At 39.8% G+C, this 56,886-nt stretch carries 57 protein-coding genes, 6 pseudogenes and 1 riboswitch (2 of these 64 cut by a window edge); of the genes and pseudogenes, 34 read left to right on the forward strand and 29 right to left on the reverse strand.

All coding sequences use genetic code 11. From position 1 onward, the window contains the following. Positions 1-1,242, forward strand: partial view of a penicillin-binding protein 1B gene (gene mrcB / locus J1G47_RS02025; protein WP_207326726.1) — the 3' portion only. The gene continues 1,143 nt to the left of window position 1, outside the view; 1,242 of the gene's 2,385 nt are visible here — the last part of the coding sequence; the start codon falls outside the window, past its left edge; the stop codon is at positions 1,240-1,242. 78 nt (positions 1,243-1,320) lie between these two features. Here the strand turns inward: mrcB and artM are convergent, their stop codons facing one another. The 4 genes from artM to artP are packed head-to-tail and all read right to left on the reverse strand — an operon-like array spanning position 1,321 to position 4,172. Then, entirely contained in the window at positions 1,321-2,004 is a 684-nt protein-coding gene (gene artM / locus J1G47_RS02030; protein WP_160414824.1) for an arginine ABC transporter permease ArtM, read from the reverse strand. Then, the gene (artQ, locus tag J1G47_RS02035) at positions 2,004-2,675 is read right to left on the reverse strand and encodes an arginine ABC transporter permease ArtQ (RefSeq protein ID WP_160403139.1); all 672 of its coding nucleotides are present in this window, start codon (positions 2,673-2,675) and stop codon (positions 2,004-2,006) included. The genes artM and artQ overlap by 1 nt, the downstream gene beginning before the upstream one ends. Positions 2,676-2,680: 5 nt before the next feature. Beyond that, positions 2,681-3,406, reverse strand: a complete 726-nt coding sequence (locus J1G47_RS02040) for a transporter substrate-binding domain-containing protein (RefSeq protein WP_010786262.1) — start codon at positions 3,404-3,406, stop codon at positions 2,681-2,683. A 31-nt stretch (positions 3,407-3,437) separates the two neighbouring features. Then, entirely contained in the window at positions 3,438-4,172 is a 735-nt protein-coding gene (gene artP / locus J1G47_RS02045; protein ID WP_010786261.1) for an arginine ABC transporter ATP-binding protein ArtP, read from the reverse strand. A 173-nt stretch (positions 4,173-4,345) separates the two neighbouring features. Between artP and uvrD the strand changes: the two genes are divergently transcribed. Then, positions 4,346-6,529, forward strand: coding sequence for a DNA helicase II (uvrD, locus tag J1G47_RS02050; RefSeq protein ID WP_075592371.1), 2,184 nt, complete (start codon positions 4,346-4,348; stop codon positions 6,527-6,529). A 46-nt stretch (positions 6,530-6,575) separates the two neighbouring features. Here the strand turns inward: uvrD and rplI are convergent, their stop codons facing one another. The 4 genes and pseudogenes from rplI to rpsF all read right to left on the reverse strand — a co-directional run bounded on the left by rplI (position 6,576) and on the right by rpsF (position 7,976). After that, the gene (gene rplI, locus J1G47_RS02055; protein WP_005712018.1) at positions 6,576-7,025 is read right to left on the reverse strand and encodes a 50S ribosomal protein L9; all 450 of its coding nucleotides are present in this window, start codon (positions 7,023-7,025) and stop codon (positions 6,576-6,578) included. 18 nt (positions 7,026-7,043) lie between these two features. Continuing rightward, complete coding sequence (rpsR, locus tag J1G47_RS02060) at positions 7,044-7,271, reverse strand: 30S ribosomal protein S18 (RefSeq protein WP_005598105.1); 228 nt, start codon at positions 7,269-7,271, stop codon at positions 7,044-7,046. After that, positions 7,246-7,609 (reverse strand): annotated as a pseudogene (priB, locus tag J1G47_RS02065) (primosomal replication protein N). The gene rpsR and the pseudogene priB overlap by 26 nt, the downstream one beginning before the upstream one ends. Then, positions 7,596-7,976 (reverse strand): 30S ribosomal protein S6, encoded by a 381-nt coding sequence (gene rpsF / locus J1G47_RS02070; protein ID WP_005712013.1) that lies wholly within the window; start codon positions 7,974-7,976, stop codon positions 7,596-7,598. Before rpsF ends, priB begins: the two are co-directional and overlap by 14 nt. A 396-nt stretch (positions 7,977-8,372) precedes the next feature. Here rpsF and J1G47_RS02075 point away from each other — a divergent pair, with 396 nt between their 5' ends. Then, complete coding sequence (locus tag J1G47_RS02075; protein ID WP_207326727.1) at positions 8,373-9,692, forward strand: MFS transporter; 1,320 nt, start codon at positions 8,373-8,375, stop codon at positions 9,690-9,692. Positions 9,693-9,716: 24 nt separating this feature from the next. On the opposite strand, the gene J1G47_RS02080 is transcribed toward J1G47_RS02075, so the two are convergent. The 3 genes from J1G47_RS02080 to hinT are packed head-to-tail and all read right to left on the reverse strand — an operon-like array spanning position 9,717 to position 11,228. Further along, positions 9,717-10,499: a choline/ethanolamine kinase family protein gene (locus J1G47_RS02080; RefSeq protein WP_005712009.1), complete on the reverse strand. Its 783-nt coding sequence runs from the start codon at positions 10,497-10,499 to the stop codon at positions 9,717-9,719. Further along, positions 10,499-10,867: a YcfL family protein gene (locus J1G47_RS02085; protein ID WP_021114764.1), complete on the reverse strand. Its 369-nt coding sequence runs from the start codon at positions 10,865-10,867 to the stop codon at positions 10,499-10,501. Before J1G47_RS02085 ends, J1G47_RS02080 begins: the two co-directional genes overlap by 1 nt. Before the next feature lies 1 nt (position 10,868). Next, entirely contained in the window at positions 10,869-11,228 is a 360-nt protein-coding gene (hinT, locus tag J1G47_RS02090; RefSeq protein ID WP_075592370.1) for a purine nucleoside phosphoramidase, read from the reverse strand. A 138-nt stretch (positions 11,229-11,366) separates the two neighbouring features. Here hinT and J1G47_RS12180 point away from each other — a divergent pair. Further along, positions 11,367-11,461, forward strand: a pseudogene (locus J1G47_RS12180) (IS1595 family transposase); the annotation flags it as partial. Between the two features lie 177 nt (positions 11,462-11,638). Then, positions 11,639-12,736, forward strand: a complete 1,098-nt coding sequence (locus J1G47_RS02095; RefSeq protein ID WP_207326525.1) for an ISAs1 family transposase — start codon at positions 11,639-11,641, stop codon at positions 12,734-12,736. Positions 12,737-13,425: 689 nt separating this feature from the next. Here J1G47_RS02095 and nfuA read toward each other — a convergent pair. Beyond that, positions 13,426-14,010 (reverse strand): Fe-S biogenesis protein NfuA, encoded by a 585-nt coding sequence (nfuA, locus tag J1G47_RS02100; protein WP_015939611.1) that lies wholly within the window; start codon positions 14,008-14,010, stop codon positions 13,426-13,428. A gap of 394 nt (positions 14,011-14,404) precedes the next feature. Between nfuA and J1G47_RS02105 the strand changes: the two genes are divergently transcribed. The 8 genes from J1G47_RS02105 to J1G47_RS02140 all read left to right on the forward strand — a co-directional run bounded on the left by J1G47_RS02105 (position 14,405) and on the right by J1G47_RS02140 (position 21,034). Next, on the forward strand, positions 14,405-15,751 hold the full coding sequence (locus J1G47_RS02105) for a Na(+)-translocating NADH-quinone reductase subunit A (RefSeq protein WP_015939612.1): 1,347 nt from the start codon (positions 14,405-14,407) through the stop codon (positions 15,749-15,751). Between the two features lie 4 nt (positions 15,752-15,755). After that, positions 15,756-16,994 (forward strand): NADH:ubiquinone reductase (Na(+)-transporting) subunit B, encoded by a 1,239-nt coding sequence (locus J1G47_RS02110; RefSeq protein ID WP_075592468.1) that lies wholly within the window; start codon positions 15,756-15,758, stop codon positions 16,992-16,994. Further along, the gene (locus J1G47_RS02115; protein ID WP_016527590.1) at positions 16,987-17,763 is read left to right on the forward strand and encodes a Na(+)-translocating NADH-quinone reductase subunit C; all 777 of its coding nucleotides are present in this window, start codon (positions 16,987-16,989) and stop codon (positions 17,761-17,763) included. The genes J1G47_RS02110 and J1G47_RS02115 overlap by 8 nt, the downstream gene beginning before the upstream one ends. Beyond that, positions 17,763-18,386 carry an NADH:ubiquinone reductase (Na(+)-transporting) subunit D gene (locus tag J1G47_RS02120; RefSeq protein ID WP_016527589.1) on the forward strand — a complete coding sequence of 208 codons (624 nt, stop codon included), beginning with the start codon at positions 17,763-17,765 and terminating at the stop codon, positions 18,384-18,386. Before J1G47_RS02115 ends, J1G47_RS02120 begins: the two co-directional genes overlap by 1 nt. 1 nt (position 18,387) lies before the next feature. Further along, positions 18,388-18,984 (forward strand): NADH:ubiquinone reductase (Na(+)-transporting) subunit E, encoded by a 597-nt coding sequence (gene nqrE / locus J1G47_RS02125; protein ID WP_010786251.1) that lies wholly within the window; start codon positions 18,388-18,390, stop codon positions 18,982-18,984. 12 nt (positions 18,985-18,996) lie between these two features. After that, positions 18,997-20,229 carry an NADH:ubiquinone reductase (Na(+)-transporting) subunit F gene (gene nqrF, locus J1G47_RS02130; protein ID WP_010786250.1) on the forward strand — a complete coding sequence of 411 codons (1,233 nt, stop codon included), beginning with the start codon at positions 18,997-18,999 and terminating at the stop codon, positions 20,227-20,229. An 80-nt stretch (positions 20,230-20,309) separates the two neighbouring features. Next, the gene (locus J1G47_RS02135) at positions 20,310-20,738 is read left to right on the forward strand and encodes a nucleotidyltransferase substrate binding protein (RefSeq protein ID WP_015939615.1); all 429 of its coding nucleotides are present in this window, start codon (positions 20,310-20,312) and stop codon (positions 20,736-20,738) included. Then, entirely contained in the window at positions 20,735-21,034 is a 300-nt protein-coding gene (locus J1G47_RS02140; protein WP_021115153.1) for a nucleotidyltransferase family protein, read from the forward strand. The genes J1G47_RS02135 and J1G47_RS02140 overlap by 4 nt, the downstream gene beginning before the upstream one ends. Here J1G47_RS02140 and thiP read toward each other — a convergent pair. Further along, the gene (gene thiP / locus J1G47_RS02145) at positions 21,031-22,608 is read right to left on the reverse strand and encodes a thiamine/thiamine pyrophosphate ABC transporter permease ThiP (protein WP_015939617.1); all 1,578 of its coding nucleotides are present in this window, start codon (positions 22,606-22,608) and stop codon (positions 21,031-21,033) included. The genes J1G47_RS02140 and thiP overlap by 4 nt on opposite strands. A gap of 324 nt (positions 22,609-22,932) precedes the next feature. Here thiP and nrfA point away from each other — a divergent pair, with 324 nt between their 5' ends. From nrfA to J1G47_RS02170, 5 genes are all read left to right on the forward strand, one after another. Next, complete coding sequence (gene nrfA / locus J1G47_RS02150) at positions 22,933-24,372, forward strand: ammonia-forming nitrite reductase cytochrome c552 subunit (protein ID WP_015939618.1); 1,440 nt, start codon at positions 22,933-22,935, stop codon at positions 24,370-24,372. A gap of 20 nt (positions 24,373-24,392) precedes the next feature. Beyond that, positions 24,393-25,016 (forward strand): cytochrome c nitrite reductase pentaheme subunit, encoded by a 624-nt coding sequence (gene nrfB, locus J1G47_RS02155; protein WP_075592472.1) that lies wholly within the window; start codon positions 24,393-24,395, stop codon positions 25,014-25,016. Beyond that, positions 25,013-25,690: a cytochrome c nitrite reductase Fe-S protein gene (nrfC, locus tag J1G47_RS02160; protein WP_005712433.1), complete on the forward strand. Its 678-nt coding sequence runs from the start codon at positions 25,013-25,015 to the stop codon at positions 25,688-25,690. Before nrfB ends, nrfC begins: the two co-directional genes overlap by 4 nt. After that, a complete protein-coding gene (nrfD, locus tag J1G47_RS02165) occupies positions 25,690-26,643 on the forward strand; it encodes a cytochrome c nitrite reductase subunit NrfD (RefSeq protein WP_160404717.1) in 954 nt (317 codons plus the stop codon). Before nrfC ends, nrfD begins: the two co-directional genes overlap by 1 nt. A gap of 107 nt (positions 26,644-26,750) precedes the next feature. Continuing rightward, positions 26,751-27,539 carry a glycosyltransferase family 32 protein gene (locus J1G47_RS02170; protein ID WP_160404715.1) on the forward strand — a complete coding sequence of 263 codons (789 nt, stop codon included), beginning with the start codon at positions 26,751-26,753 and terminating at the stop codon, positions 27,537-27,539. Positions 27,540-27,646: 107 nt separating this feature from the next. Here the strand turns inward: J1G47_RS02170 and serB are convergent, their stop codons facing one another. Continuing rightward, entirely contained in the window at positions 27,647-28,510 is an 864-nt protein-coding gene (gene serB / locus J1G47_RS02175) for a phosphoserine phosphatase SerB (protein ID WP_010786241.1), read from the reverse strand. 85 nt (positions 28,511-28,595) lie between these two features. On the opposite strand from serB, the gene J1G47_RS02180 reads away from it, so the two are divergent. The 7 genes from J1G47_RS02180 to J1G47_RS02210 all read left to right on the forward strand — a co-directional run bounded on the left by J1G47_RS02180 (position 28,596) and on the right by J1G47_RS02210 (position 34,302). Continuing rightward, positions 28,596-29,261: a YtjB family periplasmic protein gene (locus J1G47_RS02180; RefSeq protein ID WP_207326728.1), complete on the forward strand. Its 666-nt coding sequence runs from the start codon at positions 28,596-28,598 to the stop codon at positions 29,259-29,261. A gap of 95 nt (positions 29,262-29,356) precedes the next feature. Continuing rightward, on the forward strand, positions 29,357-29,575 hold the full coding sequence (gene infA / locus J1G47_RS02185) for a translation initiation factor IF-1 (protein ID WP_005712424.1): 219 nt from the start codon (positions 29,357-29,359) through the stop codon (positions 29,573-29,575). Positions 29,576-29,661: 86 nt separating this feature from the next. After that, positions 29,662-30,693, forward strand: coding sequence for a small ribosomal subunit biogenesis GTPase RsgA (gene rsgA / locus J1G47_RS02190; RefSeq protein WP_075605699.1), 1,032 nt, complete (start codon positions 29,662-29,664; stop codon positions 30,691-30,693). A 191-nt stretch (positions 30,694-30,884) separates the two neighbouring features. After that, positions 30,885-31,763: a metal ABC transporter substrate-binding protein gene (locus tag J1G47_RS02195; protein ID WP_010786238.1), complete on the forward strand. Its 879-nt coding sequence runs from the start codon at positions 30,885-30,887 to the stop codon at positions 31,761-31,763. 62 nt (positions 31,764-31,825) lie between these two features. Beyond that, positions 31,826-32,587: a metal ABC transporter ATP-binding protein gene (locus tag J1G47_RS02200; protein ID WP_005712417.1), complete on the forward strand. Its 762-nt coding sequence runs from the start codon at positions 31,826-31,828 to the stop codon at positions 32,585-32,587. Between the two features lie 3 nt (positions 32,588-32,590). Further along, complete coding sequence (locus J1G47_RS02205; RefSeq protein WP_015939623.1) at positions 32,591-33,463, forward strand: metal ABC transporter permease; 873 nt, start codon at positions 32,591-32,593, stop codon at positions 33,461-33,463. Then, the gene (locus J1G47_RS02210) at positions 33,463-34,302 is read left to right on the forward strand and encodes a metal ABC transporter permease (RefSeq protein ID WP_016527580.1); all 840 of its coding nucleotides are present in this window, start codon (positions 33,463-33,465) and stop codon (positions 34,300-34,302) included. Before J1G47_RS02205 ends, J1G47_RS02210 begins: the two co-directional genes overlap by 1 nt. 70 nt (positions 34,303-34,372) lie before the next feature. On the opposite strand, the gene J1G47_RS02215 is transcribed toward J1G47_RS02210, so the two are convergent. Then, positions 34,373-34,786: a DUF2251 domain-containing protein gene (locus J1G47_RS02215; RefSeq protein WP_160416329.1), complete on the reverse strand. Its 414-nt coding sequence runs from the start codon at positions 34,784-34,786 to the stop codon at positions 34,373-34,375. A gap of 74 nt (positions 34,787-34,860) precedes the next feature. Beyond that, positions 34,861-35,766: pseudogene (locus J1G47_RS12265) on the reverse strand (surface lipoprotein assembly modifier). A 323-nt stretch (positions 35,767-36,089) separates the two neighbouring features. Between J1G47_RS12265 and J1G47_RS02225 the strand changes: the two are divergent. Continuing rightward, entirely contained in the window at positions 36,090-36,431 is a 342-nt protein-coding gene (locus J1G47_RS02225) for a helix-turn-helix domain-containing protein (RefSeq protein WP_005712412.1), read from the forward strand. Between the two features lie 169 nt (positions 36,432-36,600). On the opposite strand, the gene J1G47_RS02230 is transcribed toward J1G47_RS02225, so the two are convergent. Then, positions 36,601-38,037: a glycoside hydrolase family 32 protein gene (locus tag J1G47_RS02230; protein ID WP_005712410.1), complete on the reverse strand. Its 1,437-nt coding sequence runs from the start codon at positions 38,035-38,037 to the stop codon at positions 36,601-36,603. A 353-nt stretch (positions 38,038-38,390) separates the two neighbouring features. Here J1G47_RS02230 and J1G47_RS02235 point away from each other — a divergent pair. The 4 genes and pseudogenes from J1G47_RS02235 to aspA all read left to right on the forward strand — a co-directional run. Next, positions 38,391-39,341: pseudogene (locus J1G47_RS02235) on the forward strand (sodium ion-translocating decarboxylase subunit beta); the annotation flags it as partial. 123 nt (positions 39,342-39,464) lie between these two features. Continuing rightward, positions 39,465-39,785, forward strand: coding sequence for a zinc ribbon domain-containing protein YjdM (locus tag J1G47_RS02240; protein WP_010786232.1), 321 nt, complete (start codon positions 39,465-39,467; stop codon positions 39,783-39,785). Positions 39,786-39,860: 75 nt separating this feature from the next. Continuing rightward, positions 39,861-40,502, forward strand: coding sequence for a phosphoribosylglycinamide formyltransferase (purN, locus tag J1G47_RS02245; RefSeq protein ID WP_026917144.1), 642 nt, complete (start codon positions 39,861-39,863; stop codon positions 40,500-40,502). Between the two features lie 187 nt (positions 40,503-40,689). Beyond that, entirely contained in the window at positions 40,690-42,117 is a 1,428-nt protein-coding gene (gene aspA / locus J1G47_RS02250; protein ID WP_207326729.1) for an aspartate ammonia-lyase, read from the forward strand. A gap of 6 nt (positions 42,118-42,123) precedes the next feature. Here aspA and J1G47_RS02255 read toward each other — a convergent pair whose 3' ends face one another. Beyond that, positions 42,124-42,327, reverse strand: coding sequence for a hypothetical protein (locus J1G47_RS02255; RefSeq protein WP_010786229.1), 204 nt, complete (start codon positions 42,325-42,327; stop codon positions 42,124-42,126). 24 nt (positions 42,328-42,351) lie between these two features. Between J1G47_RS02255 and htpG the strand changes: the two genes are divergently transcribed. Continuing rightward, the gene (htpG, locus tag J1G47_RS02260; RefSeq protein WP_010786228.1) at positions 42,352-44,238 is read left to right on the forward strand and encodes a molecular chaperone HtpG; all 1,887 of its coding nucleotides are present in this window, start codon (positions 42,352-42,354) and stop codon (positions 44,236-44,238) included. A 233-nt stretch (positions 44,239-44,471) separates the two neighbouring features. Here the strand turns inward: htpG and dacB are convergent. Then, positions 44,472-45,257 (reverse strand): annotated as a pseudogene (dacB, locus tag J1G47_RS02265) (D-alanyl-D-alanine carboxypeptidase/D-alanyl-D-alanine endopeptidase); the annotation flags it as partial. Positions 45,258-45,430: 173 nt separating this feature from the next. Between dacB and greA the strand changes: the two are divergent. Beyond that, a complete protein-coding gene (greA, locus tag J1G47_RS02270) occupies positions 45,431-45,907 on the forward strand; it encodes a transcription elongation factor GreA (RefSeq protein WP_005712395.1) in 477 nt (158 codons plus the stop codon). A 195-nt stretch (positions 45,908-46,102) separates the two neighbouring features. Here greA and J1G47_RS02275 read toward each other — a convergent pair. From J1G47_RS02275 to J1G47_RS02315, 10 genes and pseudogenes are all read right to left on the reverse strand, one after another. Further along, positions 46,103-46,573 (reverse strand): annotated as a pseudogene (locus J1G47_RS02275) (IS256 family transposase); the annotation flags it as partial. Then, positions 46,540-46,722: a hypothetical protein gene (locus J1G47_RS11725; protein WP_016528517.1), complete on the reverse strand. Its 183-nt coding sequence runs from the start codon at positions 46,720-46,722 to the stop codon at positions 46,540-46,542. The gene J1G47_RS11725 and the pseudogene J1G47_RS02275, both read right to left, overlap by 34 nt. 149 nt (positions 46,723-46,871) lie before the next feature. Then, positions 46,872-47,039: a dihydrofolate reductase gene (locus J1G47_RS12190; protein ID WP_016527527.1), complete on the reverse strand. Its 168-nt coding sequence runs from the start codon at positions 47,037-47,039 to the stop codon at positions 46,872-46,874. 136 nt (positions 47,040-47,175) lie between these two features. Beyond that, a complete protein-coding gene (locus tag J1G47_RS02285) occupies positions 47,176-47,982 on the reverse strand; it encodes an ABC transporter ATP-binding protein (RefSeq protein WP_160403290.1) in 807 nt (268 codons plus the stop codon). Between the two features lie 3 nt (positions 47,983-47,985). Beyond that, a complete protein-coding gene (locus tag J1G47_RS02290; RefSeq protein ID WP_010786225.1) occupies positions 47,986-49,941 on the reverse strand; it encodes a dipeptide/oligopeptide/nickel ABC transporter permease/ATP-binding protein in 1,956 nt (651 codons plus the stop codon). Next, positions 49,941-50,894 carry an ABC transporter permease gene (locus tag J1G47_RS02295; protein WP_026916539.1) on the reverse strand — a complete coding sequence of 318 codons (954 nt, stop codon included), beginning with the start codon at positions 50,892-50,894 and terminating at the stop codon, positions 49,941-49,943. Before J1G47_RS02295 ends, J1G47_RS02290 begins: the two co-directional genes overlap by 1 nt. A gap of 174 nt (positions 50,895-51,068) precedes the next feature. Next, on the reverse strand, positions 51,069-52,652 hold the full coding sequence (locus J1G47_RS02300) for an ABC transporter substrate-binding protein (protein ID WP_106405078.1): 1,584 nt from the start codon (positions 52,650-52,652) through the stop codon (positions 51,069-51,071). A 230-nt stretch (positions 52,653-52,882) separates the two neighbouring features. Then, the gene (gene rnhA, locus J1G47_RS02305; protein WP_005712104.1) at positions 52,883-53,344 is read right to left on the reverse strand and encodes a ribonuclease HI; all 462 of its coding nucleotides are present in this window, start codon (positions 53,342-53,344) and stop codon (positions 52,883-52,885) included. Between the two features lie 5 nt (positions 53,345-53,349). Further along, positions 53,350-54,186 carry a formyltetrahydrofolate deformylase gene (gene purU, locus J1G47_RS02310; RefSeq protein WP_207326730.1) on the reverse strand — a complete coding sequence of 279 codons (837 nt, stop codon included), beginning with the start codon at positions 54,184-54,186 and terminating at the stop codon, positions 53,350-53,352. Positions 54,187-54,280: 94 nt separating this feature from the next. Beyond that, the gene (locus tag J1G47_RS02315) at positions 54,281-54,685 is read right to left on the reverse strand and encodes an H-NS family histone-like protein (RefSeq protein WP_021109841.1); all 405 of its coding nucleotides are present in this window, start codon (positions 54,683-54,685) and stop codon (positions 54,281-54,283) included. Positions 54,686-54,897: 212 nt separating this feature from the next. Then, a riboswitch (Lysine riboswitch) is annotated at positions 54,898-55,067 on the forward strand. A 128-nt stretch (positions 55,068-55,195) separates the two neighbouring features. On the opposite strand from J1G47_RS02315, the gene J1G47_RS02320 reads away from it, so the two are divergent. Both J1G47_RS02320 and J1G47_RS02325 read left to right on the forward strand, forming a co-directional pair. Beyond that, positions 55,196-56,722, forward strand: a complete 1,527-nt coding sequence (locus J1G47_RS02320) for a Na+/H+ antiporter NhaC family protein (RefSeq protein ID WP_160429745.1) — start codon at positions 55,196-55,198, stop codon at positions 56,720-56,722. Positions 56,723-56,839: 117 nt separating this feature from the next. Then, positions 56,840-56,886: the 5' portion of a heme lyase CcmF/NrfE family subunit gene (locus J1G47_RS02325; RefSeq protein WP_062924297.1), read on the forward strand. It continues 1,855 nt past the right edge of the window; the window shows 47 of its 1,902 coding nt (coding positions 1-47); it begins with the start codon at positions 56,840-56,842; its stop codon lies off the right edge, out of view.

Below are 56,886 nucleotides of genomic sequence, written 5' to 3' on the forward strand. Positions count from 1 at the left end.
AACAAATCTGCTCTGCTGTCAGGGGCAAAAATTTTCACGACTTTAGATAGAAAACAACAGCGTTCTGCGGAAATGGCGGTTATCAATGGGGTATCCGAATTAGAAAATAGCAGTAAGAAAATCAAAGAGTTGCAATCTGCTATTGTGGTGGCGGAATATAAAACGGGTAAAGTACGGGCGATTGTTGGGGGAGTTCAGACACAATATGCTGGTTTTAACCGTGCTATTCAAACCAAACGTCAAATCGGTTCATTGGTTAAACCGTCTATTTATGCCATTGCTTTGGCAAATCCGCAGTATTTCCGTCTTAACACGCCGATAGCTAACCAACCGATTACCATTACCGTTGGAAGTAATACTTGGACACCTCGTAACTATGATCGTCGTTTTAGCGGTTCTGTGATGTTAATGGACGCTTTAGTTCGTTCCCTTAACATTCCTACGGTAAACATTGGAATGAAACTTGGGCTGAAAAATGTGATTGCCAAGCAGAAAGAAATGGGCTGGGATAATGCCGAAATTCCGCCTTATCCTGCGACATTGCTCGGCTCTTATTCTATTTCACCTTATGATGTCACGAAGTCTTATCAGGTTATTGCAAATGCTGGCTTAAAAGTACCGCTTACAACAATTGAAGCGATCATATCCCCAACAGGTGAAATAATTTATCAGCCTGTTCTCACGCAGACAAGTAAACGCGTTTTGCCTGCAGAAGCCACAATTCAAACACTTTATGCAATGCAACAAGTGACGGAGCGAGGTACAGCTCGTAGCCTACAGGCAGATTTTGCACAACTGCATATCGCAGGCAAAACCGGCACCACCAACAATGCACGAGATACTTGGTTTGTCGGCATAGACGGTGAAAATGTCACGACCGTTTGGTTAGGTAAAGATAACAATAGCGATACCTATCTCACCAGTTCAAGCGGTGCGTTGCAAATATATAAAGAGTACCTTAAACGTGCCGAACCCTTGGTGTTCAAGCTACCAAGCATACCAACTATTCAATGGGTAGGTATCAACAGCTACGGCTCTTGGGACTGCTCCAGCCCTCGTCAAATTCCTGTTTGGAAAGATAAAGGACAACGCTATTGTACGGGTGGCGGTTCTATGGTTGAAGCAAAACCAAGTGTGTGGGACGCATTGTCACTAGGCAAAGACACGCCTCAAACCCAACCAAATAAAGCCGACGAAGCAGAAGGACAAGCTCCGATTGAGGAAGAACCATTAGAGGAATAGATTAAGAACGGCATAGTAGACAAAAATTACGGGCAAAGGGTCATTAATTTTCATCTACTCTGCCATATCTTTCAATTCTTACGCCTTTTCCGCCTCTAATCTTTCAAAAGAAAGCACTTTGCGTTCAACTCTGCGTAAGATTACGGTCATAATCCCTGTAATAACCAAATAAACCGCACCTGCTAAACCATAGATGGTTAATGCGTCATACTCAGTTCCATAAAGCTGGCGAGCATAGCCCATAATATCCATAATGGTAATGGTTGAAGCCAGTGATGTTCCTTTGAACACCAAGATAATCTCATTGCTGTAAGACGGTAATGCCCGTTTTAACGCATAAGGAACAAGGATTTTCAATGTCTGTAATCGACTTAATCCTAATGCCGCACAGGTTTCCCATTGCCCTTTTGGTATCGCTTTGACTGCACCGTGAAATAGTAAGGTGGTATAAGCGGCACTATTTAAAGCAAGGGTTAGCATTGCACAGAACCACGCATCCGATAACAAAGACCAAAATGGACTTGCGACAATCCAAGGAAACTGCCCAGGACCTGCATAAATCAAGAAAAACTGTACTAACAATGGCGTTCCAGTAAATAGGGTTAAAAAGCCATTTACTATTCCTTTTACTAGACGATTTTCCATTGAAAGTAAAAACGTCATTCCAACAGCAAGAAAAAATGCCACGATTAAAGAAACAAACGTCAGCAATAAACTAGTCGGGATACCTTGAACTATCACCATAAAGTATTCTTGCAACATTATTTACCCCCTCTTTCAAAATGAGTGAAGCGTAGCTCTAATTTACGAATAATTACTTGGCTGACTAATGTTACACCAAGGTAAATTAATGCTGCTGTACCGTACCAAGTAAATGGCTGATGGGTACTGGTGTTAATTAACTCCGTTTGTCGCATAATATCGTGTACACCGATTAAAGAAACCAAAGCGGTATCTTTTAATAACACTAACCACTGATTGCTTAACCCTGGTAAGGCGTGTCGCCAAACCTGTGGCATCACAATGTTTACAAAAGTATAGCCACGACTTAATCCAAGAGCTGCCCCAGACTCCCACTGCCCAAGCGGAATAGCTTGAATAGCTCCACGCAATGATTGAGAAGCGTAGGAAGCAAAAATAATAGATAGTGCCACGACACCACAGCCAAATGCACCGAGTTCGACATATTCCCCTGTGATCATTTCAAGCACTTCAGGCGCACCAAAATAGATTAAAAAGACCACTAAAATTTCAGGCAAACCACGCAATAACGCAACAACAACTGTGGTTGGTTTACGCACCATTGTCCATTTATGCGTTTCAAGCACCACAAAAAGAATGGACAATAGTAACCCGAGCAATAAAGAGCAAACTGCCAACCCTAAGGTCATTAGGGCTGCAGAATACAATAGAGGAAGATAATCCAAAAACATAATGATTATTTAGTCATCCATTTATCATAAATTTTTTGGTACTCACCGCTTGCTTTAATCGCTGCGATACCTTTGTTTAATTTTTCAACTAACTCAGTGTTAGATTTTTTCACTGCAATGCCTAAGCCATTGTTGAAATAACGTTTATCTGTCACTTTCTCGCCAACAAATTGTGCTTCAGGGATTTTGCCTAACATATCTCTTAACACATCAGTGTCACCAAAGATTAAATCAATACGACCATTTTTTAAGTCTAAGATTGCATCCTGTAAACTCGCATAAGATTTTGCTTGATATTGTTTAGCTTCTGCCGTTGCGTATTGTTGGTAAGTTGTACCATTTTGTACACCTACTGTTTTAGCAGATGCTAAATCTTTACCTTGTAAAGCAATATAGCTTGCTGAACTTTCGTAGTATGGTGCTGAGAAAGCCACTTGTTTTGCACGAGCTTCTGTAATATCAATCGCAGAAATTGCCGCATCAAAACCGCCACGACCTTTAATTAAGCTAGGGATTAACGAATCAAACGATTGAGATTTAAATTCACAAGTCGCTTGGACTTCTTTACAGATTGCATTGGCAATATCCACATCAAAACCAACGATTTCACCTTTCTCATTAGTTTGCTCAAATGGCGGATAGCTTGGCTCCATTGCAAAAGTAATTTTATCATTCGCATAAGCTGAAACTGCAGTTGCGGCTAAAACGGTTGCTAAAAGTAATTTTTTCATAGTAACTCCTATTAATTGTATGATGTTGTGATTAATCTGAATGTGAAAGATATTGAGCAAATTGCGTTGTTTTTGGTTGTTCAAAACAGCTTGCATCGCCCATTTCAATAATTTTGCCTTGTTCCATATACACCACTTTAGTGGCAACTTTACGAGCAACAGAAACTTCGTGTGTCACAATCACTTGGGTGATCCCTGTTTGTTGTAACTCTTTAATAATATCAACCACTTGAGCGGTAATTTCAGGGTCTAAGGCCGCCGTTGGTTCATCAAAAAGCAATACTTCCGGTTGCATCATTAAAGCCCTTGCAATCGCCACACGTTGCTGCTGACCGCCTGAAAGCTGTAACGGAAAACGCTCTGCAAATGCAGTAAGTTGCAAACGTGCTAACAAACCTTTGGCTCTTTCTACCGCTTGCTCTTTCGTTAAACCTAATACTTTCATTGGTGCTTCAATCAAGTTTTGCATTACTGTTAGATGTGGCCATAAATGATATTGCTGGAACACCATTCCCACTTCTTTACGTAATAATGCAACCTGTTTCGCATTGGTTTTAGCGGTCAGATCAAACTTATGATTTGTAATCTCAAGCTGACCTGATTGCGGTACTTCCATTAAATTTAAAGTACGGATTAAAGTACTTTTCCCTGCTCCACTAGGTCCGAGTAACACAACGGTATCGCCTTTTTCAATGTTTAAATTAATATCAAACAAGGCTTGGCTCGAACCGTAAAAGAAATTGACATTACTAATGCGAATTGCCATTAACTACTTCCTATCAAAGTTTTAAAACTGAATAGATATTAAATTTTATTGCATAACTATGCAAGTGATTTTTGTAAATTTGAGGTAAAAATTTTGATGAAAAAATTAAAATACATATCTGTAATTGTAGGTTATAATAATCACACTGTATAAAATCACATAAAGAGGCGGAGATGGATTTTTCTTTATTACTTGACGGCTTAAACGATAAACAACGAGAAGCGGTAGCAGCCCCTATTGGCAACTATTTAGTGTTAGCAGGTGCAGGTAGTGGGAAAACCCGTGTGCTTACCCACCGTATTGCGTGGTTAATTGGCGTTGAAAATATCGCTGAGTCCAATATTCTTGCTGTGACCTTCACCAATAAAGCCGCAGCGGAAATGCGTCATCGTATTGAATATACCCTATCGCAATCTAGCGACCACCGCTTATTCGGTATGTGGGTCGGTACATTCCATAGCATTGCTAACCGCTTACTTCGCTCTCATTATCTTGATGCCAATCTGCCGCAAGATTTTCAGATTATGGATACGGAAGATCAGCAACGTTTGATTAAACGCTTACTCAAATTGCATAATTTAGATGAAAAGCAGTTTCCACCGAAACAAGTGGCGTGGTTTATCAATGCTCAAAAAGATCAGGGGCTAAGAGCAAAAGATCTCAAACAATCTCACGATGATCCCCATTCACAACAGCTCGTTAAATTCTATCAAATCTATCAAGAGGCTTGTGATCGTGCAGGGTTGTTGGACTTTGCAGAACTCTTAATCCGTGCTTATGAATTATTCAAATATAACCCATTGATTTTACAACGTTATCAGCAACGTTTTCAGCATATTCTGATCGATGAATTTCAGGATACCAATAACATTCAATACGATCTTATTCATTTATTGGCAGGAAAAACGGGCAAAGTAATGATTGTGGGCGATGACGACCAATCTATTTACGGCTGGCGTGGTGCTCAAGTGGAAAACATTCAACGCTTCTTGAATGATTATGACAACGCACAAACTATTCGCCTTGAACAAAATTACCGCTCCACAGGACATATTTTAAATTCGGCAAATGCGTTAATTGCAAACAATGACAACCGCTTAGGGAAAAATCTTTGGACAGATAAAGGCGACGGTGATCCCGTTGATATTTATTGTGCATTCAATGAATTAGATGAAGCTCGCTTTGTCGCTTCACAGATTAAGCAATGGAAAGAAGATGAAGGTGATTTTAATCAATGTGCTGTGCTTTATCGTGGCAATGCCCAGTCCCGTGTTATTGAAGAAGCCTTAATTCAAGCCAACATTCCTTACCGAATTTATGGCGGAATGCGGTTCTTTGAACGCCAAGAGATCAAAGATGCCCTAGCCTATTTACGTTTAATCGCTAACCGCCAAGATGATGCTGCCTTTGAACGTGTGGTCAATACACCGCCAAGAGCAATAGGGGATCGCACCTTAGATATTTTGCGTCAGCTTACTCGAACTCGCCAAATCACCTTGTGGCAAGCAATCCAAGTGGCTGTTCAAGAAGAACATCTCTCAGGGCGTTCTGCCTCAGCCCTGCTTCGCTTTGTCGAACTGATTAACGCACTTGAACAAGAAACCGAAGAAATGCCACTGTTTGAACAGACGGATTTTGTGATTAAAAAATCTGGGCTTTATGAAATGTATAAGCAAGAAAAAGGGGAAAAAGGCGAAGTTCGTATTGAGAACTTAGAGGAGTTAGTGACTGCAACACGCCAATTTGTAAAACCAGATGAAGCAGAAGAGATGACCGATCTCACCGCTTTCTTAACTCATGCCTCCCTTGAAGCTGGCGAAACACAGGCTTCACTACATCAAGATTATGTGGAATTAATGACATTACATTCAGCCAAAGGCTTAGAATTTCCACGGGTGTTTATCGTTGGGGTTGAAGAAGGAATTTTCCCAAGCGGAATGAGCTTCGACGAAGGTCGCTTGCAAGAAGAACGTCGCTTGGCTTATGTCGGTATTACACGAGCGAAGAAAAAACTCACGATCAGCTATGCCGAAAGTCGCCGCTTGTACGGCAAAGAAGAACGCCATTTACCGTCACGTTTTATTGGCGAGCTGCCTGAAGAGCATATCCGAGAAGTCCGCCTGCGTGGAAGTATCAATCGCCCTGCTACTTTTGCAAAACCACAAGCTAATCCGACCGCTCGTTTACAAGAAGATAGTGGTTGGAAAATGGGACAGAAAGTTCGCCACGAGAAATTTGGGCAAGGAACAGTCATCAATGTAGAAGGCAGCGGTGATCATACTCGCCTGCAAATTGCCTTTGTACAACAAGGGATTAAGTGGTTAATTGCCAAAGTGGCGAAGTTGGAAAAGATGTAAAAAATCCCCAACCAAATGGCTGGGGATTTTTTACTTTAATCGTAAATTACTCAGAAACTACGTTGATAGTTACTACTGCATTTACTTCAGCGTGTAAGTGTAATTTCACTTCGTGTTCGCCGATAGTACGTAATGCACCTTCTGGTAAACGAACTTCTGATTTAGTTACTGCTACGCCTGCTGCTGATACTGCTTCAGCGATATCACGCGCACCAACAGAACCGAATAAACGACCGTCATCACCTGCTTTAGAAGTGATTACGATTGCTGCTAAGTTAGCGATTGCTGCTGCACGAGCTTGTGCTGCAGATAATGCTTCTGCTGCTTTCGCTTCTAATTCTGCACGGCGTGCTTCAAAGTGAGCAATGTTTGCTGCAGTTGCCATAACTGCTTTACCTTGTGGGATTAAGTAGTTACGAGCAAAACCTGCTTTAACAGTTACTTGGTCACCAACGGTACCAAGTTGAGCAACTTTGTCTAATAAAATAACTTGCATTGTACTCTTCCTCTCTTATTACTGATGGTTGTCAGTGTATGGAAGTAACGCAAGGTAGCGAGCGCGTTTGATTGCACGAGCTAATTGACGTTGATACTTCGCACGAGTACCTGTGATACGGCTTGGAACAATTTTGCCGCTTTCTGAAATATAGTTCTTTAATGTAGCGATATCTTTGTAATCGATTTCAACAACATTTTCCGCTGTGAAACGGCAGAACTTACGACGACGGAAATAACGTGCCATTTTGGCTTCTCCTAATCTATAAATTCAATCTGTTCGGTGTGTAAGACTAACTGATTTAAATCATTGTAGTCTTTGTGAGTATGGATAAATCCTTTTACTCGAACTTTTCCACCGACCTTCATTTGTTGGGTTATTAAACTAAATTGATTGCCTGCCAAAATCACTTGGATTTTGCACCACGCTTGGCGTTCTAAATTGACTTCTTTTTGCACTGAACGATGTTCTAGGTAAAAAGAGTAAGTTGGAATACCTATCGGGCTTAGGCTTTGTTTAATCGTTGTTGCGATAGTGCCACTTAAGATTAAACAGTTATCAATAGACGAATTACTCGTCTGCATCCTCAGCTTCAACTTCTTCTACTAAAGCTTCTGGAGCTTTACGCTCATCTTTTGCTTTAAGCATTGGTGATGCTTCTGTTACCGCTGCTTTAGTGTGTAACACTAAGCTACGAAGAACTGCATCGTTGTAACGGAAGTTAGTTTCTAACTCATCGATTACGTTTTGTGGAGCTTCTACATTCATTAACACATAGTGTGCTTTGTGAAGTTTGTTGATTGGGTATGCTAATTGACGACGACCCCAATCTTCTAAGCGATGAACTTGACCGCCTGCTTCTTTAACAGAAGCGGTATAACGCTCGATCATACCAGGTACTTGTTCGCTTTGGTCCGGGTGAACCATAAAAACGATTTCGTAGTGACGCATTGTCGATCCTTACGGGTTAACAGCCTCCAAGGTTGCCAGTCACCAGCGTTGGAAGCAAGGATTAAAAACAGGTGTGACTGAACCCGTGCATTATACGGATAAATAAAATTCGTACAAGTAAAAGTTAATCTGCATAGCAAAATTAGGCATAAATCTATCTGCTTATGGTGGTTTTTAGCATTAGATATTAAAAAATTTTTATCCTTTTTTAGCATGGTAAAAACAGAATAAAAAACTAATTTATCTAAAATATAAGAATAATGCTCTTGTTATAGTGCTTTAATTGGCGTTTATGAGTGGTTGTATAGATTTTAATACTAAAAATATGGTTGTTTTATTGGTTTTGGCGTGTTAATTTACACTCTCTTTTTTTCGGAAACCTTTGGATTTTTGACAATGACAACTCATACTCTAAGAAATAATCCACGCAAAGTGGCGATTGCAGCAATGATCGGGACTGCAATTGAATTTTTTGACTACTACATTTATGCGGCAGCAGCTGTATTAGTATTTAACACCCAATTCTTTAACAGCGATGACCCTGTTTCAAATGAATTACTTTCCCTTTCTACATTAGCACTAGCATTCTTCGCTCGCCCAATCGGTTCGGCACTTTTCGGACATTTTGGGGACAAAATCGGACGTAAGAAAACCCTTGTTGCTTCATTATTATTAATGGGCGGTTCAACGGTTACTATCGGCTTATTACCAAACTATGAAAGCATTGGTATCTGGGCAACTATTTTGCTCTGCTTATGTCGTATCGGACAAGGTATCGGCTTAGGTGGCGAATGGGGAGGTGCAGCATTAGTTGCAACAGAAAATGCACCAGACGGTAAACGTGCTTGGTACGGTACATTCCCTCAATTAGGTGCACCAATCGGCTTATTCTTAGCGAACTCATCATTCTTCTTAGTCAGCTACATTTTCGGTGCTGAAGCCTTAGTAGAATGGGCGTGGCGTATTCCGTTTGTTTCATCTATCGTACTTGTTGCCGTAGGTTTATATGTACGTCTTAGCTTACACGAAAGCCACGTTTTTAGAGAAGCTGAAGCTCAAGGCAAAAAACACGCAGCACCTGTAAGCGAAGTATTTAAACATCACTTAAAACCATTGGTTATTGGTACATTCATTATGACCGCAACCTACGTGTTGTTCTACATTATGACTGCCTTTGCTCAAATTTACTCAAAAAGTGCACCAACGCTATCACCAGCAGGACACCAAATGGGCCTAGGTATTCCAGCTAACACATTTACAGGATTACTCTTATTAAGTGCAATTGTATTTGGTATCTTCGTTAGCCTGTCAGGGATTTTTGCTGACAAAATCGGTCGCCGTAAATGGTTAATCTATGTGACAACAGGTATCGGCATTTTCGGTTTATTAATGCCTTTCTTCTTAGGAAACGGTACACCAATGAGTGTATTTGCATTCTTAGTAGTTGGTATGATTTTTATGGGAATGACCTTTGGTCCAATGGCGGCATTATTACCAGAATTATTTCCAACAGAAGTACGTTATTCCGGTGCATCACTTGCCTATAACTTAGCATCTATTGTAGGTGCAACCATTGCCGCAACTTTCGCAATTAAAATTAATGCGGCTTATGGCTTAATCGGTGTGGGGATCTACCTTGCAATTAACGCAGTTATCACATTGATTGCACTCTTTGCGTCAAAAGAAACGAAGAATTTGGATTTGACTGAAGTGTAAATGCTACGAATTGTAAGTTCATTTTTAAGTTTGAAAAATAGTATCAAAAAAGTGGCTTAATCTAAACCACAACCTATTCAACTTCTCAATTTCAGGCTGATATTCCACCATTTTGGCAACACAAGCGGTGGGATCAAAGCCTGATTTGGCAAAATAACGTGCTAAGAAAAACGCCTTTTGTTCCGCAGACAAAGGATTGTTATGAAAAAGCAACGCTAATTCCAAGGCAGGATCGGAGATCGCTGCATATTCCCAATCAATCAAAAAGAGTTTTTCATCTTGTTCGACTAAATTTGCAAGATGAATGTCGTGATGGCAAATGGCTTGTTGATAGGGGCTAATTTGCTGAAAAGGGGGCGTGAAATTGAGGCTGTTTTGCGTTTCAAGCGGTAAGTTTTGCCATAAGAATTGGCAACGTTCGGCAAGATTTAAGGTTGTCAATTTTGTCGTGGAACGCACCGCTTGCCAATCAAAGAGATGTAAACAGGCTAGTTGGTCAGCTAATTTTTCGAGTAACGGTTGGCTAAAATGGCTGGGGGTTTGCCCATCAAGCCACGCTAACAAAGCAGAGGTTTTGTTAGCATAAATAACCTTAGGGGCGAAACCGAGTGGCTCAATTAGTCGTAAAAAAGCGACTTCTTGTTGGTAATCAATGCCATAATCGGTGGCTCGTTGCGTTTGAGAACGTAAAATATAACGTTCGCCATTGGCTAATTCGACCAAATGACTACAAGCGGTCAGCCCTGCTAATTTTGTGATAGAACTGACCGCTTGTTGTTGCTGTTGTTCAAGCCATTGAAGTGCCATTATCGTTGAAAACGTAAGTAAAAACGGTAGTTTGCACTTTCAGGGGTTGGTTTGTCTAAAGCAACCCTTTGGCGTTGTTTAGCTTCAAGGAACAAATGTTGCCAAGACGATGTTTCTTCACCGTTCAAGGTTTGCGTCACGCCCGTTTTGTCGTACCAAAACAGCTTATAGCTTAACTGCAAGGGTTGTTCACTTTTATTGAACACCGCAAGTTCATCTGATTTTGCGACAACCTCCGTGATCTCTGCGACATTGGCTTCGATATTAACAATCGGCGTTGTGCCTGATGGCAGATAGCTCGGCGGATTTGATCCACAAGCGGTCAGAAATACGCTCAACAGTGCAACAAGAGAAAAAGCGTGTTTCATCTTATTTCGCCAACATTTTACCTAACGGCTCACCGCCAACAAGGTGCATATGGATATGGAACACTTCTTGTCCTCCGTGTTTATTACAGTTCATAATCAAGCGATAGCCGTCTTCCGCAATGCCTTCTTCTTTAGCGATTTTCGCAGCAACGGTAAATAAACGACCAAGTGCTTGTTCATCTTCTGTAGTAACGTGATTAACCGTTGGAATAAATTTGTTTGGAATAATTAAAATGTGGGTTTTCGCCTGTGGAGCAATATCACGGAATGCGGTGACAAGCTCGTCTTGATACACGATTGCCGCAGGGATTTCTTTACGGATAATTTTGCTGAAAATGGTTTCTTCGTAGTTGGTTAGCATAATGTTTCCTTATATCAGTGTTGTAAGTGGTAGGATTGTCTAACTTTTTTGAGCAATTTGCAAAAATTTCTGCAAATTTGACCGCTTATATTTCATTTAGAGGCTGTATTAGATTAGCAAGTATGTTAGTCTATAAAAATGAAAATAACTAATTGTAAATTAAAGAAATCTACACAAAAAAGCTCCTTGAATTTTTTGTATTAGAAGTCACAGCTCGTTCGAAAATAAACATTAGCAACAATTTTGTCTACTATGCCCCTTTTTATGCCTTAAATAATAGAAATAGTATTTTCTATCTCTTGTAAAGTCCAATCATTCAGATTCTTCAATGTAATACAGGGCAAGATCGCATCTTTCTCAAATTTATGATCTAATACACCTTAATTATCCATATCAAATCAGGTTGTAAAATGAGCGTTTTTCGTTTTTTTGAAAATTTATCCGACCCACGAGCCTATAATCAAAAACACCACTTTTTAGACATCGTTTTTCTCGTCGTCAGTGCCGTGATTTCGGGGGCAAACAGCTGGACTGAAATCAAACTTTTTGGCGAATTACATTTGGATTGGTTGCGAAAATATCGTCCTTTTGAGTGTGGCATTCCTGTCGATGATACTATCGCTCGTGTAATAAAACGCATTGAGCCACAAGCGTTTAATGAGGTTTTTCTTAATTTTATCAATGAGATACGCACACAACAAGGACGTGAGGTGATTGCGATTGATGGCAAGACACTTCGTCATAGTTTCAATCCGGAAACCCAAAGTGCTTTGCACAGTGTGACGGTGTGGAGCCAGTCTCGTGGTTTGATTTTATCGCAGAAAAAATCCTCGGGTAAGCAAAATGAGCAGCAGGCAGTGATGGAAATTATCGATAGTTTTTGCTTAAAAAATGCCGTTATAACGGTGGATGCGATGAATACACAGAAGAAAATTGCCGAGAAAATCATCGAAAAGAAAGGGGATTATGTGATGCCGTTGAAGAAAAATCACCGTCAATTTCAGTCGGAAGTGGAGGTGTATTTTCACAAAATCAGCCGAGATTGCCCTGAAATGCTTGAGACGTATGAGGAGGTAAATGCGGAACGTAGTCGAATTGATGAGCGTTACTACCGTAAGCTGAAAGTGAGTGATTGGCTGAGCAAAGCGGAGGAATGGAAGGGGATAAAATCGGTGTTGGAGGTGTGTCGCAAGCGGTCAGATAATGGCAAAGAATCACAAGAAAAAGTCTTTTATATCAGTAGTTTGGATGTTGATATTCAAATATTGGCGAAGTGCGTGCGAGGGCATTGGGAAGTGGAAAACAAAGCCCATTGGGTGCTAGATGTGGTCTATAAAGAAGACGAATGTGCTGTGACCGATGAATGGGGTGCGGAAAATCTGGCAATTTTGCGTCGATTAGCGTTGAACTTGGCTCGATTACACCCGAAAAAGCAGAGTATGAAAGGGAAATTGACCGCTGCTGGTTGGTCAGATGAATTTCGAGATGAGCTGTTGCTCGGTGTGTAGGTTGAAAAATGGACAACATATGCGGTTGCCCTGGTTAATTGAACTGAATCTAAGGTAACTAAGTGAGCCTGTTGATAATTTTCTAATTCAATGGATTCGCCTGTGTTGAGGTCTTTAATCACGAGTTTATTACCTTGAATTTTTACCTCTAAATTTTGAACTAGCTCTCCTGCCGAATTGATAAAAGTATAGTTCTCGTTTTCTAAAAGTGTGATTTTGGTTAATTTATTGACAATGATTTTGTTGATTTTCATAGTAACCTCAGGAGAAAGATAAGTTATGATATTTGAATTACAAATTAACACTACATAAAAAGAAAGGTGGGTTTGTCAGTGGTTTGATATAGCTCTTTTAAAGAACCATACTTTTATTTTTTAGCGTTAGAGAAAGAGAAATACTCTTTACAACAAACTTCAAAAACTACTAAAAAAAATTTAAAAAATTATTCCTACTCTAAAAAAATAAAAGTCAACCGCCTTGAAAAAAATTTTTTAGCCAAAATTTTTGTGAAATATGTTTGTGGTATTTGAGGAAATGTTAAGAGGTGAACGAAATAATCGCGTTATTTTTCGTGATATGGTCATTTGCATGACAACGGGCACATTACGAGTGCCCGAAAATAATTGCAGGAACGCCACGCTTGGCGTTCATAGAAACATTAATTTTACCGCTTGAGTTAGGTTGTTTTGCTAATAATAAGAATGTTCACCGTGTTGATGTTCAGTCACATCTTTCACGCCAACTAATTCTTCTGGGAAAAGAGCAAGCAACTGTTTTTCAATGCCTTCTTTTAAGGTAACGTCTACCATTGAACAGCCGTTACAACCACCACCAAATTGTAATACCGCATATTTATCTTCAGTGACTTCAATTAAGGTTACACGTCCGCCGTGGCTTGCCAACTGTGGATTGACTTGGGTTTGGATCACATAGTCTAGACGTTCAATGAAAGGTGCATCATCTGCCACTTTTTTCATTTTGGCATTTGGGGCTTTTAAAGTGAGCTGTGAACCCATTGGATCGGTAACATAGTCAATTTCGGCATCTTCAAGGAAAGGAAGGCTGATTTCGTCAATAAATGCAGAAAATTGTTCAAATTTGATTTCAGTATCCGTTTCTTCTACGGCATTAACAGGGCAGTAAGATACACCACATTCAGCACTTGGTGTGCCAGGATTAACCACAAAAATGCGGATATTTGTGCCTTCTTCTTGTTGATCAAGTAATTTGCGGAAGTGGTTTTGTGCAACGTCTGAGATTGTAATGTTCATCATTTTATCCATTTATGAAAACTAAACTGTTTGCTATTTTATCCCTATCCTGATTTTTTGACTAGCATCAAATTTATTAAAAATGAATTTAGGAAGTGTCTGTTTTTCATTCATTTTGTCAGGGAATAAAGAGTAAAATTTGATGTATTTCAAAGTTTCTTAGGCTAAATGTTAAAAAAATGTGGTAAAACTAGCAATAAAAGTGTGTTTTCAGGTAGAATACCTTGTTTATTTTTATCTTGGAAAAACAAGGTAAAGCCCAATTTGAGAACTTAATGTAGCGAACAAATATAAGTGGGGGAATCAACGTTTATGTTTGCTTTTAGCTACGCTCAATGTAGCGATTGCAGTTTCTGCAATCATTCTTTTTAACCCAACTAAAAGTAGTGCAAACAATATGATTACAATTAAACAAGGCTTAGATCTTCCTATTGCGGGGAAACCTGAGCAAGTAATCCATAACGGTAATACCGTTAATGAAGTTGCTGTGCTTGGCGAAGAATATGTGGGTATGCGCCCTTCTATGAAGGTGCGTGAAGGTGATGTGGTGAAAAAAGGTCAGGTTCTTTTTGAAGATAAGAAGAATGCTGGCGTGGTTTTCACCGCTCCTGCAAGCGGTACGATTGTTGCAATCAATCGCGGTGAGAAACGTGTTCTTCAATCCGTTGTGATTAAAGTTGAAGGTGATGAACAGGTAACTTTCGAGCGTTATAACGCTTCTGAGTTAAGTTCATTAACAGCTGACCAAGTGAAGCAAAATTTAGTTAATTCGGGTTTATGGACTGCGTTCCGTACTCGTCCATTCAGTAAAGTTCCTGCGTTAGATGCAGTGCCATCTTCTATTTTCGTTAATGCGATGGATACAAATCCATTAGCGACTGATCCTGAAGTGGTATTAAATGAACATAAACAAGATTTTGTTGATGGTTTAACGGTGTTAAGCCGTTTATTTGATGGACAAAAAATAATCCACTTATGTCGTGCACCAGATAGTAATATCCCAACGGCTGAAGTGGCTAATGTGAAAGTAACTTCTTTCGCTGGTCCACACCCAGCAGGTTTGAGTGGTACGCATATTCACTTTATCGATCCTGTTTCTGTGACGAAAAGTGTGTGGTATTTGAACTATCAAGATGTGATTGCTATCGGTAAATTATTTACGACAGGGGAATTATATACAGATCGTGTGGTTTCGTTAGCTGGTCCTCAAGTGAAAAAACCTCGCTTAGTGCGTACACAACTTGGTGCAAACCTTTCTCAATTAACTGCAGGTGAACTAGCAGAGGGTGAAAACCGTGTGATTTCAGGCTCTGTGTTAAGCGGTGCGAAAGCAGTTGGTGTTCACGATTATTTAGGTCGTTATGCATTACAGGTGTCTGTGATTGCTGAAGGTCGTGAGCAAGAGTTCTTAGGTATGATTGCCCCATATTCACACAAATTCTCTATTACTCGTACTGTGTTAGGTGCGTTTAGCAAGAAATTGTTTAACTTTACCACCGCTGTTAATGGTAGTGAGCGTGCAATGGTGCCAATCGGCTCTTATGAGCGTGTCATGCCGTTAGATATTTTACCAACATTGTTGTTGCGCGATTTAGCATCTGGCGATACGGATTCTGCTCAAGCATTAGGTTGCTTAGAGTTAGATGAAGAAGATTTAGCGTTATGTACCTTTGTCTGCCCAGGTAAAAATAACTACGCACCAATGTTGCGTGCAGCGTTAGATAAGATCGAGAAGGAAGGTTAATCAAATGGCTTTAAAAGATCTTTTCCATAAAATGGAACCGGCTTTCCAAAAAGGTGGAAAGTATGAGAAATTCTATATTCTGTTTGAAGCAGTTTATACGATTTTCTATACACCGGGTACAGTAACTCAAAAAGATGCTCACGTTCGTGATGGGATTGACTCTAAACGTATGATGTTAATCGTATGGTTGGCATTGTTCCCAGCAATGTTCTACGGTATGTATAACGTGGGTGCGCAATCAATCCTTGCATTAGGCGTGGGTGACTTTACCCAAAACGTAACTCAAAACGTGGCAAATGACTGGCACTTTGCATTAGCAAATGCATTTGGCGTGTTATCACAAGATGCTGGCGTATTTGGCAAAATGTTAATCGGTGCGATTTTCTTCCTACCAATCTACTTAACCATTTTTGCAGTAGGTGGTTTCTGGGAAGTGCTATTCGCAATGGTGCGTAAACACGAAATCAATGAAGGTTTCTTTGTTACTTCTATCCTTTTAGCATTAATCGTTCCACCAACATTACCATTATGGCAAGCAGCGTTAGCAACAACCTTTGGTGTTGTGGTTGCAAAAGAAGTCTTCGGTGGTGTAGGTAAAAACTTTATGAACCCAGCGTTAGCAGGTCGTGCGTTCTTATTCTTCGCATACCCAGCACAAATTTCGGGTGATTTAGTTTGGACTGCAGCAGATGGCTTCTCAGGTGCAACAGCACTTTCTCAATGGGCAGTCGGTGGCCAAGCTGCACTTAAACACGTTGCAACGGGTGAAACCATTACTTGGATGGACGCATTCTTAGGTAACATTCCTGGTTCTATCGGAGAAGTATCAACTGTCGCATTAATGATGGGTGCTGCTATTATTGTATTTGCTCGCATTGCATCTTGGCGAATTATCGCAGGTGTAATGATTGGTATGGCTGCAACTGCAACCCTCTTCAATATGATTGGTTCAGATACAAACCCATTATTTGCGATGCCGTGGCATTGGCACTTAGTGTTAGGTGGTTTTGCAATCGGTATGTTCTTTATGGCTACCGACCCAGTATCAGCAGCATTTACTAATAAAGGTAAATGGTGGTACGGTATCTTAATTGGAGTAATGTGTGTGTTGATTCGTGTAGCAAACCCTGCGTACCCAGAAGGTATGATGTTAGCGATCTTATTTGCTAACTTGTTTGCTCCAATCTTCGACTACTTCGTGGTTCAGGCTAACATCAAACGTAGGAAGGCACGCAATGGCTAAGTTTAATAAAGATAGCATTGGCGGAACACTTACCGTCGTGATTTTATTAAGTTTAATCTGTTCTCTTATCGTGGCAGGTTCTGCGGTGTTGTTAAAATCGGCACAGGAAGAACAAAAAGCCCTTGATAAACAGAAAAACATTTTAAGTGTTGCTGGTTTATTACCTGAAGGCACGAAGAAAAGCGAAATTAAAGATATTTATGTGAAAAATATCGAATCTAAAATCGTTGATCTTGCGACAGGTGATTATGTTGAAGGTGTAGCGAATTTTGATGCAAAAGCAGCTGCAAAAGATCCAGCTCAAAGTATCGCTATCAATCCAGCAGACGATAAAGCAGGTATTAGAGTTCGTGCAAAATATGCGGAAATTTACCTTGTAAAAGATGCAAACGGACAAGTAAATCAAATCGTGCTTCCATTCTACGGAACAGGTTTATGGTCTGTAATGTATGGCTTTGTCTCTGTTGAGCCAGATGGCAATACAATCAAAGGTATCACTTACTACGAAAACGGTGAAACACCAGGACTTGGTGGTGAAATTGAAAACAAACGTTGGCAACAAAATTTCGTGGGCAAAAAATTACAAAATGCTCAGGGTGAATCCGCAATTCGTATTGCAAAAGGTGCTTCAGCTGATAAAGATCACGGCATTGATGGCTTATCAGGTGCAACACTCACCTCTAACGGTGTTGATGGTTCATTCAAATACTGGTTTGGTGCGAACGGCTTTGGTCCATATTTAGCGAAATTAAAAGCGGGGACTAACTAATGGCAAGCAATAAACTTAAAGATCTCTTGTTATCACCTGTTGTGAATAACAACCCGATTGCATTGCAAATTCTAGGTATCTGTTCTGCACTTGCGGTAACAACAAAACTAGAAACTGCGGTGGTAATGGGTATTGCAGTAAGCTTTGTAATAGGCTTTTCAAGTATGTTCATTGCGATGATTCGTAACTATATCCCAAATAGTATTCGTATCATTGTACAAATGGCGATTATCGCATCGCTTGTAATTCTCGTGGATCAGTTATTGCGTGCTTATGCTTACGATCTTTCTAAACAGCTCTCGGTATTTGTTGGTTTAATTATTACTAACTGTATCGTAATGGGACGTGCGGAAGCCTTTGCAATGAAATCTGGCCCAGTAGAAAGTTTTGTTGATGGTATCGGTAACGGTTTAGGCTACGGTGCAATCCTTGTGATTGTTGCCTTCATTCGTGAGTTAATCGGTTCAGGTAAACTCTTTGGTATGACGGTATTCCAAACTGTTCAAGATGGCGGTTGGTATCAAGCAAATGGTTTATTCCTACTTGCACCAAGTGCGTTCTTCATCATCGGCTTCTTAATTTGGGGCTTAAGAACTTGGAAACCAGAGCAAGTGGAGAAATAAGATGGAACATTATTTAAGTCTATTTGTTAAGTCCATATTTATTGAAAATATGGCACTTTCTTTCTTCCTTGGTATGTGTACATTCCTTGCGGTATCTAAGAAAGTTTCAACAGCATTTGGTTTAGGTATTGCGGTAATCGTTGTACTAGGTATTGCAGTTCCAGCTAACCAAATTGTTTACGAGAACATCTTAAAAGATGGTGCATTAGTGGAAGGGGTTGATTTAACTTTCCTTAACTTTATCACCTTTATCGGTGTTATAGCTGCACTAGTGCAAATTCTCGAAATGATTTTGGACAAGTTTTTCCCTGCACTGTATAGTGCATTAGGTATCTTCTTACCACTTATTACCGTAAACTGTGCGATCTTCGGTGCTGTATCATTTATGGTTCAACGCGAATATAACTTCGCTGAATCTGTGGTATATGGTATCGGTGCAGGTACAGGCTGGATGTTGGCAATTGTGGCATTAGCTGGTATTACAGAAAAAATGAAATACTCTGACGTACCTGCTGGCTTAAAAGGTTTAGGTATTACCTTTATCACCGCAGGCTTAATGGCACTTGGCTTTATGTCTTTCTCAGGCATTAAATTATAAGGAGCGTATCGAATGGATAATTTTATTTTCGGTATCGTGGTATTTACTGCCCTTGTATTAATGCTTGCAGTACTTATCCTTGTAGCTAAATCAAAATTAGTGGACTCAGGTGACATCACGATTTCTATCAATGATGATCCAGAAAAAGCAATTACCTTGCCAGCTGGCGGTAAATTACTTGGTGCTTTAGCAAATAAAGGTATCTTCGTTTCATCCGCGTGTGGCGGTGGTGGCTCTTGTGGTCAGTGTATCGTTAAAGTAAAAAGCGGTGGTGGCGAGATTCTTCCAACTGAGCTTTCACACATCACAAAACGTGAAGCAAAAGAAGGTTATCGTCTAGCGTGTCAAGTTAATGTGAAAAGCAGTATGGAAGTGGAGCTTCCAGAAGAGATCTTTGGTGTGAAAAAATGGGAATGTACTGTTATCTCTAATGATAACAAAGCAACCTTCATCAAAGAGCTTAAACTTCAAATTCCAGAAGGCGAAGAAGTACCATTCCGTGCAGGTGGCTATATTCAGATCGAAGCACCTGCTCACACTGTGAGATATGAAGATTACAAAGCGTTAATCGACGAAGAATATCACGAAGACTGGAACAAATTTAACCTATGGCGTTATGTGTCTAAAGTGGACGAGCCAATTATCCGTGCGTACTCGATGGCTTCATACCCAGAAGAGAAAGGCATTATTATGCTTAACGTGCGTATTGCAACTCCGCCACCAAATAACCCAGATGTACCGCCAGGTCAAATGTCTTCATATATTTGGTCACTCAAACCAGGTGATAAAGTCACAATTTCTGGCCCATTTGGTGAGTTCTTCGCTAAAGATACTGATGCAGAAATGGTCTTCATCGGTGGTGGTGCAGGTATGGCCCCAATGCGTTCACACATTTTTGACCAGTTAAAACGTCTGAAGTCTAAACGTAAAATGACCTTCTGGTATGGTGCTCGTTCTAAACGTGAAATGTTCTATGTAGAAGATTTCGACGGCTTACAAGCAGAGAACGACAACTTCAAATGGTATGTGGCACTTTCTGACCCACAACCAGGCGATAACTGGGATGGTTACACTGGCTTTATTCACAACGTGCTTTATGAAAACTACTTAAAAGATCACGAAGCGCCAGAAGATTGTGAATACTATATGTGTGGTCCACCAATTATGAATGCATCTGTGATCAAGATGTTAAAAGATCTTGGTGTAGAAGATGAAAACATCTTATTAGATGATTTCGGTGGCTAATCAGCTATAATCAAGCGGTCGGATTTGCAAAAAAATATGCGGATCTGACCGCTTAAGATTTATAGGAAAGTAACAAAAAGATGGAAACATTAGATATTTCGGCACTTGAAAAAGCCTTTGTTTCTCTGCAAAAAACGATTACTCACTTAGATAATCAAGAATGGTTTAATGCTCAAGAGCCAATTATCCAAGATACACTTATTGCAGGAGTAATTCAAAAATTCGAGTTTGTTTATGAATTATCAATTAAAATGATGAAGCGTCAGCTGAAAAGTATTGCTTCTAATGATACCGATATAGACAGCACAGAATTTAGAGATATTTTACGTCTATCAGCTCAATTTGGTTTAATTGATAATCCTGAAGAATGGTTAGATTTCCGTAAAATGCGAAATATTACATCACATACTTATGATGAAAATAAGGCTCTGCAAGTATATCAAGGCATTAGCCATTTCCTAGCGAGTAGCCACTATCTTCTCTCTCAACTTCAAAAACGTAGCCAATGATAGATTTGACCGAACAACAGTTACACCTTGTTCAACGCATTTTAGCGACACATTTGCCGAATATTCCCGTATGGGTATTTGGCTCAAGAATTAAAGGAACGGCAAAGCGATTTTCTGATCTTGACCTTGCATTGATTACCGACACCCCTTTAACCATTCGTCAGCAGGCTCAGCTTGAGTTAGCATTCTCTGACTCAGACCTGCCATTTAAAGTAGATTTAATTGACTGGGCGAGTTGTAGTGAAAATTTCAAACAAATTATTTTACAGAAGTATGAGGTTTTGCCTTGTCTTTAGCGATTATTCTGGTCTATAAAGAAAAATGGAAAAGCTGAAAATAGCATTAAAAGAAATGCGGTAATAGTCGCATCTTCAGTACGGTAACTGCCTAATTGTTGGTAAAGCAAATAAGGTAAGGTGCTAAAGTCAGGACTACCAAAAAAGGCAATGACGGAAAAATTGCCTAAACTTGCCGACATTGACAGGGCAAAAGCATTGATAAGCGGTCGGATAAGATAATTTTTTTCCACAATCCACCAACGGCGAAGCCCCGTTAATCCCAAACTACGAGCCAACTTATCGTGAGAAACTAAGGCTTCCCACATTGCTGAAAACAACAAGCGATAGATGTAAGGCAGTAACATCAAACCGTTACAAATTCCCACTAACAATAGCAGTTGCCAAGTGGTTAATTGCACATTGATCAGCAGTAAAAATAGCCCAACGGCTAACATAAATATCGGCAAAATCAGGGGATAAGTACTCACACCTGCGAGAATGCTTTGCTTGATTTTCTGTTTATGATAGGCAAGCTGGCGAGTTTCAAGAGCAATCAGATAAGCAATACCGATGACAAAACAAGATGCGATAAGGCTTAATAATAGTGAATAACTTGCCGATTGCCACAATGTTGGCGAAAAGAGCCGTTGCCAAAAGTTTGATACTGAAATGGCGGTCCAAACTACATTTGCAAGCGGTAATAAAATGGTAAAAATTGCCCCGAAAAGCACCGCTTGTAGTAGCCATTTTTCCTTACCTTTAGGCTGTGCCGTCCAGATGTCAATCGATACAGACTGTGTTTTCACTCGCTGAAAATTAAAGCGTGTCACCCAATCCATTATCAGTTGTAAGCCAATCCCCACAAGGATTTGCACCATAATTAACATCACCGCTTTCGCAAAATCAAACTCAAAAGTCACCGCTTGGTAAATCGCCACTTCAAGCGTACTGTATTTAGGTCCCCCCCCTAACATTAATACAATTGGGAAGCTGGTAAAACAGAGCAGGAAAACCGTCGCATAGGCATAGGGCAAAATGCCTTTTAATATCGGCAATTCAACAATCCTAAAGTAGTGCCACCCAGACAGATTGAGCTGGTTCGCCAGTTGGTGCTGATGTGTTGGAATAAGATGTAGCCCTTCAAAGCAATACTTTGCGACAAGGGGAATGTTCAAAAACAGATGAGCTAACACAATCCCTTGTAAACCGTACAAGGAAAAATCCCACGACAATCCCACCGCTTGAACGAGATGGGCTATCCAACCTGAATTTCCCCAAACCCCGATTAATGCAAAAATCACCACTAACGAAGGCAGAGCCCACGCAAAGGAAATCAGCTTATAGAGCAAGGTTTTGCTCCGAAAACGTAGGTAGAAAAAGCTACGAGCCAACAAAACACCAAACAGCAAAGATAAACTCGCCGACAGCGTTGCTTGCAAGGTGCTGTATTTTAAAATTTGCCACGTTTCTTGCCACGACCAAAAGGTTTCATCGGCACTATGTTCAAATAATGCCCAGAAACTGAACGTATAGAGTGAGAGCAAGCCAACATAGCTTGCCCAAGCGGAAAATTGGGTGAGTTTTCGGGACATTTATATCTCGTTGATAATATTCTGCTGTCATCTAAGTAGGCAGGCTATTTTAACATGAATAAAATTTTTCTTAACTAGAAGATAATCAATCAGTTAGAAAATATAAGAGAGAAAGATTGCCTAACAAAGCTCATTTAATCACCATTCAATTTTTGCAATTTGATTTTTTTCAAACAAATTGCAGAATCCTCTAGTAAAACATTCATTCTTTTTATACATTTCACATACATCTTTTATTTATATCTATCTTATTATTTTAATAAGAAAAATTATCATTTGCAGTGAGTTATGTGTGAGGAGGCTCGCGTGAAAAAAGTCAGTAAAATGTTAAAAAACAGCCTTGTTGCGACAATGGCTATGTTGGGGTGTTTCCAAGCTGCGTGGGCAGGGGAAGCCAAAGAGTTTGAAGGTCCAAAACCTGATGTGAAAATTGAATCAGCTAACCATAAATTTGCTGAACTTTATCCTTTACAGTACCAATCTTGGGCTGCAACAGCCGAATCTAAAGAAGTAACAAGTGCTTTAGAAGAAGATCCTCGTTTAGTGGTTTTGTGGACAGGTTATGCGTTCTCAAAAGATTACAATAAACCTCGTGGTCACTTCTATGCGGTTACTGATGTGCGTAATATTTTGCGTACTGGTGCGCCAATGGACGAAAATTCTGGCCCTCAGCCTATGGCGTGCTGGGCGTGTAAAAGTCCAGATGTGCCACGTATGATCGCAGAAAAAGGCGAAGTTGGTTATTTTGATGCGAAATGGGCAAAATATGGTTCAGAAATCGTAAATCCTATTGGTTGTGCGGACTGTCACGATACCACTTCACAAGAATTTAAAGATGGCAAAGCGGCACTGCGTGTTGCTCGCCCACACGTTTTGCGTGCGTTAGAAGTTATCGGTTGGAAATTCGATACACTGGATAAACACGGAAAACGTGCAGCAGTATGTTCTAACTGTCACGTTGAATACTATTTTGCAGGCAAAGAAAAAGCGGTGACGTTCCCTTGGGATAAAGGTGTAGATGTTGATAGCATTGAAAAATACTTTGATGAAATCAAATTTACTGACTGGGTTCACGGCTTATCAAAAGCTCCAATGTTAAAAGCACAACACCCAGACTTTGAAACTTGGGCATTAGGTACACACGGTAAAAACGGTGTAACCTGTATCGACTGCCATATGCCAAAAGTAGAAACTAAAGATGGTAAAGTCTATACCGATCACAAAATCGGCAATCCGTTTGATAACTTTGAGCATACTTGTAAAACTTGTCACGAACAAAGCAAAGAGAGCTTACAAGCACGTGTGAAAGAGCATAAAAAACAGATCAAAGACGTAATGATCCGTTTAGAAGATCAGCTTGTTAAAGCACACTTTGAAGCGAAAAGAGCTTGGGAAGCGGGTGCAACTGAAGAAGAAATGAAAGACGCGTTGCAAGCAATTCGTCACGCACAATGGCGTTGGGACTACTCAGCTGCAGGCCACGGCGGTCATATGCACGCACCTGATGTAATTCTTCACGTTATCGGAACAGGCTTAGATCGTGCAGCTGATGCTCGTACTAAACTTGCAGTTATCTTAACGAAACACGGCGTACAAACTCCGATTGAGTTCCCTGATATTTCAACGAAAGTGAAAGCACAAAAAGTTGTAGGTATCGACTTTGATAAAGAGAAAGCAGCGAAAGAAGAATTCTTACGCACCGTAGTACCACAATGGGAAAAAGAAGCGAAAGAGAAAGGCTTATTACCTGCGGACGCAAAATAATTTGCTAAGTCGAGGCTACTATGAAACATATTTTCTCAATGATTAAGCTACAAGCGGTTGCATTACTGAGTTTCTTTGCAATATCTTCTACTGTGTTGGCAGAAATGCCAGCACAACCACAGCCAATTTGGACCAATCCGCTGGACAATGTAGATGGTGCAACTATTGCTAAAGACTCTCGTCGTGATCCGAATACTTATTGTGTGAATTGCCACGGACATTTATCTACCTTCAAACACACAGGTAAGCACTTTCAAAAAGATACGGTTAGTCCAAATAACGGCAAACCGCTTAACTGTGTAAGTTGTCACGGTAATATTTCTGAAAATCACCGTAAAGGGGTGAAAGACGTAATGCGTTTTAACGCCCACGGTAAGGCTAAAAATCCAGCCTTGGAACGTTCAGTCGAAGAGCAAAATCAAGTCTGTTTTGCTTGCCATAGCCCTGACAAATTGCGTGAAAAATTCTGGGCGCACGACACCCATGCGAATAAAATTGCGTGTGTAAACTGCCATAAACTACACCCAGAAAAAGAACCAATGAAAGGCATTGAGTCTAAACAGCGTGTAAAACTCTGCGTGGATTGTCACACAGAAGTACACAAAGGTACGTTTAAAAAAGCGGAAGCTAAGGATCAAAAATGAGTTGTTCCCGTCGAGATTTCATCTCAGGGGCGGGAGCAGTGATTGCCGTGGCAGGCACAACGGGGCTTGCCACAAGTCAGCTCTCCCTTGCGACTGAGAAAGAAAGTAAAACCATTCGCTATGCGATGTTGCACGATGAACAAGCCTGTATCGGTTGTACTGCTTGTATGGACGCTTGTCGTGAAACAAACAAAGTGCCAGAAGGGGTATCCCGTTTAGAAATTATTCGTAGCCAACCTTATGGCGAATTTCCAAACGTAAAATATGAATTTTTCCGTCAATCTTGCCAACATTGTAGCAATGCTCCTTGTGTGAGTGTTTGCCCAACAGGTGCGTCTTTCATTGATAAAGCAACAGGCATTGTTGATGTTAATCCAGATCTCTGTGTTGGTTGTGCTTATTGCATTGCGGTCTGCCCATATCGTGTTCGCTATATTGAGCCAGTGAAGAAAACTGCCGATAAATGTAACTTCTGTCGAGATACAAATCTTGCACAAGGTAAACAGCCTGCTTGTGTAGAAAGCTGTCCAACCAAAGCATTAACATTCGGTGACTTAAACGATCCGAATAGCGATATTTCTCGTTTAATCAAAGAAAAACCAACTTATCGCACAAAAATGGAATTAGGCACAGAACCAAATCTTTACCATATTAAGAAAGGGGAGGCAAAATAATGAACGACTATGTTCCATTCCAAACCCCAAATCTTGTATGGGATTCAACCATTGCGATCTATCTCTTTTTACTTGGGATATCTGCGGGTTCAACCTTGTTAGCAGTGCTATATAAGCGTAAAGCGAATTTAGCTGATCCAAGCCAAAGTTGGATTATTCGCACAATGGCAATAATGTCACCGCTTGCAACCATCATCGGTTTAACCTTATTGATTTTCCACTTGGCTCGTCCGTGGACATTCTGGTATCTGATGTTCAACTACCAGTTTGATTCGGTAATGTCGATGGGGGTAATGCTATTCCAAGTCTTTATGGCGGTATTAGTCGTTTGGCTGGCAATCATCTTTAAGAACTGGTTAAGTGGCTTTGGGTTTATTCCGAAATTTGCTTTTGGATTAATTGATATTGCAGCGAAATTCACCTCGTTGATTGAAATCCTGTTGATCTTACTATCCCTTGCACTTGGGGCTTATACGGGGTTCTTATTATCTGAATTAATCAGTTACCCAATGTTAAATAACCCTGTCTTGCCAGTCTTATTCTTGGCTTCAGGAACTTCATCTGGTATTGCGGCACTTCTTGTGGCGATCTTGGTGGTTGGCAAAGTCGCAGCGGATAGTCACGAAGTACATTTCTTGCACAAGTTTGAAAAGCCAGTTGCATTCATTGAAATGTTACTTTTAGCAGGCTTCTTTGCTTACCTTTATGCTAAAGGTGGACAAAGTGCAGTGGCAGCGGATAACGCTTTAGCCTTCTCTGGCTACTGGGGCAAAATGTTCTGGGTAGGCGTTGTAGCTATCGGTTTAGTTATTCCAATGTTACTTAACATTGTTTCACCAGCAAAAGTGAAACACCAAAAAGGCTTTATCCTTTTCCTTGCAGTTTTAGGTTTAATCGGTGTTCTCTGTTTACGTTACTTTGTTCTTTATGCAGGGCAAATGACGATTGCTTAATCTCCTCACAAGCGGGCAGATCTTGCAAATTTATCGCAAAATCTGCCCGCTTGTTTTTTCAATATCGATAAAATGTTAATATGCGTTCCTATCCAAAAGGAGCTAATATGAACAAACCAGTCAAAAATGAAATGTTTATTGTAATTGCTAATGGTTTATGGCGTTTATTAGGGAATATCGTCAAAACGTTAAGCTATCCGTTTCACGCCTTATTTCCGAAAAAACGTTTTACCATTCCAGAATTTAGTCCAGCTAAAAGCGTATCAGCTAAATCAACGAAAATTACTAAGGTCATTTGGCAGACTAATTACAGCAACAAAGTAACCTTACCAGTGTATTGTAATTATTTAGTTAATCGTATGTTGTCACGAGATTATGACTACCGTTATGTTAGCACTGAAGAACGGGCGGAATATATCAAAGCTAATGCAGATGAACGTACTTTTAATGCGTATAGTAAACTTACGGATGGGGCTGCGCAGGCAGATTTCTGGCGTATTTTCACCTTATATAATGAAGGTGGTATCTATATGGATATTGATGGGCATTTAGTTTGGAATCTCGCTTCAATTATTGGTGAAAATGATAGTGAAGTTGTTATCACTCGCCGAGACAAATACACCAATTTCTTTTTAGCCAGTGAAAAGGGAAATGCGTTTTTGAAAGAAACGTTAGAGATTATTGTCGATAATATTGAGCAACGTCGGATTGATGGTGGCGTATTTTCTTTAACTGGACCAATCACCTTAAATATGGCATTGGAAGGAAAAACGGTTAATCGTCGCCGAGATAAAATCACTTGCGTGCAGGGGACTTTTACTAACGAATATTTTCAGTATATGGATAAAAAGCGTGGTAAATGGAATCACGCTAAAAATGAAGATTTATTGAAGTAATCTGATATTAAGAGGCATAGTAAACAAAAGTTACTATGCCATATTGGTGTCTTAATTGATTATTGGGTGTAATAGACAAAAGAAATATAGATATATATCTAAAGACATTATGGGGAATCAAACAATTCCTTTGCTTTTAACAGTAACAGTAGGGCAGTTAAATCTCCAAAGTTTACTACGAATGCCGATTGTTCTTGTACTTTGGGTTTGGCATGTAGTGCAACGCCTAAACTGGCATGTTTAAGCATCAGTAGATCATTGGCTCCATCTCCTACTGTAATCCATTGCTCTTGTGGAATACCAAACTTGTGAGCTAGAGCCATTAACGTATCTGCTTTACATTGAGCATCTACTACTTTGCCAAGTATTTGACCTGTTAGTTTGCCATCAATAACTTCAAGCCTATTTGACACAGAATAATCTAGATCAAAAGACTGTCTGAGGTAGTCTGCAAAATAGTCAAATCCTCCTGAAGCAATAGCTATCTTCCAACCATATTGTTTCAGACTTTTAATTAATAATTCAAAACCATCCATAAGTGGTAACTGTTCACGAACTTGTTGTAAGATACTTTCTGGTGCATTTTCAAGTGTTGCAACACGCTGACGTAAACTTTCTTCAAAATCAAGTTCTCCACGCATAGCTCTTGCTGTAATAGATGAAACAATCTCTCCTTTTCCTGCTAATTTAGCAATCTCATCAATACACTCAATTTTAATCGCAGTAGAATCCATATCCATTAAAAGTAAACCTTCTTTTTTAATGCAAGGAAGAATATCTAACCTACTAAAATCAGCTTGTATGGTTTGAGCCTTCTCTCGTAGAGAATCTGTCAAATCTCCTCTAAAAAAAGCAACATGGTAATCCAAATACTCCACTTGTTTTACAAAAATAGTAGAACTTATGTGTGTGAAGTGGGCAATCTGTTCAGCTGTAAGCTGCTTACTGTAAATAAAAAAGATATGTGACATGATTCTTTCAAACCTTTATAGTGAGTTTTACTAACTTTAGCAAAATTCCGTGTTAGAATCATCTTCTAATTTTATGGGGACAATTATGTATATTTCTCGTGAGCAACTAATAAAGAGTAGCATTATTGCTGTGATAATGGCAATTTGTTTAATGATTGTGTGGATAATACTGACTGGTATAAACCATTTCAAAGTAGGTTCACAGCTGGCTGGGATTAACCAAGTAACAAATCTTTCCCATTTACTTGTACGACAACAGGCAAAATTGTTTTCCTTGATGTTAGTAAAAAACGCAAAAAATGATGAATTAGTTGAAGCATTAGATGTTTTTGCTAAAGAAGCGTTTGTCATTGATGCTAATTTGTATTCGCCATCAGGAAATTTAGTTGCACATAGTAGCAATGCGATTGAATTTAACCCGAGAGTAAACGACAAGATACAACAAGAGCCGGCACTTACCCAACAAATTGTAGAGCCTATTTTTGCACAGGATGACTTAATTGGGTTTTTACGAGTAACTTTTGACTCTCAATATGGGCAAACAACACAACATAAAGTAAATGAATTATTTCATTTGCTTTATGGTGAGTTGATTATTTTATTTATGTCTGGAGGGCTATTTGTTAGTTGTTTCTATTATTTTTTACAGCTAAATACAACAAAAACAGTTTCGTCAAAGTTTATACCTATTGAATTAAAACGTCAAACTCAACGTTTTCACTCTCGAAGAAGAGCTTTTCGCCGTAAATGATTGTAATTCAGGTAAGGGAGAGTATAATACCTCGCATTTTGCCAATATGGCATATTTACAATGACACAACTTAAATTTAATTTGAAGAGGAATAAATGGCTAAAGAAGATTGCATTGAAATGCAAGGTACAATTTTAGAAACCTTACCTAATACTATGTTTCGAGTAGAACTAGAAAATGGGCATGTTGTAACAGCCCATATTTCAGGAAAAATGCGTAAAAACTATATTCGGATTCTAACTGGAGATAAAGTCACCGTTGAAATGACCCCATATGATTTAAGTAAGGGGCGAATTATTTTCCGTGCAAGATAATTGAGGTATACATAAAAATGGAAGCGTCTGGCTCCCATTTTTATGGTCAGCTCTCGGTTATTTTTTAGTAAAGTCAGGTCAATCTTTTGAGCAAACGTCGCTTAACTCAGAATCAACAACGTCGGATTCAAACTAACCATCACAAAAAGATCAACAAAGCTGAGTTTGAATGGCAAGATGAAATGTTGGGGGAAGTCCAGCAAGGTCTTGTGGTTACTCGCCACGCTAAACACGCCGATGTAGAAACCGCAAGCGGTGAGATCTTCCGTTGTAATTTACGCCGAACGCTGAAAAATGTGGTAGTAGGCGATGTAGTATCGTGGCGTTTGGGAAGTGAGCAATTGCAAGGGATTAGTGGTGTGATTGAAGCTGTTCACCCACGCCAAAATGAACTAACTCGCCCTGACTATTACGACGGTATTAAAGTAATGGCGTCAAATATCGATCAAATTATCATTGTGTCCGCTGTGTTGCCACAGCTTTCACTGAATATTATCGACCGCTATTTAGTGATTTGTGAGAATGCCAGCATTCCTGCCTTAATTGTGTTGAATAAAATTGATTTATTGAGTGAACAAGAGCGAAAAGAAGTGCAACAACAGCTTGCGATCTATGAAAAGATTGGCTACCAGACACTCTGTTTATCCGCAGACACAGGCGAGAATATGCAGGCGTTACACGCTTATTTAGCGAAAGGGACATCTATTTTCGTCGGACAGTCTGGTGTTGGAAAATCAAGTTTAATCAACCAGTTATTGCCCGATGTAAATGCACAAACGGGGGCAGTCAGCGATATTTCAGGCTTAGGGCAACATACCACAACGGCTTCACGTTTATACCACTTATCTCAAGGTGGAAATTTAATCGACTCGCCGGGGATTCGCGAATTTGGTTTATGGCATTTAGAAGCCGAGCAGATTACACAAGGTTATCGGGATTTTGCTTCGGTATTAGGTACTTGCAAATTCCGTGATTGTAAACATAAAGATGACCCAGGCTGTGCATTAAAAGAAGCAGTAGAGCAGGGGAAAATCGATCCGATACGTTTTGATAACTATCACAGGCTCTTAGAAAGTCGCCAAGAAAGTAAAAGTCAGCGGTATTTTAGAAAAGAATAATAAAATCAACGGGTTGCTAGATAAAAATAGCAACCAGTTCTCATTTGCAATGCTTATTGATTCTCATATTTATCAGCTTGTTGATTATCATCTAGCTGAGTTGTTGAGAATCATTTTTATTTGTTGACAGGTTAAATTTTATCTATAAAATGCTGCCTGAAAACCCCATAATTTATATAAGGAGACTAACGATGAAAAAATTAGCAGCACTACTTAGTATGCTTTTTTTGGTAAGTAATCCACTTGCTGCCCAGCAGTTTAAAGTGGTCACCACATTCACTGTGATTCAAGACATTGCTCAAAATGTCGCAGGGGATAAGGCTGTGGTCGAGTCGATCACCAAACCAGGTGCGGAAATCCACGATTATCAACCAACGCCACAGGATATTGTAAAAGCACAATCTGCGGATTTGGTGTTGTGGAACGGTATGAACCTTGAAAGCTGGTTTGAGCGTTTCTTTGCTCAAGTGAAAGATAAACCTGCGGTTGTGGTAACGGAAGGCATTGAGCCGATTTCAATCTATGAAGGACCTTACAAAGATAAGCCAAACCCACACGCTTGGATGTCCACGAAAAATGCGTTGATTTATATTGAAAACATTCGCCAAGCCTTGGTGAAATACGATCCGGCAAATGCAGAAGCCTATAATGCGAATGCAAAGGCCTATGCCGATAAGATAGTTGCCTTAGATCAGCCGTTGCGTGAGCGTTTGGCAAAAGTGCCTGAAGCACAACGTTGGTTAGTGACAAGCGAAGGGGCGTTTAGCTATCTTGCTAGAGATTATGGCTTCAAAGAGTTATATCTTTGGGCGATTAACCAAGATGAACAAGGCACGCCAAAACAGATCCGCAAAGTGATCGACCAAGTGCGTAAACATCAAATTCCAGTGGTATTTAGTGAAAGTACCATTTCAGATAAACCGGCTAAACAAGTGGCGAAAGAGAGTAAAGCACGCTATGGCGGTGTGTTATATGTGGACTCTCTCTCAACAAAAGATGGCAAAGTACCAACCTATATTGATTTACTCAATGTGACGGTAAGTACAATTGTTGCTGGATTTGAAAAATAAAACGATTTGGGCGAACTGCTTTGGTTCGCCCTGCATTTACAAAATAGGATTACCTAACAAATATGAACATTCCTCTGAGTTCTCTTTCTGTTTCCGATGTCACCGTTCGTTATAGCAACGGACACACGGCAATTCACGATGTTACTTTTCGCCTTGACGGTGGCACAATCTGTGCATTACTTGGGGTGAACGGCAGTGGCAAATCAACCTTATTTAAAAGCATTATGGGCTTAGTTCAGCCAAAGGGAAATATTGAGCTATGCGGACTGCCTGTCAATCAAGCCTTAAAACGCAATCTTGTTGCTTATGTGCCACAAAGTGAAGAAGTGGACTGGCAATTTCCCGTATCCGTTTATGATGTGGTAATGATGGGGCGTTATGGCTATATGAATTTTCTGCGTATCCCTTCTGCTGTGGATAAGCAAAAAGTTGCTGAAGCAATGGAGCGGGTCAATATTGCTCATCTTGCGGATCGTCAAATCGGTGAGCTTTCAGGGGGACAGAAAAAACGAGTATTTTTGGCTCGTTCGCTTGCACAAGAGAGCAAAATTATCTTACTTGACGAACCTTTCACTGGCGTGGACGTAAATACCGAAAATGCGATCATCGATCTACTCAAACAGCTTCGGGATAGCGGTCACTTAATCCTTGTTTCTACCCATAATTTAGCCGCCGTACCAAGTTTTTGCGATCAAGCGGTAATGATTAATCGCACAGTGTTAGCAACAGGATCTATCGAAACGACATTCACCCCCGAAAATCTTGGACGAGTATTTGGCGGTGTCTTGCGTTATCAGCAGTTACTCGGAGACCATAAGGAATAATCAATGCTTGAGTTACTGCTAGAACCTTTTTCCTACGATTATATGTTTAAAGCGATTGTAGTAAGCGGTGCAATCGGGGCTGTTTGTGCTTTTTTGTCTGCCTATTTAATGCTCAAAGGCTGGTCGCTGATTGGAGATGCCTTATCGCACGCCGTCGTTCCTGGTGTTGCATTAGCTTATGCCTTGTCCTTACCTTATGCTGTCGGAGCTTTCTTTTCGGGATTCCTTGCCACTATTGCTATCTTAGCGGTTAAATCCGTCACAAAATTGCGAGAAGATGCGGTAATTGGTTTTATTTTTACCACCTTTTTTGCCTTAGGTTTATTAATTATTTCCATCAATCCAACGTCCGTTAATGTGCAATCCATCATTCTCGGCAATATCTTAGGCATTGCCGATGAAGATATGTTACAAGTGGTGATTATTTTATCTGTATCACTCTTTTTTCTAGTGATTTACTGGAAAGATTTATTACTCGTCTTTTTTGATGAAATTCAAGCTAAAGCCGTAGGCATTTCGCCGATGCGACTTAAAGTACTGTTTTTCAGCTTACTCAGTGCCTGTATTGTTGCTGCATTACAAAGTGTTGGGGCAATTTTAGTGATCGCAATGGTTGTCACCCCAGGAGCAACGGCTTATTTATTAACGGATAAATTCGGCAAATTGTTGATTATCGCAATTTCACTGGGCGGTTTTAGTGGATTTTTTGGTGCTTATTTAAGCTATTTTGCTGATGGGGCAACGGGCGGATTTATTGTCACACTACAAACTCTACTGTTTTTACTGGCGTTTTTCTTCGCTCCTAAATATGGTTTACTCTCACGCAAATTTGCAAAAAATCCAGCAAAACTGACCGCTTGTCAAGGGGGAGAATAATGGACGCACTCTATCAATGGTTTGCTGAACCGCTAGCTTTTCCTTTTATACAACAAGCTTTGCTCATTGGTGTTGTGGTTGCCCTAATCTGTGCCGTGTTGTCCTGCTATTTAGTGCTCAAAGGTTGGTCGCTAATGGGCGATGCCATCTCACACGCCGTATTACCAGGGATTGTGATTGCCTATCTGCTTGCCATTCCATTAGCAATCGGGGCTTTTGTTTCGGGCATTTTCTGTGCCGTTGCAGTGGGCTATCTCAAAGAAAATAGTCGCATTAAAGAAGATACGGTAATGGGGATCGTCTTTTCGGGAATGTTTGCGTTAGGTTTGGTAATGTTTGCCAAAGTCGAAACCGATCAACATCTAATGCACATCTTATTTGGCGATCTGCTTGGGATTACCGACAATGAATTTTACCAAACTCTCGCCATTTCCTTAGTGGTATTATTCGTTATCTTAGTAAAACGCCGAGATTTCCTACTATACTGCTTCGATGCCAGCCACGCTCGCACCGTTGGCTTTAATATCAAAGTGTTACATTACAGCTTACTGGTGCTATTGGCATTAGTGATTATTAGTGCAATGCAAGTGGTTGGCGTGATTTTAGTGGTGGCAATGCTGATTACCCCAGGGATCACAGGCTACACGCTTGCCAAACGCTTTGACCGAATGTTGCTAATCGCCATCTTGACTGCAGTAAATAGTGCTTTCTGGGGCGTGTTTTTAAGTTTCCATTTCGATGTCGCCACAGGACCTTGTATTGTGTTGTTGCAAGCGGTGGGATTTTTGGGGGCGTTAGGAATCAATAAATTTAAAGTAATAGGCAAAAAAATTTATTAAAGTTATATTTTTCTTTAATCTATGTTAAGTCCCTAGATAGCAAATCATCTAGGGACTTTATCTTTATTAATTAACTAATTAACCACTTCTCAACTAATTCTGGTGTTGTTTCTTTGTGTCGCCACATACTGCCTAATTCTGGCTCAGGGAATTTGGTATGGTTATAGCCAACAAATTCACGGAAATCAAATACGGCGTGTGGATAATCATTTAACAGCAAAAATGCCTCGTAGCCATCTTCTGACCAGCAGATCTGAAAACGGCGAGGCTCTTTTAGGGTTTCGGGTTTGACATCGCTGACACGATAGACAAATAAGCTATCGACCACAGGTTGCGCTTCTTGATGTAAATCCATTGCATAGAAATAACCTGTTTCGCCATCATCTTCAAACATTACCACTAAATGTTCGTGTTTAATGGAATGTGCGCCGTTGCGATAGGGCGTGCCGAGCGTGATATGATCGTTTAGGACTGAATATAACATAAGGTTTCCTCTTTTAATTTTGGCGACATTTTAACATATTCTAGCTGAGGAATGCTTGGGCTATCTGCTGGGCGTTAGAAAGTCTTTTCAAAAGCAAGAGTAATATTATGCATTTTATAGGAATAAAGCGTATCCAAATTGCTTTTCTGTTTCCGCCATTCCAAATTCAATTTAGGTGTAATGCCCCATAAATGCCAATCTCGTTTCCAAACTTGTGCGAAAACTGAATAAATCTGATCTTGGCGAGTTTTGCCGAGTGGCAAGATGCCGCCCAATATCGCTTGATCTTTAAATTGGCGATGCGTAAAAGAGAAATTTAATTTAGTTGAAATCCCAAAAGCGTATTCTTGCAACCAACCTAAACGTAAATTCTGAATATCTGAGCTGTATTGTTGCTCTTGTAAGCGTTGCTGAGAAAAGGCGGCACTGACATAAAAAAATCTGTTCGGGGTTTCGATACCAAATTAACGTTGTTGATGCCGTCCGAATATGCCCGGCTTGAGGATTATCTTTGAAAAAACGGCGTTTTTCATATTCAAGTACGGTTTGATTTTGCCAATTTTGTGAAAGCCAAAAACTGTAACTGATTTCCGCTCCATTGGACCAATGAAACGAATCTCCACCATACCAACGTTTTTCACTTTATCAAACTGAACTCTTGCAGCACTGTCTTGCCGATCTGCAAACAGTACTTTTGCCAATTCCATTCGAATTGAATTTAGTTCAGGTCGTTCGCTCAATATTTTTCGGTAAATACGAATAGCAACGCCATAGTTCTGCTGTAAAACTGATAGTTTGGCTTCTGCATAAGACTTTAATGTCAAATCTTGCTGAGGCTGCTGTTGATATTGGTAAAGTAAAGATTGGATTTGACCGCTATTATTTTGGTAAATAGCTTGTTTCAATTGCTCTTCAAGTGTTGTTGCGGAAGCAAAAACAATATTAGAACAACATAAGGCGAGTAAAAAGAAAGAACGCATAAGAATGGTAAAAGTTATATTCAAACCTAGCACGCAAATGCGAACTAGGTTTAACTGCTCAAAGAATTAGTAACGAATACCACCGAATGAAGTATCGTAGCTGTTATCGCCACTGAAAGTTGCAATACCTGCTGCTTCTTTTGCACCATTGCCAAATAAGCCACCTTCATAAGTACCTTAGTACCTTCTCGTAATAGAGTGGTTGCTTTGCCGCTGAAAGTGGTACCGTTTAATTGGGTTTTGTGCAAGGTAATATCTTGCGCACGTCCATCGGTTAATAGGCTAAATTCAACTTTGTCATCTACTGTTTTTTGATCGAAATCATGGCACAGCTTCCTGCAGAAATGACAGATAAATTAATTGGACAGCGTATTCAGCAAAAGAGAAAGGAATTTGGTTATTCGGCAGAAAAGTTGTCGGAGTGTATCAATTTATCTCAGCAACAACTTTCACGCTATGAACGTGGTGCAAGCAAAATCAACGTTAATCACTTGATTGATATCGCTATTTTCTTTAAAACACCTATTAATTGGTTTTTCCAAGATTGTATTCCAGCAGAATTTACTGAAAAGGAATTAAAAGAGATAGAAATAAACCAAAAATGGGATAACTTGTCTTCTATTCAAAAAGAAGCATTTATTACATTTCTTGAAACATTAAAATAATTCTGCGAGAGCTTAATAATATTAAACCTATTTAGAAAATAAACATTAGCAACAATTTTGTCTACTATGCTTTTTAACTTAAGAAATATAAAAGGCTCTTATAAATTTTTTCCAATATTACATAATCCACTGATTACCAGTGGATTATGAATTGAATTACACGGTATATTTAAAACTCTTTTAATAGATTTACACTTATAATTTCAAGCAGCCTTGATGTTTCCAAACAATTCTCTCGCCCTTTAATAAAGAAACGAGAAGTCATCGCTTTTTCACCATTATTGAGGAAAATCTCAACCACAGAACGGTCAAAGAAGATCTCGACATTCTCTAATTTTTCGACTTCGCAATAGCGTTGTTCACCAAATTGCTTCATTAGATCTGTTTGATCTGTTGCTGAACGATCTAGGGTAACTCGCCCATTTTCATAACGGAAAGTCAGATTTTGCCCCTGCTCGTTATCAAAGAAACGGATTACAAGCGGTTGATTTTCCACATTAAATTGCAAATATGCGGTGTCTAGGTTTTCTACTTCCGTAATCCCGTTCACACTCAACGACACTTTATTCTGCAATTGTGCGTAAATCTCTTTGACTGGCTGTTGGAAAATTTTGCTCTGTTTAACGGAAAGCTGGCGAGGCATTGTCAGCATTGAGTGCCATTTATACTTATCCGTTGGATAAGTCAAATCCGGCAAACCAACCCAGCCGTATAAAATCCCTTCTGCATTCTGGACAGTCTGCGGTGCATAGAAATCAAAGCCATAATCTAGCTCTTCAATATGTTCTGCTGTCAGCGTTGAGCCAGCGAATTGACCTAACGCATAAGTGGCGTGGTAATTATTTTGGAAACGTGTCGCTTCACGCAATTTACCCTGTGGCGACCAGACGAACAGATCTTTATCCGCCAATTTGAACAAATCGGGGCATTCCCACATAAATACGTTGCTATTATCAAAATCATTAATCGCAATTTCAGAGAGTAAACGTGGGGTAGCTTCTAGGTTATCCATTTCATAGAGCAAGCCTGTGCCTGTTAGGTTTTCACGTTGAGCGCCTAATACAAAACGGATTTTGCCTTCTGCGGTAACAAAAGGTTTTGGATCACGAACGTGTTCCGTATAGCCTTGTGGTGCTTGATCGATAATACAACGCTTTTCAAGCAATTTGCCCGATTTATCAAAAATAGCAATATTTTGATGTGGCACACGCTGATTATCGCTCGCTCGACGCGTATTGCCCGTATAGAACGCAACAATCTTATCTTGCCATAAAATCGCCCCACCCGAATAACAACCGTGGGATTCAAACATCTCATCAGGAATAAGCGGATCAGCTTCAGTAAATGTTTGGAAATCCTTTGTCATCAGATGTTTCCAATGTTTCATTCCGTGTAACGCATCGTAAGGAAACCATTGATAAAAAATATGATATTTTTCACCGTCAAAGATTAAGCCATTTGGATCGTTGAGCAATCCCGTTGGTGGTGCGAGATGGTAGGTTGGGCGGAAATCCTGATCCTGTTCAACCGCCTGACGAACTGCATCGAGTTCACCAACTTCTTGAGCGTGCAGGCTTTTGTATTTACCTTGATTGAAAATGTGCATAGTATTTTCCTCCTGTGAGGGTTTAGTTCCTTGTACAACCTGATAACATCGTCTACATTCACCCCCAAAGATGTTATTTACAACATTCTTTTGGAAATAAAGACAGATAAATGAAGCAAATGCCATATCACACACAGAGGATTTGCGATGCCCAAGAAATGAAAATCTGTCACTCAGTGACATGTACAACTCTGTAAATGTAAGCGATGTATGGAGTATACACTGATAAGTGTGCAGCTTTTTTACAGCTAATGCAACCAACTTTTTCACACATAAAGTGAAGAAGAGAAAAATAGATGTTGTACAAGAATTAAGAATAGATATGCTGTTTTTTCTATTTTTGTATAGATTCCACCTCTGGGGTATTGGCTCAGTTCTACCAAGTGGCAATTAATTCGGGCGTTGCACCGCTTGTGATCTTTATGGGCGTTGGGGCAATGACGGATTTTGGGCCTTTACTCGCTAACCCGAAAACATTGCTCTTGGGTGCAGCAGCTCAATTTGGTATCTTTGCAACGGTATTAGGAGCGGTGGGTTTAAACTGGTTGGGTGTGATTGACTTCACTTTACCACAAGCAGCTGCTATCGGGATTATTGGTGGGGCAGACGGTCCAACGGCAATTTATCTTGCCAGTAAGCTCGCCCCTGAGTTGTTGGGAGCTATTGCGGTAGCAGCTTATTCTTATATGGCGTTAGTGCCATTAATTCAGCCTCCGATTATGCGTGCCTTAACGACAGAGCAAGAACGTAAAATTAAGATGGTGCAGTTACGAAATGTTAGCACACGTGAGAAAGTACTGTTTCCGATTGTGTTGTTGATTTTGGTTGCATTATTGCTTCCTGACGCTGCTCCGTTGTTAGGTATGTTCTGTTTTGGTAACTTAATGCGAGTGAGTGGCGTAGTCGAAAGATTAAGCGATGTTGCTCAAAATGCGTTAATCAATACGGTCACGATTTTCCTTGGCTTATCTGTTGGTTCTAAATTAATTGCCGATAAATTTCTACAACCACAAACCTTAGGCATTTTAGCATTAGGGATTATCGCCTTTGGTATTGGTACCGCAAGCGGTGTGATTATGGCAAAAATAATGAACCGTTTTAGCAAGACCCCGATTAATCCGTTGATTGGTTCAGCAGGTGTATCTGCAGTGCCTATGGCTGCTCGTGTATCAAATAAATTGGGACTTGAGGCAGATAAACAGAACTTCCTATTAATGCACGCAATGGGTCCAAACGTTGCTGGGGTAATAGGTTCAGCGATTGCCGCTGGGGTGATGTTGAAATATATTGCGGTGTTGCAGTAAATTATTTTTCGTTGTTGGGATATTCATTTAATACCCCAATTTTTTATTCATTTTTACAAAAAATCCCTCAAATTTTACCACTTGTAGTAGAATAGCGTTTTTTTAAATCTATTGAGGATATTTATGGATTACCCTATTTGCCCTGCTTGTAAAAGCGAAAATACTTACCACGATTCAATTCAATTTGTTTGCCCTGATTGCGGAAACGAATGGACTGGTAATGAAGTTGAAGTCGATGAAGATCAATTGATCGTAAAGGATAGCAATGGAAACTTACTTGCTGACGGTGACGATGTTATCTTAATTAAAGACCTAAAATTGAAAGGATCCTCAGAAGTACTGAAAAAAGGAACTAAATATAAAGGGATTCGTCTAGTCGCTGGTGATCACAATGTAGATTGTGGAAAACTTTTATTGAAATCAGAATTTTTGAAAAGAGCTTAGATTTTAACTTAGTTTATACCGTAATAGGATAACTATAGTAATATGGAAAGAAAATGTGATAACGGAGACGATATTATGAAAAATATTGTCGTCATGATTTCTGGCAATGGCTCAAATTTACAAGCTATTATTGATGCTATTGATACTGGAAAAATCAACGGCAGAATTTGCGCTGTTATATCTAATAAAGCCACCGCTTACGGTTTAGAAAGAGCCAAGCAAGCGGGAATTTCTACCTTTATTTTTACCAAAAAAGACTTTTCAGATAATCTGGCAATGGATAATGCCATTGCAGAACAAATTGAAGCTCTGCAAGTCGATTTGATTGTCTTAGCTGGCTATATGAAAATTCTTACTCCTGAATTTACCGCTCGCTTTACGGGTAAAATTCTCAATATTCACCCATCACTTTTGCCTAAATATGCAGGTTTAAATCCACATCAACGGGCAATGGACGCAGGCGATACCGAACACGGCACAACCATTCACTTCGTCAATGAAGAAGTTGATGGCGGTGCAATTATTCTACAAGCGAAAGTGCCGATTTATCCTGATGATGAATTAGATGATGTGATTGAGCGTGTTTATGAACAAGAACATCGCTGTTATCCCCTTGTGGTGCAATGGTTCTGTGACGATAGATTGAAATTAGTGGAAGGCAAAGCCTATTTGGATAATCAACTGTTATCGCCACAGGGTTATGCGATTGACGATTAATCTGCTTGTAGAACATATTTGAGCCCTTTACCCTCAAAGGGCCTTTTATCATAAAAAAAAACTAATCCGAAACGGCAATTTATATCGCCCTAATCCATTTTGAAAATATGATCCAGATCACATTTTTTATGTCAGCTTCTCGTTATGATCTCTTCACAAATATGTAACATATAAAAGGAAAGCAATAATGAGCAATATGCGTATTGAAGTCGATCTATTAGGTGAACGTGAAGTTTCTAATGATGTTTACTGGGGTATCCATACTTTACGCGCCGTGGAAAATTTTAATATTTCTAAAAATACCATTTCTGATGTACCTGAGTTTGTGCGTGGTATGGTGATGGTGAAAAAGGCGACTGCACTTGCTAATGGCGAGTTAGGGGCAATTCCGAAGAAAATTGCAAAAGCGATTGTGCAAGCCTGTGATGAGATTTTAGTGAATGGTCGTTGTATGGATCAGTTCCCATCTGATGTGTATCAAGGGGGAGCGGGTACTTCGGTGAATATGAATACCAATGAAGTGGTGGCAAACTTAGCACTGGAATTATTAGGGCATAAAAAAGGTGAATACCACATCATCAATCCAATGGATCACGTTAATGCAAGCCAATCTACCAACGACGCTTATCCGACAGGTTTCCGTATTGCCGTTTACAACAGCATTATGCAATTAATCAGCAAAGTACTTTACTTGCAACACGGTTTTGAAAATAAAGCTAATGAGTTTGCAAATATCTTAAAAATGGGACGCACCCAGTTGCAAGACGCTGTGCCAATGACCGTTGGACAAGAGTTCAAAGCATTTTCTGTATTGTTAGATGAAGAAGTGAAAAACTTAAAACGTACCGCTGAGTTATTGCTTGAAGTAAACTTAGGGGCAACGGCAATCGGTACAGGTTTGAATACGCCAGAAGGTTACGCACCGCTTGCAGTGAAATACCTTGCGGAAGTCACCCAGTTACCTTGCACCTTATCTGAACACTTAATCGAAGCGACATCTGACTGTGGTGCTTATGTGATGGTTCACGGGGCGTTAAAACGTACGGCGGTGAAATTGTCTAAAATTTGTAACGACTTGCGTTTGCTTTCATCAGGCCCGCGTGCAGGCTTAAATGAAATCAACTTGCCTGAATTGCAAGCAGGTTCTTCCATTATGCCAGCGAAAGTAAACCCTGTTGTGCCAGAAGTGGTGAACCAAGTTTGCTTTAAAATTATTGGTAACGATACTTGTATTACCTTTGCTGCGGAAGCAGGGCAATTGCAATTAAATGTGATGGAGCCTGTTATCGGACAAGCGATGTTTGAGTCTATCGACATCTTGGCAAATGCTTGTGTGAACTTGCGTGATAAATGTATTGACGGTATCACGGTGAACAAAGAGATTTGTGAAGGTTATGTATTTAACTCTATCGGTATTGTGACCTATCTCAATCCGTTTATCGGACACCACGAAGGCGATATTGTTGGTAAAATCTGTGCAACCACAGGCAGAAGCGTGCGTGAAGTGGTGTTAGAGCGTGGCTTGCTGACAAAAGAACAGTTAGACGATATTTTATCGGTCGAAAACTTGATGAACCCGAAATATAAAGCAAAACGTTTTACGGAAGATGAATAATTTTCGTTATAATGTTACACAATGCCAAATAATTCCCTTGAAATTTAAGAATAACGCCCTATTTAGTAGGGCGTTATTTTTTATATTCTTCCCCCATTTATGGGGGAAGTCCCCTTGCTTGCAAGGGGGATGAGGGCTAACAAACAATCCCCCATCGGTTTCGCTTTGCTCAACCACTTCCCCCGCAAGCTGGGGAAGAATATCGATCATTCTATATATCATAAAGGAAACAATATGAGTACAAACCAAGAAACCCGTGGCTTTCAGTCGGAAGTCAAACAACTGCTTCAATTAATGATCCACTCACTCTATTCTAATAAAGAGATCTTTTTGCGTGAGTTAATTTCCAATGCGTCGGACGCTGCTGATAAATTGCGTTTCAAAGCTCTTTCTCAACCCGAACTTTATGAGGGCGACGGTGAATTGCGTGTGCGTATCAGTATTGATGAAGCCTTAGGCACAATCACTATCAGCGATAACGGTATCGGTATGAGCCGTGAGCAAGTGATCGATCATCTCGGCACCATTGCTAAATCAGGCACCAAAGAGTTTTTAAATGCACTCGGTTCAGACCAAGCGAAAGACAGCCAATTAATCGGGCAATTCGGGGTTGGCTTCTACTCCTCTTTTATCGTTGCTGATAAAGTGACCGTTCGCACTCGAGCCGCAGGCAGTGATGCAAGTCAAGGCGTATTGTGGGAATCGGCAGGCGAAGGCGATTACACCGTTGCCGATATTGAAAAAGCAGGACGTGGTACGGACGTGATTTTACACTTGCGTGATGATGAAAAAGAGTTTTTAAGCGAGTGGCGTTTGCGTGACATTATCGGTAAATACTCTGACCATATCGGTTTAGCGGTGGAAATTCAAACCAAAGAGTATGACGATGAAGGCAAAGAAACTGGCACCAAATGGGAAAAAATTAACAAAGCTCAAGCACTCTGGACACGCTCTAAAAATGAGATTTCTGATGAAGAATACAAAGAGTTCTACAAACATATCAGCCACGATTTTGCCGATCCGTTAATTTGGTCGCACAATAAAGTTGAAGGTAAACAAGAATATACCAGCCTACTTTATGTACCAAGTAAAGCCCCTTGGGATCTGTTCCAGCGTGAACAAAAACACGGCTTAAAACTCTATGTGCAACGTGTGTTTATTATGGACGATGTGGAAGTCTTTATGCCGAATTATCTTCGCTTTATGCGTGGGTTGTTGGACACCAACGACTTACCACTGAATGTCAGCCGTGAAATTTTGCAAGAGAACAAAGTCACCCAATCACTCCGCACAGCTCTAACTAAACGTTCCTTACAAATGTTGGAAAAACTGGCGAAAGACAACATTGAACAATATCAACAATTTTGGAATGCGTTCGGTTTAGTCTTGAAAGAAGGTGTAGGGGAAGATTTCGCAAATAAAAACCAAGTGGCAGCCTTAGTTCGCTTTGCTTCAACGCATACTGACAGTAGCGAACAAGCGGTCAGTTTGAGCGATTATATTGCAAGAATGAAAGAAGGTCAGAAAGCGATTTACTTCTTAACTGCCGACAGCTATCAAGCAGCGAAAAACAGCCCACACTTAGAGCTGTTCAACAAAAAAGGCATTGAAGTCTTACTACTTTCTGACCGCATTGATGAATGGTTTATCAGCCATTTAACCGAATTTGACGGCAAGCCATTACAAAGTATTACTAAATCAGATTTAGATTTAGGTGATCTTGCTGACAAAGAGGAAGAAGAAACCCAAAAAGTACAAGAAGCTGAATTTGCGAGCTTCTTAGAGAGAGCCAAAGGCTATTTAGGCGAGCGTGTCAAAAAAGTGGTCCTAACTCACCGCTTGACCGATACGCCGGCCGTTGTTTCAACTGACAGCGATGAAATGACCACGCAAATGGCAAAACTGTTCGCCGCAATGGGACAACAAGCCCCTGAAGTGAAATATACTTTCGAGTTAAACCCTGAACATTCAATGGTAAAACGTATAGCTGATATTGCTGACGAAGCAGAATTCAACGACTGGATTGAACTCTTGTTTGAACAAGCGTTACTCGCTGAACGTGGCACATTGGAAAATGCAACGGCGTTTATTAAACGGATGAATAAATTGCTAGGAGCATAAAGTTAAAGGGGCTGTCGCCCCTTTATTTATTGAAATAAACCGAAGCGAATATTGTTTAAAAGTGGTGTAATAGACAAATAAAGAAACATTGTATACAAAATAATACCCAAATTTATACAACTGTTGTTACAGGTTTAAGTCGGTCTTATATCCTTAATTATTGTATAATGCCATAAACAAGTTATATTCAAACTGTGTTAAAGGTCCTCTTTGGGTTTTACTCTCTAATTCTCCTGTTGAATATTACCATTAAATTGAATCCCAATACGTTTTAAATTAGCTTTAATAACATTCCCTCCATAGCTTGTAGTGTCTTGCACGGCAAAACTCAATCCAACAGGTTTAGTTTGTTTAGATAAGCAACCTTTAATGTAGTAGCGATTGTTATCATGTACAACGACATCAAGTTCACAGAAATTTGCTTCAGATTTGTCAGCAACATAGGCACTACTAAATACTTGTACTGGATAGGCGCTAGGAACGCTAATTTTAATCAGACTTCCAATAGATTGATTTGCATCTAAATTCACATAAAAACAATTTTGATCGATATTTACTGCAGAGGAGGGAGCACTAAAACAGTGGCTCAGATCATTCCATACCCAGCCGATGGCTTTATCATGACTAGCAAATACAGATGTATCTATGATCAAATTGCCACTAATCTTATGTATGCCCTGTTCTTTTAATTGTGAAATTAGTTGAAATAACTGACCGCTAGTTAAAGTAGGATCTCCAGTAAATTTGGCGATTAAATCTCCCTCTAGCACCCCATTCTCAATTATACCATTCGTCAAGAGTGCTGTTTGAAATTTAAAATCTGTGTTCAGCATGATCTTAGAGGCTAAAGCAGTAAATACTTTTTGAGTACTAGCTGGCAACATAAACAGATCACTTTGATAATCGACAACAATTTGATCGGTAGATAAATTTTTAGCGATAACACTGATTGATGTACCTTTAGGTAAATGAGAGATGAACGGTGTAATATCGACCTCTGCTGAAGCACTATAAGGCATATAAAAAAGAGTTAAAAGTAAAATTCTAAGTTGTTTGAGCGAAAATGAAATCATAGTAAGGTTGCTATTTTTATAAAGAAAATGAATAATAGTCGACTAATACTAGATTATATCTCTTTTTCTGCCAAGACATTCTCTAATTTTGGTAAGAACTTTTCTATTAAGGATAAAATATGAAACAAATTCCTATGACAGTGCGTGGTGCAGAGCAATTACGTGAAGAATTAGATTTTTTAAAGAATGTTCGCCGTCCAGAAATAATTAGTGCGATTACTGAGGCTAGGGAACATGGAGATTTGAAAGAAAATGCTGAGTATCATGCTGCGAGAGAGCAGCAAGGATTCTGCGAAGGGCGAATTAAAGAAATTGAAAGCAAATTGGGAAATGCTCAGATTATTGATGTAAAGAATATGATTAATACTGGTAAGGTTATTTTTGGCTCTACAGTGACTTTACTCAATGTAAATACAGATGAATGTGTGACTTATCGTATTGTTGGTGATGATGAAGCAAATATTAAGGATGGCTTAATTTCCGTCAACTCTCCTATAGCAAGAGGATTAGTTGGGAAAGAAATTGACGACAATGTACATATACAAACACCTGGCGGAAATGTTGAATTTGATATTATTAAGGTAGAATATATTTAAGTTAGGAAAGTGGCAGTTATATAAAAGTAGATGTAAATATAGTTTTTCATGTTTCATTGTAAGAGCTCAATTATCGTACTAGTGGGAGCTATATTTACATAACTTGACGCAAACTATTTATTTAAAGCGTTAGGATTGTTTAGATAAAATCACAAATGACCCTATCCCAAATTCTGTGTAAACACCCATTTCAACTTAACGGTGATCGTCTAGGCGATCACCAAAATCAATCATAAATCGATTCATCGCCAGTTTCCAGTTCTGAATCGGCATTGTCCATTTTTTTGATGCATCTTTAATCGCAAGCCAAATCACTTTGAAAACTGAATCATCCGTCGGGAATACATTTCGTTTTTTAATCACGCGACGAATCACGCTATTAAGCGATTCCACGGCATTCGTGGTATAAATCGCTTTACGAATATCAGCCGGATAATCAAAAAATGTGGCAATATTTGCCCAGTTATCTTCCCAGCCTTTCGCCACAAGCGGGTATTTTGCCTGCCATTTTTGCGAAAGTGCGGTCAGATTTTCGCGAGCCTGTGCTTCCGTCGGGGCTTGATAAACCTGCTTTAAATCTGCGGTGACGGCTTTGTAATCTTTCCACGAAACGAATTTCAAGCTGTTACGCACTAAATGCACAATGCAAAGCTGAATCTTCGTTTTAGATAACCAAGATGGTCGGTCAGTTCATCATTTAACGCAGCCTCGACGGTAATTTTCTTGAGCATCCGTGAAAATTGATTGAGGTCTTCTGGTGTTTTTAGGTTTTTGGCAAATTCCGCTGCCAAGGCGTGAAGTTGTTTTTCGTTCATAATAAAATACCTGTGTCTGAATGTATTATCTCAGAAACAGGTATTTACACAAATTGTGGGAGAGGCTCAAATCGACGGCAGCAATTATTTTTTTCATCTACTTCAGACCATTTTTTCTTTAACGACTTCCCATTCCATTTCATTGAAATTCAAAAAGTATCGCCATCAATTCTAGTCTGAATTTCTGTTAGATAAAGTGTATTTGTGAGAGGTATAGCTTGTTTAAGTAGCTTGCCTCCCCCAATAGTCATGATTTCATTGCTACTATAAAAGCCTATTCCCATTGTTGCCGTGCAAGCGAACATCAGAAAGCCCATTATTTGGCAACGCTGTTCATCACTAGACTTGGACTAAAGAGAAAATAACAGAGCATATAATGTATTTCCTTCATAATAAAAAGAAATGCGCCTACTAACGACTACTTAAACAGTCATAGATAGACGCATAATTAAACTATAATAACGACGGCGCTGCATCTAATAGAATTTTGGTGTACTCTTCTTTTGGTGTGTCGAATACATCGGCGGCATTACCTTGCTCAACAATTAATCCACCATTCATTACCACAATTCTATCTGAAACTTGGCGGACGGTTTGTAAATCGTGAGAGATAAACACCATCGCAAGATTTAACTCTTTTTTCAGATCGGCTAACAGGTTTAGTACCTGTGCACGAACGGATACGTCAAGTGCTGAGGTTGGTTCGTCTGCAACAATCAGTTTTGGATTTAACGCTAACGCACGAGCAATCGCTACACGTTGTTTTTGTCCACCAGATAAACGAGTTGGCTCAACAAGTGCGGCGGAACGTGGTAAACCAACACGAGAAAGTAAGTCGTAAACACGTTTTTCACGTTCGTGCGGTTGCAGTACGTTGTGAATATCCATCGGGTCTTTCAAAATATCCAATACTCGCATACGAGGGTTTAACGCTGTTGCCGGGTCTTGGAAGATCACCGATACTTGACGGCCAAACTGTTTACGGGCTTCTGCACTGCCGTATTTCATTTGTAAGCCGTTGAATTTGGCTGTGCCTGATGTCGGTTTTTGTAAGCCGATAATCACGTTTGCTAGGGTAGATTTTCCGCAACCAGATTGTCCTACTAAACCGACCGTTTCACCTGCATTGACTTCTAAGCTCACACCGTCTACGGCTGTGAATTTTTTCGGGTTAAACAGCGTGCCATCACGAGATGGGAACCTTACAACAATGTTCTCTAATTCAATGATAGGCTGTTCTTTTAATGGTTTCATACTCATTGTTTATCCCTCCAAATGTGAAGCCCAAAGGTGTTTCGGATTGTCGCTTGCTGGTACAAGTTTCAAGCGTTGATTTGGATTTGCATCTGGACGTAATGAACGGCTTGCAAAGCGGTCGCCTTTCGCAAAATCAAACGGTGATGGAACACTGCCCGGGATTTGATATAAACGCTCTGCACGACATTCTGTTGAGAGTACAGAACCGAGCAAGCCTCGTGTATATTCGTGTGTTGGGTTAGACAATAACGCTGAAGTCGGTGCCATTTCCACTACTTGTCCTGCGTACATTACGATGATGTGGTGTGCCATTTGTGCGACTAATGCAAGGTCGTGGCTCACGAACACCATTGCAAAGCCAAGTTTTTCACGCAATTCGTTGAGTAATTTAATTACTTCGGCTTGAACGGTTACGTCAAGGGCTGTGGTTGGTTCATCAGCGATAAGTAATTTTGGTTCACGTGCTAATGCCATTGCGATCAATACACGCTGACGCTGACCACCCGATAATTCGTGTGGGTAGCGGTTTAAGGTTTTCTCTGGATCGAGTTTTACCCATTTTAATAGGGTTTCAGCAGATTGTTTACCACCACGGCTGATAAGCTGTGCCATTTGGTCTTTAATACGCATTGATGGGTTTAATGCACTTAAGGCATCTTGGTAGATCATAGAGATCTCGTGTCCACGTAATTCGTTGAGCTTATCGGTTTTTAAGAGATCGTGTTGGTTGCCTGCACGGTCGGTAAAGAGAATTTCCCCAGTGATTTTGGCTGTCGGTGGTAATAAGCCCATAATTGAGAAGGCAGAGATAGATTTACCACAGCCAGACTCGCCCACTAATCCCATTGTTTCGCCTTCATTAACGGTAAAGCTGATATTATCGACAAGCGGAATATCGCCATAACGATTTGGGAAACGGATTGAGAGGTTTTTCACCTGTAAAATCGGTTTTGCATTTGGGTTTAATTGCATACGGTCTGTGCGAGTTGCTTCTTTCTCGTGCAATTTGAGTAAGTAGCGTTTTAATGCAAGACTTTCTGCCATTGCTTCTTGTACATCTGTTGAAAGCGGTTTTGATACGTCTTCTTTTGATGTGGTTGGGCTACGTTTCAATTTTGGATTGACTAACGCGTCAGTTAAACCTTCTGAGAGAATGTTGAGCGAGAGTACTGTTAGGAGAATAGCCAAACCAGCAAAGGTTGTTGCCCACCAGAAACCACTTAATACGATGTTACGTCCTTCTGACAGGATATTTCCCCAAGATGGTTGTGGAAGTTGTACACCTGCACCTAAGAAAGAGAGAGAAGCCTCAAGAACAATCGCATCAGCTACCATTACGGTTGCAAAGACTAATACAGGTGCGGCTGAGTTGCGAACAACGTGTTTGACTAAGATGTAGGTACGGCTACCACCGATAACACGTTCTGCACGGACATAATCTTCTTCCCATTGAGAAACCACGTTAGCACGCACCACACGAGCAAGTTGTGGGGTGTAAACAATCGCAATGGCTAAGATGATAATCGGCACTGCGTTACCTAAGGTTGCAAGCAATACTGCGGCAAGTGCAATACCAGGGAATGCCATTAAGATGTCCATAAAACGCATAATGACTTCGTTACCAAGTTTGTCTGCGGTAGCGGCTGTTGCCCCTAAGATACTTCCTAGAACAATGGCAAGTCCTACTGCACCAAGTCCGATAAAGAGTGATGTTTGAGCACCGTAAATTAAGCGAGATAAAATATCACGTCCAAGACGGTCTGTCCCAAACCAGTAATCTGCATTTGGTGCTTGAACCGGGCGAAGGGTTTGCAATGGGTCGTATGGTGATACCCACGGTGCTAAAATAGCCAGTAATGCTACAAGCACAATAAATCCTAATGCGAGTTTAGAGGCGGTTGATAATGCTTTAAATCTTGCCCCGCCTGAAGCAAGTCTATCAGCTAATCCTTGGCGAAACATTATAAACTCCGAATTTTTGGATTAATCAGTAAGTAAAGAATATCTACAATGATATTCACCAAGACGAAAGTAAAGGCGATGGTCAATACGACCCCTTGTACGAGGTGTAAGTCGTGGTTTACGATACCGTTAAAAATCAATTTACCCATTCCCGGTAAGTCGAAGATTTGTTCGATAACCACTGCACCACCCAGTAGGTAGCCGACACGCAAGCCTAAAACAGTAACAGGGGTAATTAAGGCATTACGCAATACGTTATGACGAATAACCGTTGCATAAGGTACGCCATTACCAATTGCTGTACGCACATAATCTTTGTCCATTTCTTCTACCATTGTGGTACGCACCACACGAATTAATGACGCACATACAGGGATTGCCAATGCTAATGCTGGTAATGCCATTGAACGGAAATATTCTGTTGGATCTTCACTAAATGACACAAACCCACCTGATGGAAGCCAGTCTAATTCAAGAGAGAAGTATTGAATTAATAAGATACCTAACCAGAATGATGGGGTTGCCACTGCCGCTACTGAGAGTAGGCGGATAACTTGGTCTGCCCAACGGTCACGGTAGAGTGCCGCAATAATCCCTAAAGAGAATGATACGATTGCTGCTAAAAAGACCCCAATGAAAGTAAGTTGTAATGTAAGTGGGAAGGCTTTTGCAATCAATGAGGTGATTGGCTGTTCCGGCGGTGTGGTTAGACCGAAGTCAAGTACCAAAACGTTACCAATGAAACGAAAGTATTGGACGATAACAGGATCGTTCAATCCGTGTTGTTCACGATACAATTCTTTCGCAGCATCACTTGCACTTTCACCCAATGCAACAGAAGCTGGATCTCCAGGTGTGAACTGTAGAATGATAAAAACTAATGCACTTACGCCAAGCATCATCAGTGGTAATGCCATTAATCGGCGTAGTAACAGACGAAGTACGATTTCTATTTTTTTTCTCCGACTACAAGAAAGGTTAGTGGGATAGGTTTATATAATTTTTATAAGAAAAGCGGTGAGATTACCGAAAAGGTTTGCAACTTTTACAACAATCTTACCGCTTGAAAGAAACCTTAAGTAAGACGCTACTTTAAACGCCTTCACCCGAAGGTGAAGGCACTATGATTATTTACGGCTTACACCAATGAATGACATACCTGTGGTTGATAATGGTTTAAAGCCATCTAATGCTTTGTTACTCCAAGCTGTTGGAAGTTTACGGTGAATAATTGGATAAAGTGCTGCTTCTTCAGCAATGATGTTAATCGCTTTACCCCAAATTTCACGTGCTTCTGCCGGAGTTTTCGCAGCCACCGCAGCGTCAAGAAGTTTTTGAACTTCCGCATATTCAGGTGTATTTGACCAGCGGAAACGTTTTTTCGGCCATACATCACCACGGTACCACCAGCTTAATAATAAGTCTAAGTCGTTACCGAATACTGATGGGTCACCTGGTGCGATTAATACTTCAAAGTTACCTGCATCAACACCGTCATTGTATGGTGATTGTGAAGCGATGTTTGTCACTTTTACACCAGGGATCTTGTTCCAGTCTTCAAGGATCATTTGAACAGAGTCCACTACCCATTTATGTGCGGTTGAACGTGTTGTAAACTCAAGTTTATCTACACCCGCTTCTTTCAACAATGCAACCGCTTTTTTCGGATCGAAATCATAGACTGTTGAGGCTTTCACATAGTCTGGGTGAGAGTCTTGAACATAAGATGTCGCAGGTTTTGCGTTGCCTAAGAACACCACATCAACTAATTTTTGTGTATCAATTGCATATTGTAATGCTTGACGTACTTTCTTGTTGTTAAACGGTGCTTTTTCACAGTTAAACATTAAGAAAATTAAGCCGAATGATTGCACTGATTCTACAGCTGCTTTACGTTTTAAGCGATCCGCATCTAAGTAAGGTACGTTTTCAATCGCTTGTACACGACCTGACTCTTGTGCTGCAACACGTGCTGCGTCATCAGAGAGTAAGAACCATGTCATTTTTTCAACAGTTGCAGGATATGGACCTGTGTAAGCAGGGTTTGCTTCAAATACGATACGGTCATCTTTGACTGCTGAAACAAATTTATATGGACCGGTACCAACAGGGTTTGCATCAAAGACTGATTGACCTTGAGCTTCAATTAATGCTTTTGGTACGATTTTGATAATGGTTAAACGTTCTTTGAATAATGCAAATGGATATTTCAATTTAAATTCAACTGTTTTTTGATCCACTGCAGTGACTGATTTAATGAATGGGATGAATTGTGCAAAGAGTGATTTTGTATTTGGATCTAATACACGCTCAAATGAAAACACAACATCAGCACTGGTTACTGCTGAACCGTTATGGAATACCGCACCGTCACGTAAAGTGATGCGATAAGTTACATCGTCAACTTTTTCTGGTTCTTTCGCTGCAAGTGCTAGATATGGCTGGCGAGTTGCTGGGTGTAAATCAACTAAACCTTCAAAAATGTGGATATTAGCCGCCATTGAAGATGCACCAGTTGAACTCATTGGGTCAAAACCCGTTGAAATCGGATAAGCAATACCTGCTTCGATAGTTGAACCTTTTGCCGGAGCTGCATAAGCCTGAGAAGCAAAAGTACCGATTGAACCTGAGAATGCTAAACCAGCACCAACACCTGCAACTAATTTCATAAAGCCACGGCGAGATTCATTGTGTTCAAAATGTTTAGTCACATTAGACTCCTTGATAGTATCGTTTTTGTAAAATGGTTATGTGCAGTACAACACACATTAAACAACCAAAAAGTTTCGTATTTACTTCTCATTTTCAAGTGAATTAATCAAAATGAAAGGTAAAAATGAATTGAAAACATTATAACACTAATCAAGGCGATGTCAATATATTGTCAAGACGAGTATTTACATTTGTGATCTACTTCACGAAATCAGAAAATAATCTAGCTTTAGCTAGGCGGATAACCGACATCTTCTAAAGTAGGATTATTTGCACCTTCTTTTGCTAATTGATCACAAATTTCATTTTCTGTATGTCCAGAATGACCTTTAACCCATTGCCATTCAACCTGATGGCGTGTTATGGCTTTATCCAGAGCTATCCACAAATCCTGATTTTTAACTGGCGTATTATTACTGGTTTTCCAGTTATTTTTCTTCCAATTAAAAATCCATTTTTGAATACCATTTTGCATATATTGGCTATCGCTATGCAAATGTACATTACAAGGCTCCTTCAAGGCATTTAGAGCGGTGATCACGGCAAGAAGTTCCATACGATTATTTGTCGTCAAGTAGTAACCCTGACTTATCCGTTTTTCTTTGCCTTGATAACGCAATAAAATACCTATGCCACCCTTACCCGGATTTCCCAAGCAAGAACCGTCAGTGAAAATATCGACAAGTTTCATTGGGGTTATAGTACGATAGTTTTATTTTGATAAACAAAAACACGATCAGCAAGCACCAATTCTAATGCTCTGCTCAATACCGTTTTTTCTACATCTCGTCCTGCTCGCATCATCGCATCTGCCGTATAAGTATGATCCACATTAATCACATTTTGCATAATAATCGGGCCTTCATCTAACTCGTTATTAATAAAATGTGCCGTTGCCCCAATAATTTTAACACCACGCTGATAGGCTTGCTGATAAGGCTTCGCACCGATAAATGCAGGTAAAAATGAATGGTGAATGTTAATCACACGATTTGGGTATTTCGCCACAAACTCAGGGTTTAACACACGCATATATTTTGCCAACACAATATAATCAGGGGCATATTCATCAATTTTATCCGCCAATAATTTATCGTGTTCTACACGAGTTAAACCTTCGTGGCTTACTAAATGGAACGGCACATCAAAACGTTCTGCTAAACTTCTTAATGTATCGTGATTACCAATCACAGCCGCAATTTCAACATTCAAACCACCATAATAGGTCTTCATTAAAATATCGCCTAAACAGTGTGCTTCTTTAGCGACTAAAATGACAATACGTTTACGTTGTTGCGGAACAAGTTTATAAATAGATCCTTTTGGCAAGGTAAATTCTAAATCGGCTAATAGGGTCTGATCGTTGAAAATACCTTGTAATTCAGTACGCATAAAAAAGTGGCGAGTATCACTTTCAACAAACTCACTATTTTTAATAATGTTTAATTGATGTTTATAACAAATATTCGTGATTTTAGCGACAAGCCCCGTATCATCAGGACATTCCGTTAATAAAATTTTATTTTCAATCATTTTGTTTTCTCTATTTATTAGAAAAATAGCTAATTCATATCAATCATAAAAAAGAAAACCCACATCTTGTGGGCTTCTCTGTATTCATATCAAATTAGATTGCAAAATCTGCTAATGATTTACCTGCTTCTAATGCTTGTTGAATTTCACGAGGCGTTCTGCCTTGACCTGTCCAAGTTTTTTCATTACCGTTTGCATCAATGAATTTATATTTTGCTGGACGAGGATCACGTTTTTTACGTTCTACTTTGGTTGTACCTGCTAATAATAACGCAAGTTCTTCTGCTGAAATACCATCTTGAGCAAGTAACTCTTTGTATTTATTTAGGCTTTCTAGACGTTTTGCTTTTTCTTCTTGTTGAACTTTAATTTCTTCACGTTTTTCTTCAATAACAAGTGCAATTTTCTCTGCGATAAGTTCCAATTGTTCAATTGAAGCTTCACGAGCAATTACACGCAAGCTACGAATATTTGAAAGCGTTTTTAATAAATCAGTCATTGTTTTCTCCTAAATGTAAATAGTTCATATCAATTTAGACTTTTTTTATATTATCGCAATAATTATTTCAGGTAAATACACAAAATAAAATTCTTATTATATTTTGATAATAACTTAAAGCAAACTAGAATAAATCTGACATATTAATTTATCAAAATCCATCTTTCCCCTATTGGCAACCGCCGTTTCTTCAGGTAAGCTATTAGCGTCCTACAAATTGTAGAGGTGCGAATGCGATAAGTATTCTTTCAGAGTGGAAAACGATGAAGAAAGAGGAAAGGCGTATTCGCCGAAATCAATTAAGCGTCATCTTAATTGGTTGGTATCGTTATCGAAAGGAACGATACTGTCATAGCGGAGGCTATGGAGTGCTACTGTTAGGCTGGGTTTATTCTGTTTTTCTTTTGTTCCCTTCCCTAAACACCTTGCTTCATCAAAAGTAAGTTTATTCCAGTAGATCTCTTTCTTTGTTTGACGTGTTATTTTATTAAAAACAATCTTAGAGGTTTTATGAATCTAGTTGATTATTCAAGTTCATTATGGTCTGTAGTGCCTGCATTATTAGCATTGGTACTTGCCATTATTACTCGTCGAGTATTACTCTCATTAAGTATCGGGATTATTGTCGGTGCGTTAATGCTTACCAGTGGCAACCCGATTGATGCCTTTTTACATTTGAAGAAAAATATCACTTCATTAATTTATGGCGAAGAAGGATTAAATTCAAATAACGTAAACATCATTCTTTTCTTACTTTTATTAGGGGTACTCACCGCCTTATTAAGCATTTCAGGCAGTAACCAAGCCTTTGTAAATTGGGCTCAAAAACATATTCAAGGAAAACGTGGTGCAAAATTAATGGCGGCGGCGTTAGTGTTCGTTACCTTTATCGACGATTATTTCCACAGCCTTACTGTAGGTGCAATTGCACGTCCAGTAACAGACAAATTCAAAGTTTCTCGTGCCAAATTAGCTTATATTCTTGACTCAACAGCAGCGCCAATGTGTGTGTTAATGCCAATTTCAAGCTGGGGTGCTTACATCATCACTTTAATTGCAGGTCTATTAACCACTTACGGCATTACAAACTACACTCCATTGGGTGCATTTATGGCAATGAGTGCGATGAACTTCTACGCTATTTTCTCAATGATTTTAGTCTTTGTAGCTGCTTATTTCTCAATCAACTTAGGCTCAATGGCTCGTTTTGAACAACAAGCTGAGCAAGCTGCAGATGTTGAAGAGCAACAAATTGTCGAAGCAAGTGGTAGCGTGATGAACTTAATTTTACCAATCATCACCTTAATTTTGGCAACCCTTGCAATGATGATGTACACGGGTAACCAAGCTCTAGCAGAAAGTGGCAAACCATTTGATGTATTAGGCGCATTTGAAAATACTACCGTAGGTATTTCATTGGTTGTAGGAAGTTTGAGTGCATTAGCTGTAGCGACTTTAATGATTGCAATAGGACGTAAAGTAACAATGAGTGATTACTGGAAGTCGTACGGTATCGGTGCAAAATCTATGATGGGTGCAATCACCATTTTATTCTTTGCTTGGACAATTAACGGCATCGTAAGCGATATGCAAACAGGTAAGTATTTATCAACCCTTGTTGCTGGCAACATTAACCCTGCATTTTTACCTGCAATCCTCTTTACATTAGGAGCAGCAATGGCATTCTCAACAGGTACAAGTTGGGGAACATTCGGTATTATGTTACCAATTGCTGCAGCTATGGCTGCCAACGCAGAACCCGCATTATTATTACCTTGCTTATCTGCGGTAATGGCAGGTGCAGTATGTGGTGACCACTGTTCACCGATTTCGGACACCACCATTTTGTCTTCAACAGGTGCACAGTGTAACCATATGGATCACGTTACTTCGCAGTTACCTTATACGCTTGTCGTTGCGGTGGCTTCAGCAGTGGGTTATTTAGTGATTGGTTTTACTACCTCTGCATTCCTCAGCTTTGCAGTAACAGCAGCGGTATTAGTTACTCTTGTTATCCTATTCAAGCGTAAAAAATAGTGATATCAGCTCTTATAGTAAGATATGAGTAAAACAAAGCGAATCCTCGTAATTCGCTTTGTTTATTTATAGCAACCGGTTAAAATAGCTCGATTTTTTACATTTTATGGATAGATTATGCTTCCCGAACTGGGTTATTTCTGTTTAGTCTTATTAGCTGGTAT

It is taken from the genome of Glaesserella parasuis (genome assembly GCF_017352235.1).
In the GTDB taxonomy this organism is placed as follows: Bacteria; Pseudomonadota; Gammaproteobacteria; order Enterobacterales; family Pasteurellaceae; genus Glaesserella; species Glaesserella parasuis.

What these genes read in the sequence shown, in the direction of transcription:
- artM (WP_160414824.1), bottom strand. Translation starts at nt 2,004, where the DNA reads ATGTTGCAAGAATACTTTATGGTGATAGTTCAAGGTATCCCGACTAGT.
- artQ (WP_160403139.1), bottom strand. Translation starts at nt 2,675, where the DNA reads ATGTTTTTGGATTATCTTCCTCTATTGTATTCTGCAGCCCTAATGACC.
- J1G47_RS02040 (WP_010786262.1), bottom strand. Translation starts at nt 3,406, where the DNA reads ATGAAAAAATTACTTTTAGCAACCGTTTTAGCCGCAACTGCAGTTTCA.
- artP (WP_010786261.1), bottom strand. Translation starts at nt 4,172, where the DNA reads ATGGCAATTCGCATTAGTAATGTCAATTTCTTTTACGGTTCGAGCCAA.
- uvrD (WP_075592371.1), top strand. Translation starts at nt 4,346, where the DNA reads ATGGATTTTTCTTTATTACTTGACGGCTTAAACGATAAACAACGAGAA.
- rplI (WP_005712018.1), bottom strand. Translation starts at nt 7,025, where the DNA reads ATGCAAGTTATTTTATTAGACAAAGTTGCTCAACTTGGTACCGTTGGT.
- rpsR (WP_005598105.1), bottom strand. Translation starts at nt 7,271, where the DNA reads ATGGCACGTTATTTCCGTCGTCGTAAGTTCTGCCGTTTCACAGCGGAA.
- rpsF (WP_005712013.1), bottom strand. Translation starts at nt 7,976, where the DNA reads ATGCGTCACTACGAAATCGTTTTTATGGTTCACCCGGACCAAAGCGAA.
- J1G47_RS02075 (WP_207326727.1), top strand. Translation starts at nt 8,373, where the DNA reads ATGACAACTCATACTCTAAGAAATAATCCACGCAAAGTGGCGATTGCA.
- J1G47_RS02080 (WP_005712009.1), bottom strand. Translation starts at nt 10,499, where the DNA reads ATGGCACTTCAATGGCTTGAACAACAGCAACAACAAGCGGTCAGTTCT.
- J1G47_RS02085 (WP_021114764.1), bottom strand. Translation starts at nt 10,867, where the DNA reads ATGAAACACGCTTTTTCTCTTGTTGCACTGTTGAGCGTATTTCTGACC.
- hinT (WP_075592370.1), bottom strand. Translation starts at nt 11,228, where the DNA reads ATGCTAACCAACTACGAAGAAACCATTTTCAGCAAAATTATCCGTAAA.
- J1G47_RS02095 (WP_207326525.1), top strand. Translation starts at nt 11,639, where the DNA reads ATGAGCGTTTTTCGTTTTTTTGAAAATTTATCCGACCCACGAGCCTAT.
- nfuA (WP_015939611.1), bottom strand. Translation starts at nt 14,010, where the DNA reads ATGATGAACATTACAATCTCAGACGTTGCACAAAACCACTTCCGCAAA.
- J1G47_RS02105 (WP_015939612.1), top strand. Translation starts at nt 14,405, where the DNA reads ATGATTACAATTAAACAAGGCTTAGATCTTCCTATTGCGGGGAAACCT.
- J1G47_RS02110 (WP_075592468.1), top strand. Translation starts at nt 15,756, where the DNA reads ATGGCTTTAAAAGATCTTTTCCATAAAATGGAACCGGCTTTCCAAAAA.
- J1G47_RS02115 (WP_016527590.1), top strand. Translation starts at nt 16,987, where the DNA reads ATGGCTAAGTTTAATAAAGATAGCATTGGCGGAACACTTACCGTCGTG.
- J1G47_RS02120 (WP_016527589.1), top strand. Translation starts at nt 17,763, where the DNA reads ATGGCAAGCAATAAACTTAAAGATCTCTTGTTATCACCTGTTGTGAAT.
- nqrE (WP_010786251.1), top strand. Translation starts at nt 18,388, where the DNA reads ATGGAACATTATTTAAGTCTATTTGTTAAGTCCATATTTATTGAAAAT.
- nqrF (WP_010786250.1), top strand. Translation starts at nt 18,997, where the DNA reads ATGGATAATTTTATTTTCGGTATCGTGGTATTTACTGCCCTTGTATTA.
- J1G47_RS02135 (WP_015939615.1), top strand. Translation starts at nt 20,310, where the DNA reads ATGGAAACATTAGATATTTCGGCACTTGAAAAAGCCTTTGTTTCTCTG.
- J1G47_RS02140 (WP_021115153.1), top strand. Translation starts at nt 20,735, where the DNA reads ATGATAGATTTGACCGAACAACAGTTACACCTTGTTCAACGCATTTTA.
- thiP (WP_015939617.1), bottom strand. Translation starts at nt 22,608, where the DNA reads ATGTCCCGAAAACTCACCCAATTTTCCGCTTGGGCAAGCTATGTTGGC.
- nrfA (WP_015939618.1), top strand. Translation starts at nt 22,933, where the DNA reads ATGTTAAAAAACAGCCTTGTTGCGACAATGGCTATGTTGGGGTGTTTC.
- nrfB (WP_075592472.1), top strand. Translation starts at nt 24,393, where the DNA reads ATGAAACATATTTTCTCAATGATTAAGCTACAAGCGGTTGCATTACTG.
- nrfC (WP_005712433.1), top strand. Translation starts at nt 25,013, where the DNA reads ATGAGTTGTTCCCGTCGAGATTTCATCTCAGGGGCGGGAGCAGTGATT.
- nrfD (WP_160404717.1), top strand. Translation starts at nt 25,690, where the DNA reads ATGAACGACTATGTTCCATTCCAAACCCCAAATCTTGTATGGGATTCA.
- J1G47_RS02170 (WP_160404715.1), top strand. Translation starts at nt 26,751, where the DNA reads ATGAACAAACCAGTCAAAAATGAAATGTTTATTGTAATTGCTAATGGT.
- serB (WP_010786241.1), bottom strand. Translation starts at nt 28,510, where the DNA reads ATGTCACATATCTTTTTTATTTACAGTAAGCAGCTTACAGCTGAACAG.
- J1G47_RS02180 (WP_207326728.1), top strand. Translation starts at nt 28,596, where the DNA reads ATGTATATTTCTCGTGAGCAACTAATAAAGAGTAGCATTATTGCTGTG.
- infA (WP_005712424.1), top strand. Translation starts at nt 29,357, where the DNA reads ATGGCTAAAGAAGATTGCATTGAAATGCAAGGTACAATTTTAGAAACC.
- J1G47_RS02195 (WP_010786238.1), top strand. Translation starts at nt 30,885, where the DNA reads ATGAAAAAATTAGCAGCACTACTTAGTATGCTTTTTTTGGTAAGTAAT.
- J1G47_RS02200 (WP_005712417.1), top strand. Translation starts at nt 31,826, where the DNA reads ATGAACATTCCTCTGAGTTCTCTTTCTGTTTCCGATGTCACCGTTCGT.
- J1G47_RS02205 (WP_015939623.1), top strand. Translation starts at nt 32,591, where the DNA reads ATGCTTGAGTTACTGCTAGAACCTTTTTCCTACGATTATATGTTTAAA.
- J1G47_RS02210 (WP_016527580.1), top strand. Translation starts at nt 33,463, where the DNA reads ATGGACGCACTCTATCAATGGTTTGCTGAACCGCTAGCTTTTCCTTTT.
- J1G47_RS02215 (WP_160416329.1), bottom strand. Translation starts at nt 34,786, where the DNA reads ATGTTATATTCAGTCCTAAACGATCATATCACGCTCGGCACGCCCTAT.
- J1G47_RS02225 (WP_005712412.1), top strand. Translation starts at nt 36,090, where the DNA reads ATGGCACAGCTTCCTGCAGAAATGACAGATAAATTAATTGGACAGCGT.
- J1G47_RS02230 (WP_005712410.1), bottom strand. Translation starts at nt 38,037, where the DNA reads ATGCACATTTTCAATCAAGGTAAATACAAAAGCCTGCACGCTCAAGAA.
- J1G47_RS02240 (WP_010786232.1), top strand. Translation starts at nt 39,465, where the DNA reads ATGGATTACCCTATTTGCCCTGCTTGTAAAAGCGAAAATACTTACCAC.
- purN (WP_026917144.1), top strand. Translation starts at nt 39,861, where the DNA reads ATGAAAAATATTGTCGTCATGATTTCTGGCAATGGCTCAAATTTACAA.
- aspA (WP_207326729.1), top strand. Translation starts at nt 40,690, where the DNA reads ATGAGCAATATGCGTATTGAAGTCGATCTATTAGGTGAACGTGAAGTT.
- J1G47_RS02255 (WP_010786229.1), bottom strand. Translation starts at nt 42,327, where the DNA reads ATGATCGATATTCTTCCCCAGCTTGCGGGGGAAGTGGTTGAGCAAAGC.
- htpG (WP_010786228.1), top strand. Translation starts at nt 42,352, where the DNA reads ATGAGTACAAACCAAGAAACCCGTGGCTTTCAGTCGGAAGTCAAACAA.
- greA (WP_005712395.1), top strand. Translation starts at nt 45,431, where the DNA reads ATGAAACAAATTCCTATGACAGTGCGTGGTGCAGAGCAATTACGTGAA.
- J1G47_RS11725 (WP_016528517.1), bottom strand. Translation starts at nt 46,722, where the DNA reads ATGAACGAAAAACAACTTCACGCCTTGGCAGCGGAATTTGCCAAAAAC.
- J1G47_RS12190 (WP_016527527.1), bottom strand. Translation starts at nt 47,039, where the DNA reads ATGGGCTTTCTGATGTTCGCTTGCACGGCAACAATGGGAATAGGCTTT.
- J1G47_RS02285 (WP_160403290.1), bottom strand. Translation starts at nt 47,982, where the DNA reads ATGAGTATGAAACCATTAAAAGAACAGCCTATCATTGAATTAGAGAAC.
- J1G47_RS02290 (WP_010786225.1), bottom strand. Translation starts at nt 49,941, where the DNA reads ATGTTTCGCCAAGGATTAGCTGATAGACTTGCTTCAGGCGGGGCAAGA.
- rnhA (WP_005712104.1), bottom strand. Translation starts at nt 53,344, where the DNA reads ATGAAACTTGTCGATATTTTCACTGACGGTTCTTGCTTGGGAAATCCG.
- purU (WP_207326730.1), bottom strand. Translation starts at nt 54,186, where the DNA reads ATGATTGAAAATAAAATTTTATTAACGGAATGTCCTGATGATACGGGG.
- J1G47_RS02315 (WP_021109841.1), bottom strand. Translation starts at nt 54,685, where the DNA reads ATGACTGATTTATTAAAAACGCTTTCAAATATTCGTAGCTTGCGTGTA.
- J1G47_RS02320 (WP_160429745.1), top strand. Translation starts at nt 55,196, where the DNA reads ATGAATCTAGTTGATTATTCAAGTTCATTATGGTCTGTAGTGCCTGCA.